The sequence below is a fragment of the Geomonas sp. genome (assembly GCF_056994735.1).
The window spans coordinates 1-50,828 of sequence record NZ_JBXKJL010000130.1 but is presented as its reverse complement, the minus strand read 5'-3'; the positions used below and the strand labels follow the sequence as shown (position 1 = coordinate 50,828).

Below are 50,828 nucleotides of genomic sequence, written 5' to 3'. Positions count from 1 at the left end.
GCTCCCACCGTGATCCGGAGCGGATCGCCCCCGGCGGTCGATTCCACGACCTTTCCGTTTTTGAGAGTTGCTGTGAAGTGGACAAGGACGGTGCTTCCGAACTTGGCATGAGGCATGTTCCCCCCCTGTGCTCTTTAGGATAGGGGAAGTTTATCAGGCGCAGACGAATCCGCTAGGGAGGGGGTGGCGAAGATAGCGTAGACCGGACGGGTTTCCTTGGGCCAAGGTGGACACGGTCCGACTGGATCCCCGATAAAGTCATTCGGGGATGACGGGGAGCGCACCGGAAGTCATTCCCGCGGGTGTAAGCGGGAATCTAGTGTCAGCTTGCGAATGTAGTATCCTGTGGCAACGTTACTGTCATGGCCGTATCCGATCTCTCTTTGGACCCTTTCGTTTAACCATTTCTACTGTCTGGCGGTGCCGCTATGCCTGATCAAGCTGCAAATTCAGTCTCCTTTCAGGCACAGGAGATGAACCTGCGGGAGCACGTCAATAACCTCTCCGGGCTTAGACATGGCAGAGACAACTACGATGAGCTGGAGCGCAGGGCGAAATACGTGGAGGACGTCTTCCTCTCTCACGGGCTCCAGGTGAAAAACCAGTACTTCCAGTTCAAGCAGCGGAAATACCGCAACATCATCGCCTCCACCGAGGGTAGCCGCCCCGAGCTTCCGGCACTGCTGATCGGCGCCCACTACGACGGCAACCGCGACACTCCCGGCGCGGACGACAACGCCAGCGGGGTGGCGGCGCTGCTGGAAATAACCCGCCTCCTCCACGAAGAAAAGCCACTTCGGCGGCTGGAACTGGTGGCCTTCACCCTGGAGGAGCCGCAGGCCTTCACCCACATCATCAGGCGCGGGAGCAGGTTCTTTGCCCGGGAGGCACGCAGGCAAGGCGCGCACTATCAGGGTGCCGTCATCCTCGAGTGCATAGGCTTCACCGCAAAGAAGCAGCGCGGGGTTTTGCTGGCCAGGCTGGTCGGGATCCAAATGCCCAGGGAAGGGGATTTTCTGGCCGTGGTTGCCAATGGCCCGTCGAAGGCGTTGATGGACTCCTTCCTCGATGTGGCGCGACACAGGGTCCCTTCTCTGAAGACGGTGGGGTTTGCCGCGCCCGCCCAGGCTTACGTTGCACCGCAGCTACGCTTCAGTGATCATTCCTCGTTCTGGGAAAGGGATTACCCGGCGATCATGCTGAACGATACGGTGATGTTCCGGAATCCGAACTACCACAAGGAGGGTGATTTGCCAGATACGCTCGACTACCGATTCATGGCTGCAGTCGCGACGGCAGTCGCGGCGTTCTCGGTGAAATGTTGAACTCACGCCTTTGCACAGACAAAGGCAAATCCCCCCTGTCCCCCCTTTGACAAGGGGGGGACGTGAGGTCGCCATTGATAACGGGGAGTGCAGGACGATTGCTGATTCCCCGGGTCCGACAAAGTCCCCCCGCCAGTCTCCAACTCCCTTCACTTGTAGACGAAACGCCCGGCTCTCCCCCCGTGCACGGAGGGGGGCCTGCCTGCCTCGCTTTGGCGCTCCCGGCCCGAGAATGTTCCCCCTCCCCGCCAGAGTTCCTGTGAAAAAACGGACCTTGCCGACCACCTTCCAACAGTCAACTTTCCCGCTCAAAGCCCTTTCCGGTTGACAATCTTCCAATATGGCGCAAAAATGCGCCCTTTGCTAATCACCTTTTGCGCGACCTGCGTCCTCTGCCAGTCACCGGCATGGGGGTAGGTCAGTTGAGGTCTACAATGTCCATTGAGGAGCAGCAAAGGAAACTGTTGCAAGGAAACGAGGCCCTGGCACGGGGGCTGGTCGAGAGCGGCTGCGTCGTCGCGGCTTCCTATCCCGGCACTCCCGCCTCGGAAATCCTGACCGCAGTCCAGAAGTGGCAGCAGCACGAAGGCGTGGATATGCACGTCGAGTGGGCGGTCAACGAAAAGGTCGCCCTGGAAATCGCCTACACCGCCAGCCAGACGGGGTTGAGGGCGGCTACCGCCATGAAGCAGGTCGGGCTCAACGTGGCCAGCGACCCGCTGATGAGCGCGGCTTACCTTGGCGTGGTCGGCGGCTTCGTGGTGGTCAGCGCCGACGATCCCGGCCCGCACTCTTCCCAGACGGAGCAGGACAGCAGGCTGATGGCCATGCTGGCCAAGATCCCGGTGCTGGATCCCGATTCCCCGGAACAGGCCCGCGAACTGGCCGGCACCGCCTTCGAGCTTTCGGAAAAATTCTCCATACCGGTCATGCTGCGCCCCACCACGCGTGTCTGCCACGCCTGCCAGGATATCGCCCTCTTGCCGGTTCAACGCCTGGAAAGACCGGCGGCATTCGAGAAAAATCCCTCACGCTGGGCCGCCACCCCGAAGTTCCGTTACCAGCTCCACCTGGAGTTGAACCAGAAGCTGGTCGGCATCGCGGCTCATCAGCCGACCGCTCCGCGCTGCCTCAACCCGGAGGTGAAAAGCCGCAAGGCTGTCGTCGCCTCGGGTCCGGCTGCCAGCTACGTAAAGGAGGTGCTGGGGGATCTGGGCCTTTGGGGGGAAATCTCCTTCCACCAGGTGATCCAGCCTTACCCGCTCCACACCGCCTTTGCCGAGTCGATCCTCGAGGATTTCGACGAGATACTGGTTCTCGAGGAGACCATGGGCGTCATCGAGATGCAGCTCAGGGACCGCTACAAGGTGAAGGGCAAGCTTTCCGGCGCCGTCCCGGAGGCGGGTGAACTGCTGCCGGAGATAGTCGAGCGCATTGTTGCCGACTTCGCGGGACTCCCTCCCCTGGCGGAGACCCCCGCCCCGGCATCCGGCGGAAGACGCCCCACGCTCTGTCCGGGTTGCCCGCACAGGGCGAGTTTCTATGCCATCAAGAAGGCTGCTCCCAAAGGGATCTATCCGAGCGATATCGGCTGCTACACCCTGGGGGTCAACCTCGGCGGCGTCGATACCGTCCTCTGCATGGGGGCCTCCATCAGCCAGGCCGCCGGCTTCTATCAGTCGTACCGCGTCACCGGACAAAAGCGTGACATCATCGCCACCGTGGGGGACTCGACCTTCTTCCATGCCGGCATTCCGCCGCTCATCGACGCGGTGGCGCAGGGGGCAAGGTTCGTCCTGGTGATCCTCGACAATGTCACCACCGCCATGACGGGGAATCAGCCTACACCGGCCCACGGGACGCCGGCCGGACGGGCGGTCGACATCGCCGGCATCGTCAAGGGGTGCGGCGTCGGCTTCGTCAAGACCGCCGACCCGCTGGACCTCCCGGGCTTCACCGCGCTGCTCAAGGAGGCGGTCTCCTTCTCCGACGAGCATGGTGTCGCGGTCGTTATCGCCAAGAGTCCCTGCCTGGTGGACCGCGCGGCTCCGCGGCAGAAGCGCCGGCAGCCGAAGGTGGCGGAGAGCTGCATCGGATGCCGGATCTGCACCGACCGATTCGAGTGCCCTGCGCTGATATTCCACCCGGAGACAAAAAAGGTCACGGTCGATCCCATGATCTGCAGCGGCTGCGGGGTCTGCCTCGACGTCTGCCCGACCAAAGCCGTTCGACTGGAGGAGAGGGCATGAAGCAACAGTTGATCATAAGCGGGGTCGGCGGCCAGGGGATACTCTTCATCACCAGGCTCCTGGCCGAGACAGCCATCGCCAAAGGCCTTCCCGTCCTGACCAGCGAAACTCACGGCATGGCGCAACGGGGCGGCATCGTGGTCTCGCACCTCAAGGTCGGCGGCTTCGCCAGTCCCCTGGTGCGGCCGACGCAGGCGGACATCCTCGTGGCGCTGAAGCCCGAGACCGTGGCGTTGCACCTCCACTTCCTAAAGGGGAGCGGCTTCATCGCCACCAATGCCCGGGAAGCCTTGCCGGAAGCGGCGGCGTATCCGACCGCATCGATCGATGCCGATACCCTGGCCCTTTCCCTGGGCGACCCGCAGGCGGTCAACCTGATCGTCCTGGGACGGGCCCTTCGCGAACCGGGGCGTCTCTTCTGCACTCCTGAGGAGGTCGAACAGGTCATCCGCCAGAGGATGGCGGGGAAAGAAAAACAACTGGCGCGTGCGCTTGCTGCATTCCAGGCGGGCCTTGGCCAGAGCAAGGAGGCCGATAGCGGATGCTGAAAAGATTTCCCTCGAAAGTCACCTCACCCGCCGAGCTCGCCGCACATCAACTGGCAGGTCTCAAGTGGACCGTGCGGCACGCCTTCGAGAACTCCCCCTTCTATCGTGAAAGGATCATGGCAGCGGGGATAACTCCGGACGGCATAACCTCTCTCGATGACCTGGAGAAACTCCCGTTTCTCACCGCACAGGACCTTTCCGACGGCTATCCCTTCGCCCTGCGCTCCGCCCCCTTCGCCGACCTGGTCAGGATCCATGCCTCCTCGGGAACCACCGGAAAGAGGAAGGTGCTCTGCTACACCCAGAAGGACGTCGAGGACTGGCAGCACATGTTCGCCCGCTGCTACGAGCTCGCCGGGCTGACCCGCGAGGACAGGGTCCAGATCGCCGTGGGCTACGGCCTGTGGACCGCCGGCGCGGGATTCCAGCAGGCCTGCGAGAAATTCGGCGCCCTGGCCATCCCTGTCGGTCCCGGCAACCTCGAACTGCAGACCAGCCTGATGATCGACCTGCAGACCACCGTCTTCTGCTGCACGGCCTCGATGGGGCTGCTTTTGGCCGAAGCGGTGCAGAGCAAGGGGCTGCGTGACAAGCTGAACCTCAAGAAGATCATCCTCGGCGCCGAGCGGAGCAGCACCGCGATGCTGGAAACGATGAGAGAGTGCCTCGGGGTAAAGGACATCTACGACATCACCGGCCTCACCGAGCTCTACGGGCCCGGGACCGGGCTTTCCTGCGGTCACGGGAGCGCCATTCATTACTGGGCCGATCACTACATCCTCGAGATCCTCGATCCCATCACCCTTCAGCCTGTCGCGCCTGGCGAGGTGGGCGAGATGGTCTACACGACGCTCTGCAAGGAAGGTGCGCCGCTCATCAGGTACAGGTCGCGCGACCTGACCCGGCTGATCGAAGGACCCTGCTCCTGCGGCTGCTCGCTCCCCCGCCACGACCGGATCCTCGGGCGCTCCGACGATGTGGTCATCTTCCGCGGCGTCAACATCTATCCCGGCCAGATCGACGAGGTCCTGAACGGGATACCGGGGATCGGAAGCGAGTACCAGGTCCACCTGGGGCACAAGGCCGACGGGCGGGACTTCATGCTGGTCCGGGTGGAGCGCGCCAGTATCGACGCAGGGCTGGCCGAGGACCAGGTGCGGAAGTGGATCACCTCCGGCATCAAGCACACCCTGCTGGTGTCGTGCGAGGTCGAACTGGTCGACTACGGCAGCATGCCGCGCTCCGAGAAGAAAACCAAGAGGATCTTCGACGGGAGAAAGTTCGAGTAGATCCCCCTTCGGTCCCTCCTCCGTCACCTTCCACCACCATGCCCGTCTTCCCCCTGCACTTTCGCTCGGGGGGGCGGGCGTTTTCTTTTCCAAGGGGCCCCATTGCAGCCAGGGCGGAGGGTGTAAAAAAATTCACAGTACCGTTTTTTTACACTTCGGTATAAGTCGTTGACATCACGACTTTTAGCTACGGCGGCCGCTTGCGTCGCCAAAAAATTCACAGCCCCGTTACCTTCACACCGCGGTTGGCTGGCTGGTAACTCCCTGATATTACGTTCCCGGATGTTTCCCCACTTTGGCACGATGCTTGGATATAGAGACGGGTGTTCAGGGTTCACCAGCATGTCGAGGGGGAAATAACATGAACGAATATAATATGATCAACCGTTGCCTCGGCACCTTGAAGGATTCCAGGATCGATGTCCTGACCAAGCTCAGAATGGAGAGCCTCCTGATAGGGCTGAAGATGCTTTTGCTGATGGACGATGAGCAGGAGCGGATGGCTGATCTGGAAGAACTCCTTGCCCAGATCAAGGAAGTCTGCAAGTGCGGGTCTCCCGATGGTGTCAAAGCCGTGGTGGACCACGTAAGGGAGCTGCAGAGTTCAATGACCGACTGCCTGAAGGCGAGCTGCTGATAAAAGACCTATTTCGTTTCCTGGCAGAACCAAACCGGCGCTTCCCCGTGCCGGTTTTTCTTATCCTCTCCCGGTAGCATTCCACTTAGACCCACATTCTCTCCCTCCCACAACCGCCATGGATAGCCTTCCGCAATAGAAACCCCGGTGAAAAAGTTTCTTCACGGATTGCAATTGAAACGAGTTTCGGTATCGTGAATCATCTGCTGAGCCTCGTTTCCCTACCGAGACGGCATTGCACTTTGTGCGATTGAATGAGGACTTGTAGCGGGGCTCGAGAACCGGTCTTCCGCTTCCTTGGGGAGGGGAAGACCGCAGAAGTGGAATCGGACCTTCTCCGAGAACGCTTTCAGCAAAGGACACACGACGTTGATGGCAAGGAGAAAATTAGAGTATCCGGTAAGGCACCCTCGTCAGGATTTCTGTCCAGGTTGGTAAAGGGTCAATAGCGACATCCTGTCCTGTTCGACCGGCAACCTGACACAAAACCAGGTACAGGATGTGGCTATGGAACCTCGCACTCGACGCTCCAGCGCGCTGCTGCCCTATCTGCAACGCCCTCCCGCAGGTGCAGCACTCAAATTGACCACCACTTCAGGGGCTTACACCCGTCGCGACAACGCCCATCCCTCCCGTCTTCTTCACGATTCCCGATCCCTTTCCCCCTCATCGAGACTCGCTTCGTTTCCGATGCCGGCTCTGCTCTGGATCACACCACCTACGCTGGCGGCACCGGCCCTCAACCCTCCCCCTCATGCACAGGGCGAGGGGATAAGGACGACGATCGCATACCCGGAGGAAGTGTAATGTCCGGAACGACAAGACTTTCCGTAATCGCCGCCTTGTCCTTTTTGTGCTGTTCGTGCTCCTCGTCTGCGAAGAAGCCAGTCGATCTGCAGCGACCGGCGGAAGTACCCGGAGCGCCTCAAGTCGGGAGGGGGGCAATCACCCTGCTGATCAAGGCGGACCCGCAGCTGAATCGCTATAACAGGAGCGCCCACACCCTCTTCGTATGCCTCTACCAGCTCAAGGACCCGATGACCTTCAGCCAACTGGCCAAGGAGCGGGAAGGGCTATCCCGCCTGATGGAGTGCGACCGCTTCGACGGCAGCATGGTGAATGCCAAGCATCTCGTGGTGCAGCCTGGGCAGGAGGTGAAGGACGTGCACGAGCATGCCGAAGGCGCCCGCTATCTCGGCATTGCTGCCGGCTACTTCGGCACCGGAAAGGAGAGGATGATCGAGCTCTTGCCCCTGTCGAGCGGTCACGGCGACACCGAGAGCACGGTGAGCCTGGAACTCGGCGCCCACCAAATACAGAGCGCAAAGGTGAAATGATGGACGTCGAGAGATCGATCTTCTGGCACCAGGGGCTCTTCCTGCAGCCGCAGCATTTTCAGCTGGCGGACCGCTGCGTCCAATCCCTGCTCATCCCCTACCAGCGCTACCTGGCGCCGCACTTCTGGGGCATCTACGAGATGTCGATCGAGGCTGCCGCCCTGGGCACGGGCTCATTCCATATCTCCAAGGGGACCTTCCTCTTTCCCGACGGCGCCCACGTGGCCTTCCCCGGCGCCGCACTTCTGGAATCCCGTTCCTTCGAGGAGGGATGGGTCGCCGGCGGAAAGCCCCTCACCGTCTACCTGGGGCTTAAGAAGTGGAGCGACTCCTCGGAAAACGTCACTCACCTCGAGACCCTCGACACCCTCTCCAAGGTCACCACCCGCTTTGCGGTTCCCTCCGACGGCGATTCCTATCCTGACCTGCACGCAGGGGGGCCGAAGGGGGAGGTGAAGCGGCTCGATTTCGTGCTGAAGATCTTGTGGGAGAACGAGATCGAGGAGATGGGGGATTACCAGCTGATCCCGGTGGCCCAGCTGGAGAGGACGCGGGAAGGTATCGGGGTTTCCAGCAAATTCATACCTCCCTGCCTGACCGTGGCCAGTTCCCCCGCGCTCCTCGAGACTGTCAGGGAGATCCGGGATCAACTTGCTTCGCGCAGCCGGCAGCTGGAAGGCTGCAAGCGCCAAAGGGGGATACAGAGCGCGGAGTTCGGTTCCCGCGACCTCGTCTACCTCCTTGCACTGCGCACGCTGAATCGCTACGTCCCGCAGCTTTTCCATTTCCTCGAGGCTGGCGAGGTTCATCCCTGGCTCCTCTACGGGGTGCTGAGGCAGCTGATCGGAGAGCTCTCCAGCTTCTCGGAGACGATCACGGTCCTGGGCGAATCGGCAGCGGAAGGAACCGCTCTGATCCCGGAGTACGACCACCGGAACCTCGGGGCCTGCTTCGAGCCGGCCCACCAGCTGATCCTGAGGCTCCTGGACGAGATCACCGCAGGGCCGGAATACGTTCTCCCGCTGGCCTACGATGGGACCTACTTCGCCGCGGAGATGAAGCCCGCGCAGTTCGAAAGCCGCAACAGGTACTTTCTGGTGCTGAAGACCGAGGATGACCCGAAGCTGGTGCTGCAGTCACTTCCTACGGCCAAGTTGGCGTCGCGCGACAGGCTTCCCCTCTTGATCGCCCGGGCGCTCCCCGGCATTCCCCTGGAGCACCTGACAAATCCTCCCCAGGAGCTGCCCCGCCGCGGGTCCTCCTTCTATTTCGCCATCGATAGCCGGTGCGACCTTTGGGACTTCGTCCAAACGGGGAACAATATCGCCCTCTACTGGGATGACGCCCCGGACGATCTGGAGGCCGCACTGATGATCGCGGAAAGGTCGTAGGCCTTGCACCCGTAAGGAGTGTTCATGCACCTCACCGATTGTTTCATGCCGGTTCTAGCCTGTGTGGTTGCCTTCCGCGATGCGTCGCAGGCCGACCGGCCGCAGTACGGGCAGATGAGGGGCGAGGTCCAGCGCCTCCTCTCGCAGGCGGAAAAGGTGTCCCGAAACGGCGGGATCGATCCCGCGGAGTTCGATGAGGCCCGCTTCGTCGTTTGCGCTTTCGCCGATGAGGTCATGCTCGCCTCCGACTGGAGCGACCGCCATCTGTGGCAGCGGGAACAGCTGCAGCGGGTCTATTACCACACCACTGGGGCCGGAGTTGAGGTCTTCGACCGGCTAAATAACCTCGGCATCGAACGGCGCGACCTCCGGGAGGTGTACTCCCTCTGCCTGGCGCTCGGTTTCAAGGGGCGCTTCATCAACCCTGCGGACGAGTTCCTGCTGGATCAGCTGAAAACTTCGAACCTGAAGACGGTCATGGGGTCTTCGGGTGGCACCCCTGGTTTGGAAGGAGTGGTGCTTTTCCCGGAGGCTTTATCTCCGCAGCCGGTTGAGACGAAGCCACACAGCGGGGGCTTTCGCTTCACCGCGGTGACAATGATTGTGCTGGCGGCTCCCGTCGTCCTCTTCGCGGCACTTTATCTCATCTACACCTTTGCCCTCGGCGGAATGGCCGGGAGACTCTCCCAGCAGGGGGGACCTTGAAAGAGATCCTGCTCAACTGCGTCAGATACTCGCTCATCGGTGTCGCCGCCATCCTCGTTGTACTCCTTACTTTCGGCTATGTGCTGATGATGAGATGGCCGTCGTGGGTGGCTGTCTGCGTGTTGCTGGTCCTGGCGTGCCTCGTGCTGGGAGCGCTCTTCGCCAAGAAGGTGATGGTCAGGAAGAAGGACCAGGAGCCCGTGCAGGAGGTGGTCGAGCAGGGCCAGGCCCGGTTCCAGAAGTCCAGCCCCCAGCAGGCCCATTTGCAGGAGTTGCAGCATGCCTGGCGGGAGGCGATGGCGATCCTCAGGCATTGCCACCTGAAGAAGCAAGGTAACCCTCTCTACGTTTTGCCGTGGTACCTGGTGCTCGGTGCAAGCGGCTCCGGCAAGACCACGGCGATCAAGGGCTCCGGGCTCTCATCCCCCTTCGCCGAGAGCACCCCCACCGGCGGGGGCACCCCGACACTCAACTGCGACTGGTGGTTCTTCGACCACGCCGTCCTCCTCGATACCGCCGGCAGGTACACGATGCCAGCCTCGGAGCCTGACAACGAGGAGTGGCATAAATTCTTGTCCCTGCTGGTGAAATCCCGGAAGAGAGCGCCGATCGACGGCCTGATTGTCACGGTGGCGGCAGACAGGCTCGTGACCACTTCACATGGGGAGCTGGAAAAGGACGGTCTGCAGGTAAGGCGCCGGATGGACGAGCTGATGCATGTCCTGGGAACAAAGTTCCCGGTCTATACCCTGGTCACCAAGTGCGACCTGATCCCGGGAATGACCGAGTTTGCCGGGCGCCTTCCAGAAACGGTCGTGGAGCAGGCCGTGGGGGTGGTAAACGAGGGGGTGTCGACCGACCTGGACGGATATCTGAAGCGTTTTGGCTCTCTCCTCTCGGACCGTCTGAAGCGCCTCAGGCTCCTCCTGCTGAATGAACCGGACGCGCCTCCGGCCGGGGCTCCTTTCCTCCTCTTCCCGGACGAGCTGGACCATCTGCGAGCTCACCTGGAGATCTACCTTAAGGCCGCGTTCCATGACAACCCCTATCAGGACACGCCTCTCCTCAGGGGGATCTATCTATCCAGCGGGCGGCAGGAAGGGGCCTTGTCGAACGCTTCGGGGGCGGAGCAGGGGCCGGTCGGCAAGCACGAGGTTGGCACCGGGACGAGCCGGGGGCTTTATCTGCATGACTTTTTCGACAAGGTGCTCCCCCGCGACCGGTGGCTCGCGGCCCCGACTTCCCGGAGCATGTTGTGGAGAGGCGTGACGCGGAACGTTGGCTTAGCGTCGTGGGGGGTGGCCGGACTCGGGCTCTGCGGGCTGCTGACCCTGTCTTTCCTGAAAAATGCGGCGACGATTCGGGAGGCGTCGGCTGTGATCGATCAGACCCCGGAGCTTAACCGCGACTTCCCGACCGACCTTGCCTCCCTGGACCGCTTCCAAGAGATGATCGCGGCCGTGGAGCGGAAAAATCGCGACTGGTGGACCCCGCGATTCGGGCTCAAGGAAAGCCTGAAGGTGGAGGCCGCGCTGAAAGGGCGGTACTGCAGGCTGTTCCGGGACCGCTTCCTCCTCTCCCTTGATCGCAGCATGAGTGAGGCGATCGCCTCCTTCTCCCTGAGCACTCCCGACGACCTCTCCGGCAGCTATGTCATCCACCTGAGCCGCCGCATGAATCTTCTGCAGGCCCGGCTGGCTGGGGCGGGGCTCGATCAGCTCAAAGCGAAACCCCTTCCTTCCTACCCGGTTGCGCAGCTTCAGCAGGGGGACGAGCCGGGAGCGACAGGCAAGCTGGGGGACCTGTACCTGCACTACCTGGTCTGGCGCTCCGGCAAGCCCGAACTGGAGAAGGAGGTGCAGGCGATGCACTCCCTGCTGAAACAGCTCTCTCTGGTAAAGGGGGCGAACCTGGCCTGGCTCCTCGACTTCGTCAACGCGCCGGAGGGCGCTTCAGCCCGGACGCAGGCGCCCGGTGCCGCCATCACCCTCGCGTCGTTCTGGGGGGGCTCCCGCAACCTCGCTTCCGAGCCGGTGATAGCGCCGGCCTTTACCAGAAAGGGGAGGGAGCGGGTGACCGCATTGGTGAACGAGCTGGCTGCGGCCTATCCAGGGCCCGGCATGGAAAGGGAGAGAATCCGCTTTGAGAAGTGGTACCGGAGTTCGTGCTTTGCGGCTTGGCAGCGGTTCGCGGACCTCTTTCCGAAAGGACAGGAACGGCTGGTGGGGGCCAAGGAGTGGCAGAGAGTCGCCGAGATCATGGGGAGCGAGCAGGGGCCGTATCTTGGCTTCATGAAGAGGGCGGTGGCCGAGCTGGAGGCCTTCGGGATCTCTGATGGGGTCCCCCCCTGGATCGCCCAGCTCTACCGGTACCAGGCGCTGAAGAATGCTCCTCCGGCGGCAGGCGCCACGGCAGCCGCGATCCCGGGGAGGACGCTTCCCGAAAAGCCCGGACGCCTGCCGGGCCGGGAGGGGGCTGCGCTGGCGAGCCTGGAGCCACAGGCGTCCGCGGCCAGGACGGTGCAGGAGTACCTGGGCGCCCTGGCCCAGGTAGCGCCGGTGGCGAAGTCCAGAAACCTGGCATACCAGATGGCGCAGCAGGTCTTCAGCGAGGATGCCGCACTGAGCAAGTCCCCCCTTTACCTGGCTGCGGATGCGGCCCAGAGGCTCAACTCCGCGCTGACCCCAGGCCGGGGAGACGATACCTTCGCCCGCCTGATCTCCAGCCCCATCACCTTCTACGGAACCTACGTCAGGATGGAGACCGCCTGCTCCCTGCAGCGGCAGTGGGAGGAGAAGGTCCTCAAGGAGGTGCAGGGCGCCGGCGATCCGCAGACCCTCCAGTACCTCCTTGGGAAGGAGGGGCCGGTGTGGAAGTTCGTCAGCGCCTCGGCCGACCCCTTCATGGGGTGGACCCCCGGTCGCGGCTATTACTCGAAGAGCGCGCTGGGAGGATCGATCCCCTTCCAGGCAGGGTTCTATGCCTTTCTCGCCAAAGGGGCCAAGGCCAAGGTCGCCCAGGCAGCAGCTGACGCGGCGCCGAGGCAGAACTACAACCTCACCCTAAAGGGGCTTCCCACTGACGCCAATGTCGAGGCGAAGATAAAGCCGCAGCGCACGCGCCTTGAGCTGCAATGTCCCGCCGGTCCGCAGACCATGGAAAATCTGAACTACCCCGTCACCAGGACCTTCGTTTGGTCGCCGGAATGCGGAGAGGTTATTTTCCGGATGGAGGTGGGAGACCTCCTGCTCAGCAAGAGGTACCGCGGGCTACCGGACTTCCTGCATGACTTCCCGGGGGGGCGGCACACCTTCGGTCCGCGGGACTTCCCTCGGGAAAAGGACGCCTTGGGCAGGATGGGTATCAGCTTCATCAGGCCGGTCTACCAGATCTTCGGCGGGGAGGGTATCGCCTCAGCCGGCGCGGCGGCAGGGAAGGGCCTACCGGCACAGGTGCCTGCCAAGATCACGGAATGCTGGGATTAAGGACATTCGCGGCCCGCGGGCCTTTGCGCCTGAAACGCTGCCGGAATTGCCCGCGGTGATTTCATGAGTTAAAGGAGTTGCCAATGAGAACCGCAATCGACATGGCAGCCATCCTCTCACCGATCTCGGACGACAACCCCGAAGGGGTCGATATCCGCTACTCAGCTATCTACGACGAGATCAGGGAGGCGCGCCGTTCGGAGGACGCCATCCCGGACGGGGAATGGCAGCGGGAGGGGAAAAGCCCGGAGTGGGAGCGGGTGATAACGCTGTCGCTTGACTCTCTGGCTGAAAAATCGAAGGACCTGCTGGTGGCGACCTGGCTGACCGAGGCGCTGACCCACAGGGACGGCTTCGAGGGGATCGGGACCGGAATGTCCATCCTGGGAGGGCTCCTCGACAAATTCTGGGAGACGGTCCACCCGCACCTGGACGGGGACGACTATGATTACCGCGCCGCCCCCTTTGAATTCCTCAATGACAGGATCTCGGCCACGGTGAGGCAGATCCCGCTAACCGATCCGAGGACGACCGCCGGTTTCTCATACCTCCAATGGCAGGAGTCGAGCGAGGTCGCGAACGCGAGGGGGGAGGTAAGGGAGCATCTCCTCTCCGACGGGAAGCTTACCCCGGAGGAATTCGACAGTGCGGTCGCCAACTCTTCCCCCTCTTTCTATCGCTCGCTAGCCGGCGCCCTCTCCGCGGCGGTGGCCAGGTTTGCCGTACTCGAGACTCTCGTCGATCAGAAATTCGGACCGCACGCGCCGAGCCTTTCGATGGTGGGAAAGGCCCTCGAGGAATGCCAACGCCTGGTGATGAAGATCGCCGTGGAAAAGAAGGGGCTGAGCGATGCCTTCGACGAGGTGGCAGAGGAGAGCGGAGGGGGCGAGGGGGGCGAAGTCGTGGCCGCCGATAGTCCGGGTAAAGCTGAGACAGGAGAATGCCTTGTCAGTGGGAGTTTATTCTCGGGCGGGGACGCGCCAGACGAGAGTCCGGTAGCCGGCGCTTCCGGCGGGGCGCAGGAGACGCAGCTCTGGAACGAGGCGTTCTCCATCATGCAGAGCCGGGGCTTCAAGCCGGCCCTGGACCTGCTCCTGTCGGTGGCGAGCAGCCAGTCCTCCGAGCGCGGTCGCTGTCGGTACCGTTTCCTGGTGGCGAAGCTCTGCCTGAAGGCGGGGAGGCCGGAACTGGCGCGCCCCATCGTCGAGCAGTTGCACACCACGATCACCGAACTGCAGCTCGAGAAGTGGGAATGTCCCTTCTGGATCGCGGAGATCTGCGAGGCCCTCTACCAGTGCCTGATCTCGGGGGAAGACAGTGACGAAGAGGCCTCTCGGGCCAGGGAACTCTTCAGGAAGATCTGCACCATGGACGTGACCAGGGCTTTGGATTCGGCGAAATAAACCGGCGAGGAGGAGATCATGACGGGGAAAGAGAGCCTGCAGCACAAGATAGACAGGGTGAGGGCGCCACGGGTGCAGATCACCTATGATGTGGAGATCGGCGGGGCCGTCGAGACCAGGGAGATTCCCTTCGTTGTCGGGGTGCTGGCCGACCTCTCCGGGAAGCCGGACGAGCCGCTGCCGAAGATGAAGGAGCGCAAGTTCGTGGAGATCGATCGCGACAATTTCGACACCGTCCTGTCGGCGATGAAGCCGCGGCTGGCGCTGACGGTAGACAACAAACTCGCCGGCGACGGTTCGAAGCTTGCGGTGGAGCTTCGGTTCCGGTCGCTGCACGACTTCCACCCCGAGCAGGTGGTCCGCCAGGTCGAGCCGTTACGGAAGCTGGTCGAGGCCCGTCAGCGGCTTTCGGACCTCCTGAACATGCTGGACGGAAATGACAGGCTCGACGAGCTGTTGCTGGCGGCTGTCTCCAGTACCGAGGCCTTGGAAAAAATCGGCAAGGAGGCCGGCGTGGAACTTCCGGCCGGAACCGAATAGGGAGGAGGAACACATGGCAGAGCTTGAACGGGAAGGGCGGAACTCCGCAGAAAAGACCGGGGGCGTGCAGGGCTCCCTCCTCGACCGGATCATCCAGGAAGGGCGCCTGGCCCGGGACGAGACCCAGAAGGGGTGGGCCCGGGACATGCTCGGAGAATTCGTGAAGCAGGTGATGGAGGGGAAGGTGGCGGTCTCCGACGACATCGAGCTGGTGGTCAACGCCCGGATCGCCGAGATAGACCGGCTGATCTCCCGGCAGCTGAACGAGATCCTGCACCATGAGGAGTTCCAGAAACTGGAGGCATCCTGGCGCGGGCTGAGCTACCTCGTGCAGCAGAGCGAGAGCGGCGAAACACTGAAGATACGGGTGATGAATGTCTCCAGGAAGGACCTCCTGAAGGATATGGAGAACGCCGCCGAGTTCGACCAGTCAACTCTTTTCAAGAAGATCTACGAGGACGAGTTCGGCATGTTCGGCGGCGCCGCCTACGGCGCGCTGATCGGCGACTATGAGTTCGGAAGCAACCCGCAGGATCTGGTCCTCTTGCAAAAAGTCTCCGAGGTGGCCGCGGCGGCCCATGCGCCCTTCATCTCGGCCGCCTCGCCCATGATGTTCAATCTGGACTCCTTTACCGAACTGGGCGGGCCGAGAGACCTTTCCAGGATCTTTCACAGCGTGGAGTGCGCGAAGTGGAAGTCGTTCAGGGATTCCGAGGACTCCCGATACGTGGCGCTGGTCCTGCCGCACATCCTCATGCGGCTCCCCTATGGCAAGCTCAATGAGCCAGTCGAGTCCTTCGACTTCGAGGAGGACGTCGACGGCACGAACCATCACAAGTACCTCTGGGGGAATGCCGCCTACGCCATGGGGACGAGGCTCACCGATTCCTTCGCCAAATATCACTGGTGCGCCGCCATCCGTGGTGTGGAGGGGGGCGGTCTGGTGCAGGGACTGCCGGTGCATTCCTTCAGGACTGACGAAGGAGACGTTGCGCACAAATGTCCAGCCGAGATCGCCATCACGGACCGGCGCGAGAAGGAACTGGCAGATCTCGGCTTTATCCCCCTGGTGCACTGCAAGAACACCGACTTCGCCGCCTTCTTCAGCACCCAGAGTGCCAATAAGCCCAGGACCTACGACTCCGACGCCGCCAACGCAAATGCCAAGCTCTCTTCGCAGTTGCAGTACATCATGGCGGTGTCACGTTTCGCCCATTACCTGAAGGCGATGATGAGGGACAAGATCGGCAGCTTCATGACCAGGAAGAATGCCGAGGATTACCTGAACCGCTGGATCGCGAAGTTCGTCCTTCTTGATGACAATGCCGGGCAGGAGATGAAGGCCCAGTTCCCGCTGAGCGAGGCCAGGGTGGACGTGACGGAGATTCCCGGGAAGCCTGGGGCCTACCGCGCCATCGCCTATCTCAAACCCCATTACCAGCTCGACGAGCTGACCGTTTCGCTGAGACTGGTGGCGAACCTGCCGGCCCCGGCGGCGTAGCGTGCTGGGGGCTAGAGGCTAGGGGCTGGGGACTAGGGGCTAGGGGCTAGGGACCCAATGCGCCGAAGCCGTTCGTGCTGAGCCTGTCGAAGCACGTGCCGCGGTTCGCGGTCGGGAGACCGCCATTGAAACGGATGCTGCTTCGCGGGGGGAGGGCGGTCCCCCCAATAGTTGAAAAAGGGGCAACGAGCACAAAAGGAGGAAACCATGGCTGTAGATATGTTTCTCAAGGTCGACGGAATCAAGGGAGAATCTCACGATGACTCCCACAAGGACGAGATCGACATCCTGGCCTGGAGCTGGGGGGCCTCGCAGTCCGGGAGCGCGCACACCGGCGGAGGGGGCGGGTCCGGCAAGGTCAACGTGCAGGACATCAGTGTCACCAAGTACATCGACAAGTCGAGTCCCCTCTTGATGAAGGCCTGTTGCAACGGGCAGCACATCAAGGAGATCAACCTGGTGGTCCGCAAGGCCGGGGAGAAACCGCTTGAATACCTGAAACTGAAGCTGAATGACTGCCTGGTCTCCTCGGTCTCCACCGGCGGGGCCGGGGGCCAGGACCGCCTCACCGAAAACGTGGGGCTGAATTTCGCCAAGTTCCAGGTCACCTACACCGCCCAAGACGCCAAGGGTGCCGCGGCGGGCGAGGTCCCTTTCGCCTTTGACATCAAGTCCAACAAGGTCCTCTAGGAGCTGGATGATGCATGCCTCGATACTGGACAGGCTCATCGACGACGATCCGGACGCCTCGCGTGAGTCTGCCCGGTACCCCCGCCTGAGCTACAGTGACGCGAGATCCGCCGTCGCGCAGGATCTGGAAAACCTGCTCAATACGAAATATTTCGGGCCGGAAGTTCCCGATTCGTGCCAGGAGGTAGGGCGGTCCGTCTACGGTTACGGGCTTAGGGACTTCAGCTCGCAAAGTCCGGCAAGCCCTGCGGTCCGCGCCGAGCTTCGCCTGGAGATCGAGCGGGCCGTGCGGCTCTTCGAACCCAGACTTTCGAATGTGACGGTAAAGGTGGAGGAGCCGGACCAGAAGGAATGCCGCCTGCGATTCAGAATTACCGCCCTTCTACAAATGGACCGGGGCACCGAGCCGGTCAGCTTCGACACCTTCTTCGACATCAACAGGGGTGACTACGAAGTCCCACAGTAGCCCCCCCTTTTTTTTCACAATGGTCAGACAGGTCGGACAGGTCGGACAGGTCGGAGAAAGCCATGAGCGACGACTTACTCCATTACTACCAGCGGGAACTGAACTTCATCCGCGAGATGGGGGCGGAGTTCGCGCGCAGGTACCCGAAGATCGCCGCAAGGCTCCAACTGGCGCCGGACAAGTGCGAGGACCCGCACACCGAGCGGCTGATCGAGGCTTTCTCCCTCTTGACCGGCCGCCTCCACAAGAGGATCGAGGACCATTTCCCCGAGATCACCGAAGCCCTCTTCCAGGTGCTCTACCCGCATTACGTGGCACCCGTACCGTCAATGGCGGTGGCCTCATTCGAGCCACTCACGCAGGCCGTACCGCCGACCGGTTATCTGATAGACAAGAACACGGTGCTCTACTCGAAGCCGGTTGAAGGGACCCCCTGCCAGTTCACCACCGGCTATCCCGTCACACTTTGGCCGATCGAGGTGGCGTCGGCGGTGCTCAGCCCGCCCCAAAAGCCGGCCCGCAATGCCCAGCAGGCCCTGAACATCCGCCTGCAGGCCGCCGACAACGTCGACTTCGGAGAGCTTTCGCTAAAGGAGCTCCGCTTCTTCCTCAACGGCAAACCGCAGGACGTCTACCTGCTGTACGAGCGTATCTTCAACAATCTCTGCCACCTCGAACTGTCGTGGAGCAATGCCAGAGGAGGGAAGGAGACCGTCACCCTCCGGCCTGACGACATCAGGGAGGTCGGTTTCAAGCCCGATGACTCCATTATTCCCCACGACAGCCGCACCTTTTCCGGTTACTCCCTCCTTTTTCAATTCTTTGCTTTTCCGGAGAAATTCCTCTTCTTCGATCTCTGCGGCCTCGGCCAACTGGCGGGAAGGGAGGTGGGCCGAAGCATCGAGGTCAGCTTCTACTTCGACAGGGGCCTCAGCTCAGACGTGCTCGTTACCAGGAGCACCTTCTGCCTGAACGCAACCCCGGTGGTGAACCTCTTCAGGAAGACGGCGGAACCGATCAACATCGACCATCAGCTAAGCGAGTACCAGATCGTGCCGGATCTTCGCCGTAGAGGGGCAGCTGAAGTCTTCAGCGTCGACCGCGTGATGTCAACGACAACCGGGGCGGACAAGGAAACGCTTTACCGGCCACTTTACTCCCTCAGCCACTATCTCGAGGAGCCGGGCGGCTCGTCCCACGCCTACTGGCATCTGCGTCGGGAACAGGGCCGAAACGACGACGGCACCGACGTCTACATCTCTTTCGCCAATCTCGACTTCGACCCGGTCATTCCCGGCGCGGAGGTGGTCCATCTCCAGGTTACCTGTACCAATCGCGGCCTGCCGGGACGTCTTCCGATAGGTGACCCTGCGGGAGATTTCGACACCGAGCTCGCGGCTCCGCTTGCCGCGATACGCTGCGTCGTCAAGCCAACGCTGCCGCGGCGACCCGTGCTGGGGGGCCCCCTCCAGTGGCGCCTCATTTCCCACCTCTCCCTGAATTACCTCCCGCTGCTGGACGACGAGGGCGAGACCCTGAAGGAGATACTGAAGCTCTACGACTTCGACGACTCTCCCGCGACGAAGCAGCAGATCAACGGCATCGTATCCCTGCGCTCGCAGTTCGTTACCAAGAGGGTAGGGCCGTCGTTTTGCCGCGGCGTCGAGGTCACCATCAGGTTCGACGAGGAGAAGTATGTCGGGACCGGGCTTTACCTCTTTGCCTGCGTCCTCGAGCGCTTCATCGGCGAGTACGTCTCTCTCAACTCCTTCACCCGACTGGTGGCGGAGACGCTGCAGCGAAAGGAAAGGCTCAAAGCATGGCCACCGAGAAACGGCAGGCGCATCCTTCTGTAAGAGACCGGCTTTTCAGGGAGTTCTACCGCTTCACCTTCTTCCAGGCCGTCAGTATCCTGGAACGGATGGCGCAAGGGGGAAATGGCCTGGGGCGTGAACTGCTTCCAGGGATGGAGCCGGTGCGCTTTTCTGTACAGCCGGGGTTCGCCTTTCCTCCCAGCGACATTGCCGATCTTAAAGTTCCCGAGGGGGGCGGTCAGCCGGTACTGGAGGTCTCCTTCCTGGGCTTGATCGGACCGTCGGGGGTGCTGCCCCGCTGGTACAACGAACTGGCGCTGGAGCGCAAGGGGCGAAAGGACCGCGCGCTGGGGGCCTTTCTCGATATCTTCCAGCACCGGCTGCTGTCGCTTTTTTACCTGGCGTGGAAGAAAAACCGGCTCCCTGTGACCTACCGCCCCGACGGGAGCGACCGCTTCTCCTTCCATCTCCGTTGCCTCATCGGCCTGGGGAGTGATCACCTTTTCGAGAAGCTCGGCCTCCCCGGGAACTCGCCCATGTACCTGGGCGGAGTAATGGCACGACGGGTCCCCACTGCTGCCGCGGTCGAGGCCCTGGTCCGCTACCACTTCCAGGTCTCTGCAGAGGTGGAGCAGTTCGTGCCCCGGTTGCTGACTCTGGAGCCGGAGGAGCGGACCGCGGTTGGCAAGGCCAACAGCAGGCTCGGTGTGGACACGGTATGTGGGTCACAGCTGTGGGATATCCAGAGCAAGTTTTGCCTGAAGCTGGGACCAATGCCGTTCGACACCTACGTCAGGTTCCTGCCGGGCGGCGATCGGCTCGGGCCCCTGCTTTCGCTGGTCCGGTTCCAGGGCGGGATCGAGTACGATTTCGCGGTGCAGGTCATTCTCCAGCGCGAGGATGCGCCCTGCCTCATGCTCGGAGGGGGGATAGAGGGAGGCTCCCGCCTGGGCTGGACCGGTTGGATCAGGTCTCCCGGCGTGCCGCTGGACCACGACCCGCACGCCGCTTTCGAGATGGAGGATCTTGCGGAGGTGGTGCAGAGACACCGGCAGGAGGCGACGCGTGACGGGGAAGTGACGGCCGGGCGTTTCTTCACGAGCGAGGATAGCCGGCGGGGCGCGGGCAACTAGTACCGGAAAGGCGTGAGAGGAACCATGGCCCTCTTCAACCAGGATAACCGACATATCACAATCGCCACCCCGCTCGGCAGGGATGTCCTGCTGGTCGAGTCTGTGACCGGTAGCGAAGGGATATCCAGGCTCTTCAACCTCCAACTCTCGCTGGTTTCGGAGAACCAGGCCATTTCCTTTACTGAGATCATCGGGAAGGGTGTGACCTTGACCCTTGACCTGCCTTCGAGTGGTAAGAGGTTCTTCAACGGCATCGTGTCGCGCTTCGTCCAGAAAAGCGGCAGTGGAACCACCGGAGACGATACCCTTGTCTCCCGTTACCAGGCCACCGTCGTCCCCTGGCTCTGGCTCCTTTCCCGTAGCGCCGATTCGAGGATCTTCCAGAACATGTCCGTTCCCGAAATCGTGGAGAAGGTATTCGTGGACCATGGCTTCTCCGACTTTCAGCCGAAGCTCCAGGGGAGCTACCGCAAGCGCGAGTACTGCGTTCAATACCGCGAGACCCATTTCAACTTCGTTTCCAGGCTCCTGGAAGAGGAGGGCATCCACTACTTCTTCGAGCACGGTAACGGCAAGCACAAGATGATCATGGCCGACGCGCCGCAGGCGAACCTCCCGTGCCCGGGGCAGAAGACGGCGAGCTATCAGGTGGATCCGCAGGACGAGGATGTCGTGACCTCGCTGGAGCAGGTCCAGGAGATCCGGGCGGGGAAATACGCCCTAAATGATTTCAACTTCCAGATCCCGAACGCGTCCCTCGATGTCGAGGTCCCCAGCAAGCACCAGATCGGCCCGGGCAATCGGGAGATCTACGACTATCCGGGGGAGTACGGGAGAAAGGCTGAAGGTGACGCTGTGGCCAGAATCCGCATGGAGGAAGAGGAGGCACAGATCACCACCATGATCGGAACCAGCACCTGCCGTGCCTTCGCCAGCGGCTATCGTTTCACCCTCAACAATTTCTACCGCAGGGAAAGGTCAGGCAGGGACTTCGTCATCGTCTCGGTCGAGCACGACGCGAATCAGGACGTGCGGGAGGGGGGCTACTTCGACTACTCGAACGGTTTCACCTGCATCCCCGCGGAGGTTCCGTACCGTCCTTTGCGCGTGACGCCGAAGCCTTGCGTGCAGGGAGTTCAGACGGCGATCGTGGTCGGGCCGCAGGGAGAGGAGATCTACTGCGACGAGCACGGCCGGGTCAAGGTCCAATTCCACTGGGACCGGCAGGGGAGAAACGACGATAACAGCTCGTGCTGGGTGAGGGTGAGCCAACTGTGGGCCGGCGCTGGCTGGGGGGCCATGTTCATCCCCAGGATCGGTCACGAGGTAATCGTGGACTTCCTCGAAGGGGATCCGGACCGGCCGATCATTACCGGCAGGGTCCATCACGGCCTCAACATGCCGCACTATCATCTCCCCGCCGAAAAGACCAAGAGCACGATTAAATCCAACTCAACCCCGGGAGGGGGTGGCAGTAACGAGCTAAGGTTTGAAGATAAGAAGGGGCATGAAGAGATCTATCTGCATGGGGAAAGGGACCTGCAAATAGTGGTCAGGCATGACAAGGACCAGAAAGTAGGAAACGACGAGCACCTGCAGGTCGTCAACGACCGCTCTCTGTCTGTCGGGGCCGATCAGACGGAGAGGGTTGAAGGGAACAACTCCATGGAGGTCGGCGGTAACTTCAATATCTCGGTCTCCCGGGATTCCGAAAGTACAGTCGGTGGCGCTATGAGTATCAGGGTGTCGAAGCGGTTATCTCTGGTAGGCGATGAAATAGTTGTCACTGCCGTGAACAGAGTCAGTCTCGTCTGCGGCCCGAGCACCATTGTTCTCGATTCTTCCGGAATCGCCATCAAGGGCCCCGGTGGCGAGGCTAACTATTGACGGGACGCCGGCCACTCAGATGAGCTTGTTGAGGCCGGAGGATTGAGTGACAGGGCGCCATTTCGGCAGGGGATGGCGCCCTGACATATTATGCTAGTTGGAAATTCTGCTCATAGGCGATCAGGGTGTTTATCATCAGCGCGGCGACAGTCATGCGGCCCACTCCGCCGGGCACCGGGGTGATCCAGGAGCATTTCGGCGCCACTGTCTGAAAATCCACGTCCCCCACCAGTTTTCCGTTTTCGAGCCTGTTTATGCCGACGTCGATGACGGTCACGCCCTCTTTCACCATGTCGGCGCTGAGAAAGCCGGGGATGCCGACCGCTACGATGACGATGTCGGCGCGCCGCGTTTCTTCCACGAGGAGTTGCCGCGGTGTCTCGATGTGGGTAAGGGTGACCGTGGCATTGCCGATGTCGAAGTCGTTGGCCAGCATGATGGAGATCGGCTTGCCCACGATGTTGGAGCGGCCGATGACGACGCAGTGCTTGCCTGCGACGGGCACCTGGTAGTATTGCAGCAGTTTGCAGATCCCATAGGCGGTCGCAGGCCGGAAAGCCTTCTGTCCCAGGGCCATCCGCCCGAAGTTGGTGGGGTGGAAGCCGTCGATGTCCTTTTCCGGCGAGATGGCGTTGATCACCCGCTGCGGATCGATATACCCCGGGAGCGGCAACTGTACGATCACTCCGTCAGTGGAGGGATCGTCGTTGATCTCATCGATCTTTTTCAGGAGCTCATCCTCGCTGACCGTCTCCGGGAAGCGGACCAGGTTGCTCTCGAAGCCGGAAAGGGCGCAGGTGGCGATCTTCGACTTCACGTACGACTCGCTCGGCGCATGTCTTCCCACCAGTATCACCGTCATGTGCGGCTTGCGCAGCCCCGACTCCACGCGCAGGCCGACCTGCCGCGCGATCCCCGCAACCAGGCTCTCGGCGCACTCCTTACCATCCAATATTCTCATGGCTATCCTTCCTTTCCCTCAACCGGGCCGGCAGGGGAGGCGTCCCCCTTTCGGACCTGCGGGTGACTACTACCACAAAGGCGACATCCGCTCAATGTTTACAACACCTCGAAAGGTATACGTTATTTGGGAACGAGGGTTGGGGTGGTGAAGGGGGGCGCCCTTCGCTTCGCTCCTGTCGCGGAGGCGGAACTTCTTGAAATTGCGGCAGAGGGTGCAGTTTTCGAAATTAACGTATTCAAATATTAAACAGGAAGTATACCATTACTAAACTTTTCATTGCACAAACGAAGAGGACATGCTAGATTCCGGAAAATACAAAATGTTTACCAACACTAAACTCGGAGGACTGCTTGAAGATCGGTGAGAGGTTGAAACGACTGAGGATGGTGAACTCCCTGACTCAGGAGGAATTGGCCAGCCGCGCCGATGTGACCAAGGGGTTCATCTCCCAGCTGGAAAATGACGCCACTTCGCCCTCCATCGCGACCCTGAAGGACATCATCGACGTCTTCGGTATCAGCATGCAGGAGTTTTTCAGCGAGGAGTCCGACCAGGATATCGTCTTCGGCAAGGATGCCCGGGTGCAGGCGACCGACGACGGTGACCACATCAAGGTGGAACTCCTGGTGCCGGGCGCCCAGAACCGTGACATGGACCCGGTGCTGGTGACCCTCGATCCTGGTGGCGAAATGGACGAGCAGCCGGTTCACGAGGGCGAGGAGTTCGGCTTTGTCATCTCCGGCAAGGTGCAGTTGAGGCTGGACGACAAGCTTTACACCGTCGACAAGGGCGAGTGCTTTTACTTTTCCTCTGACAGAAAGCACACGGTCAAGAACCTCGGCAAAGGCGCGGCCACCCTGTTGTGGGTCGTGACGCCGCCGACCTTTTACTACTAAGGATAAATGCGTGCTTCGACAGTCTCGGCACCAACGGTTACCTAGTCAACCGGTCCGGCCAGAAGCGTCTTGAAGGAAGGAACTTCAAAGCCTTTTGAAAGACCTGAGAGGTAATATCCGTTCGGCCTGAGCCTGTCGAAGGGCGCCTGAGAAGAGATATCCGTTCGCCCTGAGCCTGTCGAAGGGCGCAAGCTGACCAGAAGGTTGAATCGCAGTCATCTGAAAAAGAGTCGGCCCTGAACTCGTCAAATTGCAAGAGAGCCGGTTCCCATACCATTATTGAAAACAGGAGAGTGAAATAACAATGAGCAAAGTACTGATAATAGGGGCAGGCGGAGTTGGCGGTGTTGTCACCCACAAGTGCGCCCAGGCCCGCGGCGTTATCACCGGCATTACCCTTGCCTCGCGCACCGAGTCCAAGTGCAAGGCCATTGCGGAGCAGATTCCCGACTTTCCGGTGAAGACCGCGCAGGTGAATGCCGATAACGTGCCGGAGCTGATCGAGCTGATCAAGCGCGAACAGCCCAAGCTCGTCATCAACGTGGCGCTCCCCTATCAGGACCTGACCATCATGGATGCCTGCCTGGCAACCGGCGTCGACTACCTCGATACCGCCAACTACGAGCCGCTCGACACCGCGAAGTTCGAATACAGCTGGCAGTGGGCCTACCAGGACCGCTTCAGGGAGAAGGGGCTCATGGCGCTCCTCGGCAGCGGCTTCGATCCCGGCGTCACCAATGTCTTCACCGCCCTGGCCGCCAAGAAGTACCTGGACGAGGTGCAGGAGATCGACATCATCGACGCCAACGCCGGCAGCCACGGCCAGCCCTTCGCCACGAACTTCAACCCGGAGATCAACATCCGCGAAGTGACCGCGGAGTGCCGTCACTGGGAAAACGGCGCCTGGGTCGAGAGCGGCCCGCTGGGGACCAAGCGGAGCTTCGACTTCCCCGAAGGCATCGGCCCGATGAACATCTACCGCATGTACCACGAGGAGATGGAGTCGCTGGTCAAGCACATCCCGACCATCCGCAAGGCCCAGTTCTGGATGACCTTCTCTGATAACTACCTCAAGCACCTGGAGGTGCTGCAGAACGTCGGCATGACCAGGATCGACGAGGTCGAGTTCAACGGCCAGAAGATCGTCCCGCTGCAGTTCCTGAAGGCGGTTCTTCCGGATCCCGGCAGCCTCGGCCCCCTGACCAAGGGGCGCACCTGCATCGGCGTGGTCGCCAAGGGGATCAAGGACGGCCAGAGGAAGCAGGTCTACATCTACAACATCTGCGATCACGAGGCCTGCTACCGCGAGGTGAAGTCCCAGGCGATCAGCTACACCACCGGTGTCCCCGCCGTGGTCGGCGCGATCATGATGCTGACCGGCAAGTGGCGCGGGGAGGGGGTCTACAACATGGAGCAGTTCGATCCCGAGCCGTTCCTGGAAACCCTCTCCACCTTCGGCCTTCCCTACGAGGTGGTCGAGGGGGGAGACTGGCTGGAGCTTACGTGACCAAGCTGCATGTGGAAGAGATGACCCGGCTCGCCCCATCTCCCTCCTTCGTGGTGGACCTAGGAAGGCTGCGCCACAACCTGGCGATCCTGGACGAGGTGCAGAAGCGAAGCGGGGCCAAGATCCTGATGGCGCTGAAGGCCTTCTCCATGTGGAGCGTCTTCCCCGTCATCTCAAAGACGCTCCACGGCGTCTGTGCCAGCTCTCCGTGGGAGGCGAGGCTCGGGCGGGAGGAGTTCGGGGGCGAGGTGCACAGCTTCGCGGCGGCGTTCAAGGAGAGCGACGTGGCGGAGCTGTTGACGACCTCGAACCACCTGGTCTTCAACTCCTTCAACCAGTTGGAGCGCTTCCGCCCGCTGTGGGAGGAGTGCGCAGGCCGCGTTTCCATCGGCCTGAGGGTGAACCCAGGGCATTCCGAGGGGCACACCCCCATCTACGACCCGGCGGCGCCGAAGTCGCGGCTGGGGATCGTGCGGTCTGAATTCGAAGGCAGGTCACTCGAGGGCGTGGACGGGCTGCACTTCCACACCCTGTGCGAGCAGCTCTTCGATCCCCTGGAGCGCACCGCGCGCGTCTTCGAGGAGAACTTCGGGGAGTTCCTGCCGCGGATGAAGTGGCTGAATCTCGGCGGCGGGCACCACATCACTCGCGAAGGCTATGACATCGACGCCCTGGTGGAGCTGGTGAAGTACTTCCGGGAGAAGTACGACCTTGAGGTCTATCTGGAGCCTGGCGAAGCCATCGCCATCGGCACCGGCATCCTGGTCTCCGAGGTCATGGACGTGGTCCGTAACGAGGTCGATATCGCCATCTTGGACGTCTCGGCCACCTGCCACATGCCCGACATCCTGGAGATGCCTTATCGCCCGGAGATCAAGGATGGCTTCGATCCCGGCGTGAAACCTCACAGCTACCGGCTGGGGGGGCCGTCCTGCCTGGCCGGCGACGTCATCGGCGACTGGTCGTTCGAAAAGCCGCTTTCCGCCGGTGATCGCCTGGCCTTTCTGGACATGTCGCACTACACCATGGTCAAGACCACCACCTTCAACGGGATCCAGCACCCGCACATTTGCACGTATGAACCGCAGACCGGTGAACTGAAGGTCGTGCGGAGTTTTTGCTACCAGGACTTCAAGAACCGTCTGTCCTGATGCCGTCAACGAAACTAATCACTCAACAGGTGAAATGAACTATGCCTAAATGGTCCATTAACGAATCCGCCAAGATCTATAACATCGACAACTGGGGTGCAGAGCTCTTCTCCATCAACAAGAAGGGCAACGTCTGCGTGCACCCGTCGCCCAACTCCAAGCACGTCATCGACATCAGGGCACTGGTGGACGACCTGATCAAGAGAAAGATCAAGCCCCCGATCCTGCTCAGGTTCATGAACGTGCTGGAGGGGCGCATCGCCTCGATCAGCCGGACCTTCAAGAACGCCATCCAGGACAACAACTACCCGGCGAAGTACCAGACCTTCTATCCGATCAAGGTGAACCAGCAGCGCCAGGTGGTCGAGGCGATCGCCAACTTCGGGAAGAAGCACAACATGGGTCTCGAGGTCGGCTCCAAGCCCGAGCTGGTGGCGGCGATCTCCATGTCGACCGGGAGCAACCTCCCGATCCTGTGCAACGGCTACAAGGACACCGAGTTCATCGAGACGGTCCTTTACGCCACCAGGGTGGGCTACGACATCACCATCGTCATCGAGAAACTCTTCGAGCTGGAGAAGATCGTCGAGGTCGCGAAGAGGACCGGCATCACCCCGAAGCTCGGCATCAGGGTCAAGCTCTCCTCCAAGGGGATCGGCAAGTGGTCCACCTCCGGGGGTGACGACGCCAAGTTCGGCCTGCGCATCTCGGAGATCATGGCGGCCATCGACATGCTGAAGCAGAGCAACCTGCTGGACAGCGTGAAGCTCCTCCATTTCCACGTCGGCAGCCAGATCACCAAGATCGACAAGATCAAGAACGCCCTGATCGAGGGGACCAGGATCTATGTCGAGATGAGGAAGCTCGGGGTGGGCCTGGAGTTCCTGGATATCGGCGGCGGCCTTGGGGTCGACTACGACGGCTCCAAGTCGAGCTACTTCTCCAGCGTGAACTACTCGATCGAGGAGTACGCGAACGACGTCATCTACCAGGTGAAGAACATCTGCGACACCGCCGAGGTTCCGTGCCCGAACATCATCTCGGAGTCGGGGCGTGCCACCGTCGCCCATTACTCGGTGCTGGTGACCAACGTACTCAACAACAACACCCAGACGCTGCTGCCGGAGTTCGACTCCATCCTGACCGATCCGGAGAAGTTGTCGCAGCTCTCGCCGACCGTGAAGAAGCTGGTCGACATCTACAAGAGCATCGACCGCCACTCGCTGAGGGAGGACTACCACGACACCATCCAGCTGATACAGGAGTCGGTGAGCCTCTTCAACCTAGGCTACCTGAACATGAACGAGCGGGCCAACGCCGAGTGGATCTACTCCAAGATCATCAGGAAGATCAACTCGATTGTCGAGAAGATCAAGCCGATCCCCGAGGAGCTGCAGAACTTCCCGCTGAGCCTGAGGCAGACCTACTTCACCAACTTCTCGCTCTTCCAGTCGATCCCGGACTCCTGGGCCATCGACCAGCTCTTCCCGATCGTGCCGATCCAGCGGCTCGACGAGAAGCCGGACGTGCTGACCTCCATCGCCGACATCACCTGCGACTCCGACGGCGAGATCACGAGCTTCGTGGGCCAGAACGGCAGGACCAAGGCCCTGCCGCTGCACAAGATCAAGTCGAGCGAGGATTACTACATCGGCTTCTTCCTGATCGGGGCGTACCAGGAGATCCTGGGGGACATGCACAACCTCTTCGGCGACACCAACGCGGTGCACATCACCTTCAACAAGAAGACCAACTACAAGATCGACACCGTCATCAACGGCGACGCGACCTGGGAGAGCCTGAAGTACGTACAGTATGACAGCTCGGAGATCTTGAAGCGGGTGCGGAACAACCTGGAGAAGGACGTCTCGCTGCAGAAGGTATCGATCGAGGAGAGCAGCCACTTCCTCGAACTCCTCGACAAGACGCTGCAGTCGTACACGTACCTGGGAGAATAACCATAAACAAGAAAGGGGCGGACTCCCGGGTCCGCCCCTTTTTTCATGCCGAGAGTGACTCCTTCAGCTAAAGCTCATGCAGGTTGCTGAACTCGCGCCACTCCAGGTAGTACTTCGGACTCATCACGAAGTCACAGATGTTGTCGATGATGTTGTAATGTTTCTTCTCCTCGTCAGCTATCTTCAGATATAGCTGCACCAGATCCTGATTCCGCTCTTTCCTTGCCAGATCCTCATACAGCTTCACACTGTCCGCCTCTATCTTCAATCCTACCTTGTAAGCATCCAGATCCTCATGCAGTTGCCCCATCAACTGCTCCTTCACGGTAACCAACTCGGCGAAGACCGTTTTCGCCTGCTTCAAGGCCTGCGACTCCGTCATTGAGAACGGCTTTCCTTCCTTCAGCCCGTGAAAGACCTCGTAGTGCTTCTGCTCATCGGCCGCCAGTCCCTGGAAGATGGTCTTGAACCCGGGGGCTTTGGTCGAGGCGGCCAGATCCTCATAGTAGGCCTTCCCCTGCAGTTCCATCTTCATCGCAAAGTCATAAATGTTCATCGCGTCACCCCCGTCATTGATCCAGCTGCCGGTTTGTTGGTGTAGAGACAGCACTCCGTAGTCACTGAAAAGCATCCGTTACTGTTTCAAGTTTCACACATGTCGCGGTGTTGTCAAGAAAGTGGGACTGTTGTCAAGAAACGGCAGGAACAGGTGGCGTTTCTGTAGGACAGATAGCTTGTTCCATGCTGTCGCTGTCACAGCAAGCACGGATGGACAAGAGGAACATCGGTGATATCATCAGCCTTGGAGGGAAAGGTTCACGATGATCGAGAGACAACAATCTGGAGGAGAAAGCCATGAAGACTATTATGAGGATGTTTACCGCAGTTGCTGTGATCCTGCTCCCGACCTTCAGCTTCGCCGCTTCATATAATATCGATCCCGACCATTCCAACGTCGGTTTCAAGATCCGCCACCTCATGGTGTCGAACGTCAAGGGGGTGTTCCACAGCGTGCGCGGGGTGGTGAAGATCGACGACAGTGACATCACCAAATCAACAGTCAAAGCCACCATAGAGACGGCGTCGATCGACACAGGAGTCAATCGGCGGGATAAGGATCTGAAAAGCGCCAATTATTTCGACGTCGCGAAGTACCCGGCCATGACCTTCGCCTCCACCGGTGTCACCAGGAGCGGTGAGGGGAAGCTGAAGGTAGCGGGAGATCTGACCCTGCACGGGGTGACCCGGCAGGTGGTCCTGGACGTGGAAGGACCGACTCCTGAGGTGAAAGACCCTAAGGGGAGCATCCGGCGCGGCGCCTCTGCCTCGGCCAGGATCAGCAGGAAGGAGTTCGGGATCACCTCGGGATCTGCCCTCATAGGTGACGAGGTCGGCATCAGTCTCGAGGTCGAGATGGTGAAGGCCCCTGCGGAGTAGGCGTTGCCGCATGTAAAAGCTATACACCTTTGTATTGTGCAAATACCGTAATAACACCGGCAAGTTCCGGTGCCTGAAGGAGGTTGGAGTCAATGAGCGCCGGCAAAGTGTATGTGGAAACCATACTACATCGATGTTCACTGGCTCAATTGATGGCGCTGCGAGGGCGGGTGAAATGGCGGCTTTCCGGTGACTTGGGCGGAAGTTGCGGTATCTTTTAAATGTGGCACGTCTAATGCTATTTAAGGATCAGGAGTTATAGATCACAGCCTAAAAGGAGGATGTCATGAAAGCACCTATGAACACCCTAATCGCGATGGCCGCATCGACATCGACGGCTTTTGCCGCCAATGGTGCGCAGGCCGACGAGCCCGGCATCCTCTGCTGGGCATTCCTGGGATTTTGCGCCGTCATCTTCGCCGGGCAGCTCGTTCCCGCCGCGATGATGGTCATCGGAGCTGCAAAAGCCCTCTTCGGAAAACCGGAGCCGGTGAAGGGCAAGGTTTAGGCTAAGGCTGCATCCCCACCGGGAAGTAACGAAAAAGCCGCTCATACGAGCGGCTTTTTTACGTCCATCGTCCACAGCTCCTCCCCCCCGGAGGGGGAGGCAAACATCACTCCGCCAGCCGGTCCGCCAGCAGTTCCACCGAATGCTTCACGACTACGCCCGACCCGTCCTGGTCAAAGCCCCCCCTGATCTGCATCACGCATCCAGGGCAATCCATCGCCACCAGCGGGGCCCCGCTATCCTTTATGTTCCTCAGCTTGCCCCGGAGGATCGGCGCCGAGATCTCCGGGAGCTTCATCGAATACGACCCGCCCATGCCGCAGCACATGTCGCACTCGTGCATCTCGGTCAGCTCATATCCCGCCTTCTGAAGTAGTTCCCTCGGCTCCTTGTGCACCTTCAGCGTCCTCTTCAGGTGGCAGGAGTCGTGATAGGTAATCTTCCCCAGTTGCTCCCCTTCCTTCAAGGTCAGACGCCCCTCGTCGACCAGCCGTTTCACGAGAGACGAAAAATCTATCGTCTTTTCCGAGAGCTTCTTTGCTTTTGCCAGCCATTCCGTCCGCCCTACCGCTTCCAGTGTCTTGGCAAAGTCCTCAACGAGCGCCACCGTGCAGGTCGGACAGGCGGAGACCACGTAGCTGACGTCTTCCTTCAGAAGCACCTCGATGTTGTCGATCGCATTTTGAGCGGCGACCTCGTAGGCTCCGTTATAGAGGGCGGGAGCCCCGCAGCAGGTCTGTTCCTCGGGGAAGATCACCTCGATCCCGGCCCTGTTGAGGACTTTGACCAGCGCAACCCCCATCTCCGGGTAGGCAAAATCGATCAGGCATCCGGCATAGAAGCAGACCTTCTCCTTCTGCACGGGCTGCTTTATCTTCCCGAACCTGTCCCGGAAGGGCTCTGACGCGATGGCGGGAAGGCTGCGGCCGGCGGTGAGATCTGACAGGAACAGCGGCAGGTGGCGGATGAATCCTCCCGAGGCCAGCGGCTTGGCGGCGACCGAAGCGGCTCTCAGTATGCCGTGGAAGAGCTTGCGGTTGTTGACCACGCCGAAGATCGCCTGCTGGGCCAGTGGCTGCCCCTTCTCCAGCACCAGCCGGCGCCTGATCTCCATGATCATCTCCGGGATGTCGAGCTTCCCGGGGCAGACCTCCTTGCAGTTGCCGCACTGGATGCAAAGCCCCTGGATGTCCTCGGACTTCTTCAGCTCGTCGAACCAGGCGGTGAGGATGGTCCCGATCCCGCCGGTGTAGACCGATCCGAAGACATGCCCGCCCACCAGCCGGAAAATGGGGCAGACGTTCAGGCAGGAGCCGCAGCGGATGCACTGCAGCGCCTGCTTGAATTTCGGATCTTCAGCCATCTCGGTCCGGCGGTTGTCCATGAGAATGATGTGCAGATCCTTCAATGAACCGTCGTCGTTGGGCGTGGGGCCGGAGATGATGGAGACGTAGCTGGTCAAAAGCTGCGCCGTCGCGCTCCGCGGCAGCGCCTCCAGTATGGGCGCCACGCTCTCGAACTTCTCGACCAGCTTCTCCACCCCAATGAGAGCGATGTGGATTTTCGGGAGGGACGTCACCAGACGCGCGTTGCCTTCGTTGGTGACCAGGACGATGCTGCCGGTCTCGGCCACCGCGATGTTGCCGCCGGAGATTCCCATGTCGGCGGCAAGGAACTTCGGCCGCAGCTCGTTGCGCGCCACCTTTACCAGCCTGGGAATGTCGGTGCTCAACCTCTCATCGACCTCCTTGCTGAAGAGCTCGGCCACCTCCTCCTTGGTCAGGTGGATGGCCGGCATCACCATGTGCGATGGCGTCTGCCCGGCCAGCTGGATGATCCATTCCCCGAGATCGGTCTCGGCAACGGAGATGCCGTTTTCCTGGAGGAAGGGGTTCAGGTGGATCTCCTCGGTCGCCATCGACTTCGACTTCACCACCGTCTCCACGCCGTTATCCTTGGCCACCCGCAGGATGTAATCCTTCACCGCCTGCGGATCGCGGGTGCGGAAGACCTTGGCCCCCAGTGCCTCGGCGTTTCTTTGGAAGGTCGCGGCGACCTCGTCGAGATGGGCTGCGGCGGCCGATTTCGTTTCGGCTATCCGTCCACGGATGGCCTCGAAATCGATACCCTCATAGGCCTTGGCCCGGTTCACCTTGTACGCCTCTGAGAACTTGCCGAGGGCGCCGGTGAGATTGGCGTCGTTGACCGCCCTATTTATCGACGCCTTGAATTCCTTCTTCATCGTCCTTCCCCTCCCAGTTCATCCACGAAAATTATCACCAGCCGCTGAGGTCCGTGCACGCCGATGGTCAGCACTCGCTCGATGTCGGCGGTCCGGCTCGGGCCGGTGATGAAGGCGATGTACCGCGATGTAGCAGGATTGATCCTGGAGAAGAGCTCGACCTTGCCGGAGAGGATGTTGCCTGTGGGGGCGAAGGCGATGTGGATATCGGTAAGGGAGGAGACCAGCCGCTGCTCCACCCCGGTCTGGTCCTGGACCAGGGAGCCGGTATCGGCAAGGGCCCACTCGACTTGGCTGATGCCGAACCTGGAGTGGCTGGCGGCTTCCCGCGTTACCTCCAGCTTGAGCCCCGGCAACTCCGCTAGCGCCTTTCGGTCGATACCGTTAAGGAAGGGGCAGTCGGCCCAGACGGCACGGCTTCCTGGAACATCGGCCAGGCCTTCTCTTTTCAAGAACTGGAGTACGAACTCCAGCGCCTCCTGCCTGGTTTCGAACCTGTGGACCTCGGCGCCGACCCCGGTCGCCTTGGTTTTAAATTGGTCATACATCTCACTTCCCTCCTCTTCGTGGACATCGGCTCCCCCCGCACAATCTGTGGGTCGGCGGGGGAGAAAAGGTGTTTTATCGAGACACCTGCCGAAGGTGTCGTCGCGGTTAATCTCTTCTCGATGGTCTCCATTGCCGCGCTTCCGGAAATGATATGACCAACTGACAGCGCCGATGATAATTCATAAGGTGGTCCTAGTAAAGCGATTTTGGCGGGCTGGCGAAAAAAACTTGACAGCGTTTTAAAAAGAAGATAATTGGTCTTACCAAAATTGACACGGTCCATGGCCCCGCTCTCCCTCACCTCAATGGTCCCTGCATCCACGGGGCAAGGCCCGGCGAAAGCTGCGCTCCCCCGTGAAAATCAAAACCTTTTACCGGTCGCTGCCGATGACCCTATCGTTAAAGCCTCAACACGAAGGAGAAAATGCACATGCCATGGATTCAAAGCTACACCCCGCTGGGAGGAAGTCTCGGAATGTCGGCCCTGGTCGCAGCCGTTCCACTTGTTGTGATCTTCGTCGCTTTGGCCGTCTTCAAGATGAAGGCGCACAAGGCAGGCCCGCTGGCAGTGGCCTTTGCCGTCGCCATCGCGGTATTCTGCTGGCAGATGCCGGTCAAGCTCGCCGGTCTCGCCACCCTCCACGGCGCGGCTTTCGGCCTCTTCCCCGTTTTCTACATCGTGGTGACGACGCTGCTCCTCTACAACATCACCGTAAAGGGGGGACAGTTCGAGATCATCAGGGCATCGCTGGCCGGACTCACCGGTGACCGGCGGCTGCAGGCCCTCCTGATCGCCTTCTGTTTCGGCGCCTTCATCGAGGGCGCCGCGGGCTTCGGCACCCCGGTGGCCATTGCCGGCGCCACCCTGGTCGGTCTCGGTTTCCGTCCCTTCTACGCCGCAAGCGTCTGCCTCATCGCCAACACGGCACCGGTGGCCTTCGGCGCCATAGGTATCCCCGTCGTCGCCTTGGCCGGTGTCATGGGATACGACGACGGCGGTCTGATGAAGCTCTCCACCATGGTGGGGAGGCAGCTTCCCTTCGTCTCGGTGTTCATCCCCTTCTACGTCATCATGATCATGGCCGGTTGGAAGAAGACCATGGAGGTCCTTCCCGCCATCATCGTCTGCGGCGCGACCTTCGCGTTCTCGCAGTGGGGCTGCGCAAGTTTCCTCGGTCCCTATCTCCCCGACATCATCGCCTCCCTCACCACGCTGGCTGCGCTGGTGATCCTGCTCAAGGTCTGGCAGCCGAAGACCGTCTGGACCTTCGACCACGAGCCGGAGTACAGCGGGAAAGAGAGCCACAGCTATAGCGGAGCCGAAGTCTTCCGCGCTTGGGCCCCGTACCTTGCACTGACCGCCATGGTTCTCGTCTGGGGTATCCCGTCCGTCAAGGACTCGCTTGACAAGAGCAAGGTGGTGATCCCCATACCGGGCCTCGACAACGCCATCGCCAAGAAGGTATCCAAGCCTGAAGACGGCATCAAGAAGATTGCGGCGGTGAAGCGTGAGATAGCCAGGCAGACCGCGCTCCTCGCCCCCGCGAACCCCGGGAAGTCGGTGCTGGTTGCCTCTGCGGATCCTAGCCAGATCGCGCTGCCGGTCTCGACCGTTACGAAACCGGCAGCGCTGCCGGAGCAGAAACAGGTGGCATTAGCCTCCGCCCTCGCCGACCTGCAGGGTTTGGAAGAAAAGCTACTGGTCGTTGAGCAGTCCCTTCCGGGGCAGACGCCGGTACTGACCAAGGAGAGGGGCGCAGCCTTCGACGCCATCGAGAAGAAGCAAAAGGACCTGCAGAAGCTCGGTAAGGAATTGGTAGCCCAGAAGGTGGTGGAAAAGGATCGCTTCAAGTCGTTGGACAAGGCATTGACCGACCAACTGCCGGCCAAGGTCGCTGCGAAATTTAACTTCAACTACATGTCCGCAGCAGGGACAGCTATCCTGATCGCCGCCATCCTTTCCGCCCTCATCTGCGGCATTGGTGTGGCCGATTTCTTCCAGGTGCTGGGCAAGACCCTTTACGAGATGAGGTTCCCGGCTGTGACCGTGGCCTCGGTGGTGGGTCTGGCCTTTGTAATGAACGCCTCGGGCATGACCACCAGCATGGGGATGGCTTTCACCAAAGCCGGAGCCTTCTTCCCGTTCCTCTCGCCCTTCCTCGGCATGCTGGGAGTCTTCCTGACCGGCTCCGACACCTCCAGCAACGTCCTCTTCGGCGGCCTGCAGAAAGTGACGGCCGAGCAACTCGGTGTGAACCCGCTTCTCACCTGTGCCGCCAACACCAGCGGCGGGGTCATGGGCAAGATGATCTCCCCGCAGTCGATCGCCGTCGCCTGCGCCGCAACGGGCCTGGTCGGCGAGGAGGGGAACCTCTTCCGCTTCACCATCAAGCATGCGCTCTTCCTGACCATCGTGATGGGCATCATCGTGGCGCTGCAGGCCTACGTCTTCCCGTGGATGATCCCGTGATGTCGCTTCCCCACCCCCCAACCCCCTCCCTCAAGGGGAGGGGGAGATTCAAAACTCCCCGATTGCTAAGGGCAGGGGGACTTGCTTCTCTTCTCAGCCGTCTCTCCGAATGTGCCGAGAGGTGGCGAGGGTACCTTCTGACAAGGATATGTAAGCATGGATAAGACTTTCGTAAAAGCCCTCGCCGAGATCGTCGGACCCACCAACACCCTGACCGACGACGAGGCTCTTGCCTGTTACGGCTACGATTCGACCCCGGAGCTGCAGAGCCGGCCGGGCGTGGTGGTCCTCCCCGGGAGTACCGAGGAGATCGCGCGGGTAATGGCGCTTTGCCATGACGCCGGCGTGCGCGTAACTCCGCGCGGCTCCGGCACCAATCTCTCTGGCGGCTCGATCTCCTTCGATGCCGGGGTCGTGCTGCAGACCAGCCGGATGAACAGGATTGTGGAGATCGACGAGGAGAACCTGACTGCGACGGTGGAGACCGGTGTGATCACCAGCACCCTGCACCGCGAGGTCGAGGCGAAGGGGCTCTTCTACCCGCCCGATCCGGGGAGCATGAACATATCGACCATGGGTGGCAACGTGGCCGAGAACTCCGGCGGCCTGCGCGGGCTGAAGTATGGGGTCACCGACGATTACGTCATGGGGCTCAGGACGGTTCTCGCCAACGGGGAGATCCTCAAGACCGGCGGCAAGGTCGTCAAGGACGTGGCGGGTTACAACCTGAACCACCTGCTGGTCTCCTCCGAGGGGACCCTCGGCATCTTCTCCGAAATCACGGTGAAGCTGATCCCGAAGCCGCAGGCAAAGAAGACGATGCTGGTACATTTCCCCCAGCTCGAGCAGGCTGCCCTCACCGTCTCCCGGATCATAGCGGCCAGGATCATACCGGCGACCCTGGAGTTCCTGGATCGGGTGACTATCCGCTGCGTCGAGGAGTACGCCCACGTGGGGCTGCCGCTCGACGTGGACGCGGTGCTGCTGATCGAGGTCGATGGCCATCCGGCGCAGGTGGAGGATGATGCCGCCGGGATCCGCGTCATCTGCGAGCAGAACGGGTGCTCCTTCTTCCAGACTGCCGCGACCGTCGACGAGGCGCTCAAGCTGGCGACGGCGCGCCGGGTCGCCCTATCGGCGCTGGCCAGGCTCAAGCCGACCACCATCCTCGAGGACGCCACCGTTCCCAGAAGCTGCATCGCGGCGATGGTGAAACTCATCCAGGAGACGGCGAAGAAGTACGATCTCACCATCGGCACCTTCGGCCATGCCGGAGACGGCAATCTCCATCCCACCTGCCTGACCGATGAGCGGGACCAGGACGAGATCGCTCGGGCGCACAAGGCGTTCGGGGAGATCTTTGAAGCCACCATCGAGATGGGCGGGACCATTACCGGCGAGCATGGCGTCGGCGTGGCCAAGAAGAAGTATCTGCCCAAGCTGGTCGGCGAGTCGGGGCTCTGGGTGATGAGAGGGATAAAAGGGGCTTTCGACCCGAAGGGCATCCTGAACCCCGGGAAGATCTTCTAGCACTTCGATTTTTCAAAGAAAAAAGTGCGCCCTTCGACAAGCTCAGGGCGAACGGAATCGGGTCGGGTATAGCCGCTCACGTGGTGCACTTGGAAATTGAATTCACCTGGAACGGAGTTTAGTCCGGGCGTGTTGAGATTCCGTTCGTGCTGAGCCTGTCGAAGCACGCAAACATCATTAAAGGTCAATATGGACTACGTAAAACTGATAAACTGCATGCGCTGCGGGATGTGCCTCCCGCACTGCCCCACCTATAAGGAAACTTTCCTGGAGACCGCCTCCCCGCGCGGCCGCGTGGCACTGGTGCGCAAGTTCCAGGAGGGTGAGCTCTCGGCGACGGAGAAGTTCCTCGACTACGTCTCCCTTTGCCTCGACTGCCAGGCCTGTGCCTCGGCCTGCCCCTGCGGGGTCAACGCCGGGGAACTCATGGCCGAGTTCCGCTGCGAGAAGAAGCAGGAGGAGGGCCTCTCCTTGATGGAGGACCTGATCCTCAGGAGGCTGGTGCCGCATCCCGACCGGCTGGAGACGGCGACGGCGCCGCTTCGGCTCTACCAGCGGAGCGGAATGCAGAAGGTGGTCCGCTCGCTCGGACTGTTGAAGATCTTCCCGTCCGCCCTCGGCAGGATGGAGGGGCTGCTCCCCGGCCTCCCGTCGGCTCCGCTGCGCCAGACCCTGGACGAGGTGACGCCGGCCCGGGGAAAAGAGAAGGGGAGGGTCGGCTTCTTCCTAGGCTGCGTCATGAGCCTGATCTTCAGCGAAGCGAGCCTCGCCACCGTCCAGCTCCTATCCAGCCTCGGGTACACGGTAATCACCCCGAAGGCCCAGAAATGCTGCGGGGCCCCCAACATGCTGGGCCATGACATGGACGGACTTTTGCAGGCCGCCCGCTTCAACACTGAGCTCTTCCAGTCCCTCGACGTCGACTTCGTGGTCACCGACTGCGGGGGGTGCGGTGCGGAACTGAAGAAGTACGGCCATCATCTGGATGGTGAGGCGGAAGCCGTCGGCTTCAGCGCCAAGGTCCGCGACATATCCGAGGTTCTTGCCATGGAGGGGGCGGAGCTGGAGAAGAGGTTGAAGCCTCTGCCGCTGAAGGTGACCTATCACGACCCCTGCCACATCGCGCATTGCCAGGGGATCCGGAGTCAGCCGCGCAATCTCATCAAGATGATTCCGGGGCTGGATTACCGGGAACTGCCGGAAGCCGATTCCTGCTGCGGTTCCGCCGGGACCTACAATATCGAGAAGCCTGAGATGTCGGACCGCGTGCTGAACCGGAAGGTCGAGAACGTCCACAAGACCGGTGCCGACTATCTGGTCACCAGCAATCCGGGATGTCTCCTGCAGTTGAAGAAGGCTCTGTCGGAGGCCTCTCCGAAGGTCAAGGTGATCCATCTGACTGAACTGCTGCGGATGAGCCTCGACCGGTAGAGATGGTTGTCTTCTCAGATTTTCTCCGTGTCTCCGTGGCTAATTGTTTAAAAGCTATTGCCATCGCAATATTAATATAGTATCCGTGGCGGTCATGAAGTTTACCCCGATAAAACCTAAGAAGGTTTCGACCCAGATAGCTGAGCAGATCCGCGCCTCCATCCTCGCGGGGGAGTTCAATCCGGGGGAGAAGCTTCCTCCTGAGCGGGAACTGGCAGAGATGTTCAGCGTCTCGCGGCCGTCGGTGCGCGAAGCCCTCAACGTCCTCGCCTCCACCGGGCTGGTCGAGACCTACCAGGGGGGGGGGACCGTCGTCCGCTCGCTGGTGGAAACCTCGGCGACCATGCCCCTTTCCGAGCTGATACGGATCGATGGGGACCGGGCCCTCGACGTCATCGAGGTGCGCAAGGGGATGGAGTCGTGGACCTCGTGGTACGCCGCTTCCCGCGCCCTCCCCGAGGACGTCAGGCGCCTCGAGGTGATCATCGACGGCATGGCCAAAAACCTCGAGACGCTCAAGCATTCCGAGGACCTCGACGCCCATTTCCACACCCTGATCGCCAAGGCCACCCACAACGTGGTCTGGTTCCACATGATGCAGAGCATCTTCGACGCCATGCAGGAGTTCCAGCGCGACGTATGGCGAGCGGTCTATCTGACCGAGGAGGACCACCGGCTCCTCTACAACCATCACCGGCGGATCTACGAGATGATCCGGGACCACAACTCGGATGGCGCGAGGGAGGCCATGATGGAGCATCTCACCTTCGCCCACAAGCGTTGCTCCGCCTACGTCTCCATGCGCGGCGGCGCCGACCTCTCCGTGGCCTGATAAAAAACTCTCCTGTCCATCCAGGTCCAGCTCCCCCTCTCCCTCCCTTGTTCACAATCCCGCACCGCTGGCGGTTTTTGGTTGAAGCAGGGGGGCTTTTTGGGTATAGTTACCCGATTTTCGCCCTATAGATAAAACCAAGGAGGGTTTTTCAATGATAGATTTTCTGGGGGATTGGAAGAGGACCAGCTACTGCGGCGAGTTGAGGGCCGAACACATAGGACAGGAAGTTGTCCTCATGGGGTGGGTAGCAAAGCGGCGCGACCACGGCGGCCTCATCTTCGTCGACCTGCGCGACAGGGACGGCATCGCCCAGATTGTCTTCGACCCGGAAAGATCCGCCGCCGCCCACGCCAAGGCCGAGTCCGCCCGTAACGAATACGTCCTCGCCATCAGGGGGACGGTGGGACACCGCCCGGAAGGGACGGTCAATCCCAAGATGAAGACCGGGGAGATCGAGGTGCTGGTCACCGAGTGCAAGCTCCTCAACCCCTCCAAGGCGCTCCCCTTCATGCTGGACGGCTTCGTCGATGTCAACGAAAACATCCGCCTCAAGTACCGCTACCTCGACCTGCGCACCCCCACGCTGCAGGCCAATATGATACTGCGCTCGAAGGTCGCCCAGCTGACCCGCTCCTACCTCACGGAGAACGGCTTCCTCGAACTCGAGACCCCCTTCCTCACCAAGTCGACCCCGGAAGGCGCCAGGGACTTCCTGGTCCCCTCCCGCATCAACAAGGGAGAGTTCTACGCGCTGCCGCAGTCTCCGCAGCTTTTCAAGCAGATCCTGATGGTTTCCGGCTTCGACCGCTACTTCCAGATCGTCCGCTGCTTCCGCGACGAGGACCTGCGCGCCGACCGCCAGCCCGAGTTCACCCAGATCGACTGCGAGATGTCCTTCATCGACCGTGAGGACATCATCACCGTCATGGAAGGGCTCATGGCTCGCATCTTCTCCGAGGCCAGAGGGGTCAACGTCCAGCTCCCGATCGAGCGGATGACCTATGCCGAGGCCATCCGCCGCTTCGGCGTCGACAATCCCGACCTGCGCTTCGGACTCGAGCTCGTGGAACTCTCCGACCTCGTCAAGGACTCCGGCTTCAAGGTCTTCGCCGACGTGGTCAAGTCCGGCGGCATCGTCAAGGGGATGAACGTGAAAGGGGGCGGCGCCTTCTCCAGGAAGGAGATCGACGACCTCACCGAGTTCACCAAGATCTACGGCGCCAAGGGCCTCGCCTACGTGAAGATGACCTCCGAAGGTTGGCAGTCCCCGATCGCCAAGTTCTTCACCGCCGAAGAGATCTCCACCATGGACAAGGCATTCGCCGCCGAGGAAGGCGACCTCCTCCTCTTCGTGGCCGACAAGCCGAAGATCGTCAACGATTCCCTCGGCCGCCTGAGGAACCACCTCGCCGCCAAGATGGGCCTCACCGACCCGAACGACTTCCGCTTCGTCTGGATCACCGACTTCCCCCTCCTCGAGTGGGATGAGGAAGGTGGGCGCTGGGCCGCGGTGCACCATCCCTTCACCGCTCCGATGGACGAGGACCTGGAGTACGTGGAGAGCGATCCCGGCCGCTGCCGCGCCAAGGCCTACGACCTGGTACTGAACGGCAACGAGATCGGCGGCGGGAGCATCAGGATCCACCAGGAAGAGGTGCAGTCGCTGATGTTCAAGATGCTCGGCCTCTCCGAGGAGAACGCCAGGAGCAAGTTCGGCTTCCTCCTCGACGCCCTCGAGTACGGCACCCCGCCGCACGGCGGCATCGCCTTCGGTCTCGACCGTCTCATGATGCTCATCACCGGTTCCGATTCCATCCGCGACGTCATCGCCTTCCCGAAGACGCAGAAAGGCGCCTGCCTCATGTCCGACGCACCTTCCGGCGTCGACAACCTCCAGTTGCGTGAACTCGGCATTCGCCTGGCTGCGAAGTAGCGGGCCGCTATTGAAGTTTTGGGGCCATTTCATAACGCCTCTGCTGATTCTTTCCCTGACCGCTTGCGCCACCGAGCCCCCTCGTCTGAGGGGGCAGGTGCTTGTGACGCTGGCTCGGGTCAGGGCGCAGGGCGGGGAGAACCTTCTCCCGGCCGAGTTCGGGAGCACGGTGGAGGCCTATCGGAAGGCGGAAGCCCTGCTCAAGGAGCAGGAACGGGAGGAATCCGAGCACTACTTCAGCCTGGCTCTGCTCAAGGCCGGGCTGATGGAGAAGGAGCTCGCGGAGCTCAAGGCGCGCCAGGAGGAGGAAGCAAGGCGGGCCGAGGAGAAGAAAAAGGCCGAGCTGGAGCGCCGGGAACGGGAGGAGGCGGATCGCCTGGCCCAGGCGCAGGCGGAAGCGCTGGCGCAGAAGGAAGCGGCGGAAGTCGCCCGCAGGAAGGTAAAGCCTCAAAAGGAGCATCTGCTCGTTTCGTCCTACACGGTGCGACGCGGGGAATCGCTCCCGCTGATCGCCTCCCAGCCCGAAGTCTACGGCGATCGCAACCTCTGGCCGCTCATCTACCGTGCCAACCGGGACCAGATCCGCGACCCGCGCCACATCTGGCCCGGGCAGGTGTTGAAAGTGCCGCGCAATCTCGGCCGCGATGATATCGCCGAAGCCAGGCGTTACGCGCAGGAGCGGCCGCTGCACTAGCTTTATCAACGAAGGGGGCGGGTCTAAAGACCCGCCCCCTTTTTTGCCCGGGTACAGGCGGCACTCTCGAAGTAAGAACCGCGCGCGCCGGAGCTCTGCTCTTTCTCCGATCCAGATCCTTCCAGTTTCAGTGTCCCGCTGAACCCCACGCACCCTCACATCGACTTAATGCCGCTCCTGGAAATCCGGCGCATTCCTTGTGGCTCGTGCCGCATTTTCGCCTACGGTGGCGGCTGCGGAAAGCCTCCGGTTGTCAGGGCCTCGGCACCAGAGCGACTCTTCTCGATCGGCACCCCGGCCGGCAATGAAAAGCGGTGCTGCCGGCAGTCCTTACGCCCTTTTTTTCTCCCCGTGTGAGGGGTGTAATATTTTTCACTTTCCATAAGTTTGCACCAAGATTTTCCCTTGACACTGAAAAACGATTTGTATACTGTATACAAAATTTTATTTAGGGTAGCCTTCCGCTAATATCCGCGTAATCCCTGAAGAATTGCCGTTCCCACCCTCACGGAACCGGTGCAGGCGCCGGCTGCCGACGTGTGGATGTTTCTGCTGGCGAAAAGATTACCGTGGGGGCAGATGGCAAGTTGCCGGTGCCCTTCCATTAAGCCTTTGGCTAGATAGCTAAAATCTAAGGAGAGAACATGACAGAAACAGCAAAGATCATCTGGACCAAAATCGACGAGGCACCCGCATTAGCCACGTACTCCTTGCTTCCTATCGTCAATGCGTTCACCAAGGCAGCCGGCGTTGTCGTTGAGACGAGGGACATCTCTCTTGCCGGCAGGATCATCGCCAACTTCCCCGACTATCTGACCGAAGCGCAGAAGCAGCCGGACGAGCTGGCCTACCTGGGCGAGCTGACCCAGAAGCCGGAAGCCAACATCATCAAGCTCCCCAACGTCTCCGCTTCCATCCCGCAGCTCAAGGCTGCCATCAAGGAACTGCAGAGCCAGGGCTACAAACTTCCGGAGTACCCTGAGGAGCCGAAGACCGAAGAAGAGAAGGCTCTTCACGCCCGCTACGCCAAGGTGCTCGGCAGCGCGGTAAACCCGGTCCTCCGCGAAGGCAACTCCGACAGGAGATCCGCCAAGGCCGTCAAGGAATACGCCAAGAAGCACCCGCACAAGATGGGCGCCTGGACCGCGGATTCCAAGACCCACGTCTCCCACATGGATGCCGGCGACTTCTACCACAGCGAAAAATCGACGACCATGAAGCAGGCCGACACCGTCCGCATCGAGTTCGTCGACCAGTCCGGGAAAGTCACGGTCCTCAAAGAGAAGCTGCCGCTTCAGGAAGGCGAGGTGCTCGACGGCTCGTTCCTGAGCGCATCCGCACTGCGCAAGTTCATCGCACAGCAGATCGAGGACGCCAAGGCTAAGGACGTGCTCTTCTCCGTGCACCTCAAGGCGACCATGATGAAGATCTCCGATCCCATCATCTTCGGCCATTTCGTCTCCGTCTTCTTCGAGGACGTCTTCAGCAAGCACGCAGCCACCTTCAAGGAGCTGGGCGTAAATCCGGACCTCGGCCTGGGCGACCTGTACGCGAAGCTCCAGAAGCTGCCCGAAGCGCAGAGAGAAGAGATCGCGGCCGACATCAAGGCCGTCTACGCCAAGCGCCCGGCTCTGGCCATGGTCGACTCCGACAAAGGGATCACCAACCTGCACGCCAGCAACGACATCATCATCGACGCCTCCATGCCGGTCGTGATCCGCGACTCCGGCAAGATGTGGGGCCCGGACGGGAAACTCCACGACACCAAGTGCGTGATTCCGGACACCTGCTACTCCGAGTGGTACCAGGAAGCCATCGACTTCTGCAAGAAGAACGGCCAGTTCGACCCGACCACCATGGGCTGCGTCTCCAACGTGGGCCTCATGGCACAGAAGGCCGAGGAATACGGCTCCCATGACAAGACCTTCAAGGTCCCCGGCAACGGAACCGTCCGCGTGGTCAACGGCGCCGGCGAGACCGTCCTCGAGCACACCGTGGAAGCCGGCGACATCTGGCGCGGCTGCCAGGCCAAGGATCTCCCGATCCAGGACTGGGTCAAGCTGGCTGTCAACAGGGCAAGGGCGACCGGTGCTCCGGCTGTCTTCTGGCTCGACAAGAACAGGGCTCACGACGCCCAGATGATCCAGAAGGTGGAGAAGTACCTCAAGAACCACGACACCAAAGGCCTCGAGATCCACATCATGTCCCCGGTCGAGGCGATGCGCTTCACCCTCCCCAGGGCCAAAGCAGGCCAGGACACCATCTCCGTCACCGGCAACGCGCTGAGGGACTACCTCACCGACCTCTTCCCGATCCTCGAGCTCGGCACCAGCGCCAAGATGCTCTCCATCGTGCCCCTTCTGGCCGGCGGCGGCCTCTTCGAGACCGGTGCAGGCGGCTCCGCACCGAAGCACGTGCAGCAGTTCCAGCAGGAAGGGTACCTCCGTTGGGACTCCCTGGGCGAGTTCCTGGCCCTGGCGGTCTCCCTCGAGCACCTCGCCGCCACCTTCAAGAACGAGACGGCTGCACTCCTGGCCGAGACCCTCGACCAGGCCAACAGCAAGTTCCTCGAGAACAACAAGAACCCGGCCCGTAAAGTCGGCCAGATCGACAACAGGGGCAGCCACTTCTACCTCGCCATGTACTGGGCAGAGGCTCTCGCCGCCCAGGGCAAGAACAAGGCGCTGCAGGAGAAGTTCGCCAAGGTGGCCAAGCAGCTCCTGGAGAGCGAGGAGAAGATCAACGCAGAACTGATCGGGGCCCAGGGCAAACCGGTCGACATGGGCGGCTACTATCACCCGGACGAGGCCAAGACCGAAAAGGCCATGCGTCCCAGCGCTACCCTGAACGCAATCGTCAACTCAATCAACGCCTAACCTGTTGTATCACGTATATAACTTCAATCTAATTGCGGAGGAAGAAAACATGGCACGTAAGAAAATCGCACTTATTGGTGGTGGACAGATTGGTGGCGTTCTGGCTCAGCTCTGCGCTCTGCGCGAACTCGGCGACGTGGTGATGTTCGACATCGTCGAGGGCCTTCCCCAGGGCAAGATGCTCGACATCGCCGAAGTCGGCCCGGTCGACGGCTTCGACGTCTGCCTCAAGGGCACCAACAGCTACGAGGACATCAAAGGGTCCGACGTGGTCATCGTCACCGCCGGCCTTCCCCGCAAACCGGGCATGAGCCGCGACGACCTGATCGAAGTCAACTCCAAGATCATGACCTCGGTCGCCGAAGGGATCAAGGCCAACGCCCCCAACGCCTTCATCATCGTCATCTCCAACCCGCTCGACGCGATGGTGACCCTCTGCCAGAAGATCACCGGCTTCCCGACCAACCGCGTCATCGGCCAGGCCGGCGTACTCGACTCCGCCCGCTTCCAGTCCTTCATCGCCTGGGAACTCGGCGTCTCCGTGAAGGACGTCAACGCCATGACCCTCGGCGGCCACGGCGACGACATGGTACCGCTGGTCCGTTACGCCTCCGTGAACGGCATCCCCGTCATGGAACTCCTCGAGCGCAAGTACAAGGACAAAGCCAAGGCCAAAGAAGTCATGGAAGCCATGGTCAAAAGGACCCGCGGCGCAGGCGGCGAAGTCGTTGCCCTGCTCAAAACCGGTTCCGCGTTCTACTCCCCGGCTTCCTCCGCCATCGCCATGGCTGAGTCCATCCTCAAGGACCAGAAGCGCGTCCTCCCGACCTGCGCATACCTCAACGGCGAGTTCGGCGTGAAAGGCTTCTACGTCGGCGTTCCCTGCGTCCTGGGCGCTGCCGGTGTCGAGTCGATCCTCGAGTTCGAACTCGACGCGGAAGAGCAGGCCATGATGGACAAGTCCGTCGCAGCCGTCAAGGAGCTGGTCGGCTCCATGAAGTAACGTCTCGCTGAGCTAGCACCACGGGGGTAAGGAGGATCCCTCCTTGCCCCCTTTTTTGCGGGGTAAACGGCGGGCTAAAACCTTGTTTTTTCCGGCAACTGTTACTTGCATTTTGTATACAGTATATGCTATAAAGCGATATTTCCAGCCTGAAAGGGCATATTCGTCAAAGGAGCTACGTGGATGGAGAAAAAACTCGCGACAATCGAGATCATCGAGAAGTACTGCAAAGGGTGCCACATCTGTGTGGAGTTCTGCCCGACCAAGGTGTTGGAGATGAAGGGTTTCGTGGCAAGCGTCAAGAACCTTGAGGCTTGCATCAAGTGCATGCAGTGCGAACTTAGATGCCCTGACTTTGCCATCAAAGTGTCTTAATTATTTTTAGGAGGTAGTTAAAGTGGCTAAAAAAGTTGCATTCCTTCAGGGGAACGAGGCCGCCGCGCAAGGTGCACTCTATGCCGGCTGCACTTTCTTCGGCGGTTATCCGATTACCCCCTCCACCGAGGTGGCGGAAGTGATGTCCGCTGAGCTGCCGAAAATCGGCGGCAAGTTTATCCAGATGGAAGACGAGATCGGCGCCATGGCTTCCGTTATCGGCGCATCGCTGACCGGCGCCAAGGTGCTCACCGCGACCTCCGGTCCGGGACTCTCGCTCAAGCAGGAGCTGATCGGCTACGCCTGCATCGCCGAGACCCCCGCGGTCATCATCAACGTCATGAGGGGCGGCCCCTCCACCGGTATGCCTACCGGTCCTTCCCAGTCCGACGTCATGAGCGCCAAGTGGGGCACCCACGGTGACCATCCCGCCATCTGCCTCACCCCGGCCTCCGTGCAGGAACTCTTCGAAGAGACCGTACGCGCCTTCAACCTGGCCGAGAAATACCGCACGCCGGTCATGGTCATGCCTGACGAGATCGTGGCCCACATGCGCGAGCGCATCGTGTTCCCCGAGCCGGGCGAACTGGAAGTGATCAACAGGACCGCACCCTCCGTTCCGCCCGAGCAGTACAAGCCGTACGACACCAGCTTCGGCGACGTTCCGCCGCTGGCCGCTTTCGGCTCCGGCTACCGCTTCCACGTCACCGGCCTCAACAAGGGCCAGGACGGCTTCCCGACCACCAAGGCTGCCTGGGTGCAGGACGAGGAAGAGCGCCAGGTGCGTAAGGTTGAAGCCAACGTGGACGACATCGTCCAGTTCGAAGAGTACCTCCTGGACGACGCCGACGTTGCCGTCGTCGCCTTCGGCTCCACCTCCCGTTCGGCCCGCTTCGCGGTCAACGAGGCCAGGAAGGCCGGCATCAAGGCAGGCCTCTTCAGGATCAAGACCTTCTGGCCGTTCCCCGAGAAGCAGCTCGCTGCCCTCGGCGCCAAGGTCAAAGGGATCATCACCCCTGAGATGAACCTCGGCATGTGCACCAACCTGGTCAAGGGTTGCGTGGAAGGAAAGGCGCCGGTAACCGGCATTTTCCGCGTTGACGGCGAGCCGATCAACCCGGGGCAGATCCTGGAAAAGATCAAGGAGGTCAAGTAACATGGCTTTTGATTACGATAAGTACATCCGTCCCGGCAAGCTGCCCCACATCTGGTGCCCCGGCTGCGGCCACGGCATCGTCATGAAGGGGCTGATCCGTGCCATCGACACCCTGGGACTCGACAAGAACAACACCGCCATCGTTTCCGGTATCGGCTGCGCTTCGCGTCTCCCCGGCTACCTCGACTGCTGCACCCTGCACACCGCTCACGGCCGTGCCGCTGCCTTCGCCACTGGCGTGAAGATGGCCAAGCCGGAAATGAACGTGATCCTGTGCGGCGGCGACGGCGACGGCACCGCCATCGGCGGCAACCACTTCATCCACGCCTGCCGCCGCAACATCGACATGACCTACATCATCATGAACAACAACATCTACGGGATGACCGGCGGGCAGTTCTCCCCCTGCACCCCGACCGGCGCCAAGGCATCCACCACCCCTTACGGGAACCCGGATCCGGCCTTCGACGTCGCCAAGCTCGCCATCGGCGCCGGCGCAACCTTCGTGGCCCGCGGCACCGCATACCACGCCACCCAGATCGACAAGCTGATCGTGGAAGCGGTCCAGCACAAGGGCTTCTCCGTGGTCGAGATCCTGGACGACTGCCCGACCACCTACGGTCGCCGCAACAAGTTCAAGTCGGTCATCGAGATGATGAACCGCCTCAAGGACATCGCCGTCCCGGTGAAGGCAGCCGAGAAGATGACCCCGGAGCAGCTGGAAGGCAAAATCATCACCGGCGTCCTGCACAAGGTCGAGAAGCCGGAGTACACCACCGAATACGCCAAGGTCATTGAGCGCGCCAAGAAATAATAAAGGAAGGAGAACCCAACATGTCTCAGAGATATGAAATCAGATTTTCCGGGGCTGGCGGGCAGGGTCTCATCCTTGCCGGCGTCATCATGGCTGAAGCCGCCTCGATCTATGACGGAAAGCAGGCAGTCCAGTCCCAGAGCTACGGCCCTGAGGCCAGGGGCGGCGCCTCCAAGTCGGAAGTTATCGTCTCCGACAGCATGATCGACTACCCGAAGGCAACCACGGTTGACGCGCTTCTCGCGCTGACCCAGGAGTCCGCCGACAAGTACTCCCACGACCTCAAAGAGGGCGGAGTGCTGCTGATCGACTCCGACCTGGTCAAGAACGTACCCCCGGGGAACTTCAAGACCGTTGCCTTCCCGATCATCAACACCGCCAAGAACGAAGTCGGCCGCGAGATCGTTGCCAACATCGTGGCGCTGGGCGCCATGGTCGCACTGACCGGCGTGGTGAGCAAGGAATCGGCCGAGAAAGCAGTTCTCGCCCGCGTTCCGGAAGCCTTCATGGAGCTGAACAAGAAAGCCTTCTCCATGGGCTACGACAAGGCTACCGCCGCAATGGCCTAGTCAGTCTCAGTAAATCTGCAGTACCGGCCCGGCGGGTTTTCCCGTCGGGCCTTTTTTTGCCTTTGAGGCTGAAAAGCTTTGACCACAGGGGACACAGAGGTCCCGTCCACAGAGGACACAGAGAAAGACGAGCCGGAACATCTCTACACTCGTGCTCAGTGCCGGCGTCAAGCTCCCTCTTACACGGGCGGTATCAGGCCCCCCCTTACACTGGCGGTATCAGGCCCCCCCTTGCACTGGCGGTATCAGGCCCTTCTTTACACGGGCGGTATCAGGCCCCCCCCTTGACAAAGGGGGGCTGGGGGGGATTGCCTTTGTCCGACCCAGCCGATTAATGGCAAGTCCTCCACAATTACCATCCCCACCTTTCCCTTCATTGAAGTTTTCTGCGTCATCAGCTATAAATACTCCCATTCCGTCAACCCGGGCGCCGACCTGTCCCCAGGCGCCGATAGCATCCGCCCAAAAGGAATCCGCATGTCCGATGAACTCTGCCACATGGCCCTCAGGCAAACCCTCGATCTCATCGCACTTACCGACCAGACCTTGCAGGGCTTCTCCCGGCGCAAGTTCACCAGCGACGAGCTCTATTACGACGTCCTCGGAAAGCTCTTGGGGGGGGAGGGGCGGCGGGGGCCGTCGGCCATCTTCATCGCCTCCGAAGGGGCGGAAGGTAGCTGCTGCTCTGGAAGGGTCTTTCACCTGAGACAGGGGCAGCTCGTCGAGAGATCGGAGGTCATCTCCATCGATCCCGATTCAAGTTATGCCATAAGCCTGGTACAGGTTGAGGGGGGGAGCGATGTGGTGGCGATCAACTGGAAAGACATCTGCGGCTCCGTCGAGGAGTTCCAGTCCTTCTTCCATCCCCAGGTAACGGAAGCCGTCGAGGGGGCTGTCGTCAACTTCGTGAGTTGCAGGATCAGCGGGGAATCGCCTGGCGTTATAGTCGCCTTCAATTATCCTGGAGGCGCCAACGAGTACGACGCCGATGTCCTTAGGAGTGCCGCAGTTGTCATCGGTTCCCTGGTCACCGTCTCGGATGTCATGTGTGAAACAGAGCGCGCCTTCGGTTACACCATCGAGGCCCTTGCCCGGGCCTGCGAGGCTGCCGAAGAGGACACCGGCAAGCATGTGGTCCGCGTCAACCGGTACGCCGGTGCCCTCGCGGCCAACATGGGGTTCAACATCGCCTTCGTTGAGGATATGTCCATCTCCTCGCAGATGCACGACGTGGGGAAGATAAGGATCCCGGCCGCCATCCTGCTAAAGAAGGGGCCGCTGACGGTGAAGGAGATGCAGCTGATGCGGCAGCATCCCGCCTTCGGTCTGGAGATCCTGGGAGATTCGCCGCGTTTGAAAGTAGCGAGGGAAATAGCGATCTCGCACCATGAAAACTGGGACGGGACGGGTTATCCGAAGGGACTCAAAGGCGAGAGAATCCCGATTGCCGGACGTATAGTGAAGATCGCAGACGTCTACGATGCTTTGCGCTCGAAGCGGAGTTACAAGGGGCCGATGAGCCACGAGGAG

At 61.0% G+C, this 50,828-nt stretch carries 41 protein-coding genes; 36 read left to right on the top strand and 5 right to left on the bottom strand.

Features of this window, described 5'->3' with window-relative positions; translation table 11 throughout:
- Positions 1-116 (bottom strand): FKBP-type peptidyl-prolyl cis-trans isomerase (locus tag AC11W3_RS06405; protein ID WP_484092675.1); only part of this gene is annotated, 116 nt, incomplete at its 3' end.
- A 312-nt stretch (positions 117-428) separates the two neighbouring features.
- Here AC11W3_RS06405 and AC11W3_RS06400 point away from each other — a divergent pair.
- From AC11W3_RS06400 to AC11W3_RS06320, 17 genes are all read left to right on the top strand, one after another.
- Positions 429-1,325, top strand: a complete 897-nt coding sequence (locus tag AC11W3_RS06400) for a M28 family peptidase (protein WP_484092673.1) — start codon at positions 429-431, stop codon at positions 1,323-1,325.
- A 434-nt stretch (positions 1,326-1,759) separates the two neighbouring features.
- Entirely contained in the window at positions 1,760-3,574 is a 1,815-nt protein-coding gene (locus AC11W3_RS06395; RefSeq protein WP_484092672.1) for a thiamine pyrophosphate-dependent enzyme, read from the top strand.
- A complete protein-coding gene (locus AC11W3_RS06390) occupies positions 3,571-4,122 on the top strand; it encodes an indolepyruvate oxidoreductase subunit beta (protein WP_484088366.1) in 552 nt (183 codons plus the stop codon). Before AC11W3_RS06395 ends, AC11W3_RS06390 begins: the two co-directional genes overlap by 4 nt.
- The gene (locus AC11W3_RS06385) at positions 4,116-5,411 is read left to right on the top strand and encodes a phenylacetate--CoA ligase (RefSeq protein ID WP_484088367.1); all 1,296 of its coding nucleotides are present in this window, start codon (positions 4,116-4,118) and stop codon (positions 5,409-5,411) included. Before AC11W3_RS06390 ends, AC11W3_RS06385 begins: the two co-directional genes overlap by 7 nt.
- Positions 5,412-5,772: 361 nt before the next feature.
- Positions 5,773-6,048, top strand: coding sequence for a hypothetical protein (locus tag AC11W3_RS06380; RefSeq protein WP_484088368.1), 276 nt, complete (start codon positions 5,773-5,775; stop codon positions 6,046-6,048).
- Positions 6,049-6,854: 806 nt separating this feature from the next.
- Positions 6,855-7,385, top strand: a complete 531-nt coding sequence (gene tssJ / locus AC11W3_RS06375; RefSeq protein ID WP_484088369.1) for a type VI secretion system lipoprotein TssJ — start codon at positions 6,855-6,857, stop codon at positions 7,383-7,385.
- Positions 7,385-8,776, top strand: coding sequence for a type VI secretion system baseplate subunit TssK (gene tssK, locus AC11W3_RS06370; RefSeq protein WP_484088370.1), 1,392 nt, complete (start codon positions 7,385-7,387; stop codon positions 8,774-8,776). Before tssJ ends, tssK begins: the two co-directional genes overlap by 1 nt.
- 24 nt (positions 8,777-8,800) lie before the next feature.
- Positions 8,801-9,481: a DotU family type IV/VI secretion system protein gene (locus AC11W3_RS06365; RefSeq protein WP_484092671.1), complete on the top strand. Its 681-nt coding sequence runs from the start codon at positions 8,801-8,803 to the stop codon at positions 9,479-9,481.
- Entirely contained in the window at positions 9,478-12,966 is a 3,489-nt protein-coding gene (locus tag AC11W3_RS06360; RefSeq protein WP_484088372.1) for a type VI secretion protein IcmF/TssM N-terminal domain-containing protein, read from the top strand. Before AC11W3_RS06365 ends, AC11W3_RS06360 begins: the two co-directional genes overlap by 4 nt.
- Before the next feature lie 83 nt (positions 12,967-13,049).
- Entirely contained in the window at positions 13,050-14,369 is a 1,320-nt protein-coding gene (gene tssA / locus AC11W3_RS06355; protein WP_484092670.1) for a type VI secretion system protein TssA, read from the top strand.
- A gap of 18 nt (positions 14,370-14,387) precedes the next feature.
- On the top strand, positions 14,388-14,909 hold the full coding sequence (gene tssB / locus AC11W3_RS06350; RefSeq protein WP_484092669.1) for a type VI secretion system contractile sheath small subunit: 522 nt from the start codon (positions 14,388-14,390) through the stop codon (positions 14,907-14,909).
- Positions 14,910-14,922: 13 nt separating this feature from the next.
- Entirely contained in the window at positions 14,923-16,410 is a 1,488-nt protein-coding gene (tssC, locus tag AC11W3_RS06345) for a type VI secretion system contractile sheath large subunit (RefSeq protein WP_484088375.1), read from the top strand.
- A gap of 207 nt (positions 16,411-16,617) precedes the next feature.
- Positions 16,618-17,100, top strand: a complete 483-nt coding sequence (locus AC11W3_RS06340) for an Hcp family type VI secretion system effector (protein WP_484089857.1) — start codon at positions 16,618-16,620, stop codon at positions 17,098-17,100.
- Between the two features lie 10 nt (positions 17,101-17,110).
- Entirely contained in the window at positions 17,111-17,566 is a 456-nt protein-coding gene (gene tssE, locus AC11W3_RS06335) for a type VI secretion system baseplate subunit TssE (protein ID WP_484089858.1), read from the top strand.
- 62 nt (positions 17,567-17,628) lie between these two features.
- On the top strand, positions 17,629-19,422 hold the full coding sequence (tssF, locus tag AC11W3_RS06330; protein ID WP_484089859.1) for a type VI secretion system baseplate subunit TssF: 1,794 nt from the start codon (positions 17,629-17,631) through the stop codon (positions 19,420-19,422).
- Positions 19,386-20,513, top strand: coding sequence for a type VI secretion system baseplate subunit TssG (gene tssG / locus AC11W3_RS06325; protein WP_484092668.1), 1,128 nt, complete (start codon positions 19,386-19,388; stop codon positions 20,511-20,513). The genes tssF and tssG overlap by 37 nt, the downstream gene beginning before the upstream one ends.
- A gap of 24 nt (positions 20,514-20,537) precedes the next feature.
- Positions 20,538-22,400 (top strand): type VI secretion system Vgr family protein, encoded by a 1,863-nt coding sequence (locus tag AC11W3_RS06320; protein ID WP_484092667.1) that lies wholly within the window; start codon positions 20,538-20,540, stop codon positions 22,398-22,400.
- Between the two features lie 88 nt (positions 22,401-22,488).
- Here AC11W3_RS06320 and AC11W3_RS06315 read toward each other — a convergent pair whose 3' ends face one another.
- Positions 22,489-23,361: a bifunctional 5,10-methylenetetrahydrofolate dehydrogenase/5,10-methenyltetrahydrofolate cyclohydrolase gene (locus AC11W3_RS06315; RefSeq protein WP_484089862.1), complete on the bottom strand. Its 873-nt coding sequence runs from the start codon at positions 23,359-23,361 to the stop codon at positions 22,489-22,491.
- A gap of 353 nt (positions 23,362-23,714) precedes the next feature.
- Here AC11W3_RS06315 and AC11W3_RS06310 point away from each other — a divergent pair, with 353 nt between their 5' ends.
- The 4 genes from AC11W3_RS06310 (at position 23,715) to speA (ending at position 28,876) form a co-directional block, all read left to right on the top strand.
- Positions 23,715-24,260, top strand: a complete 546-nt coding sequence (locus tag AC11W3_RS06310) for a helix-turn-helix domain-containing protein (RefSeq protein WP_484089863.1) — start codon at positions 23,715-23,717, stop codon at positions 24,258-24,260.
- 304 nt (positions 24,261-24,564) lie between these two features.
- Positions 24,565-25,767 carry a saccharopine dehydrogenase family protein gene (locus tag AC11W3_RS06305; protein ID WP_484089864.1) on the top strand — a complete coding sequence of 401 codons (1,203 nt, stop codon included), beginning with the start codon at positions 24,565-24,567 and terminating at the stop codon, positions 25,765-25,767.
- 20 nt (positions 25,768-25,787) lie between these two features.
- Positions 25,788-26,918 (top strand): carboxynorspermidine decarboxylase, encoded by a 1,131-nt coding sequence (gene nspC, locus AC11W3_RS06300; protein WP_484092674.1) that lies wholly within the window; start codon positions 25,788-25,790, stop codon positions 26,916-26,918.
- A gap of 41 nt (positions 26,919-26,959) precedes the next feature.
- Entirely contained in the window at positions 26,960-28,876 is a 1,917-nt protein-coding gene (speA, locus tag AC11W3_RS06295; protein WP_484089865.1) for a biosynthetic arginine decarboxylase, read from the top strand.
- A 67-nt stretch (positions 28,877-28,943) separates the two neighbouring features.
- Here the strand turns inward: speA and AC11W3_RS06290 are convergent, their stop codons facing one another.
- Entirely contained in the window at positions 28,944-29,432 is a 489-nt protein-coding gene (locus AC11W3_RS06290; protein WP_484092666.1) for a ferritin-like domain-containing protein, read from the bottom strand.
- A 299-nt stretch (positions 29,433-29,731) separates the two neighbouring features.
- Between AC11W3_RS06290 and AC11W3_RS06285 the strand changes: the two genes are divergently transcribed.
- Together AC11W3_RS06285 and AC11W3_RS06280 are read left to right on the top strand one after the other, a co-directional pair.
- The gene (locus tag AC11W3_RS06285) at positions 29,732-30,313 is read left to right on the top strand and encodes a YceI family protein (RefSeq protein ID WP_484089867.1); all 582 of its coding nucleotides are present in this window, start codon (positions 29,732-29,734) and stop codon (positions 30,311-30,313) included.
- Positions 30,314-30,599: 286 nt separating this feature from the next.
- Positions 30,600-30,821 (top strand): hypothetical protein, encoded by a 222-nt coding sequence (locus AC11W3_RS06280; protein ID WP_484089868.1) that lies wholly within the window; start codon positions 30,600-30,602, stop codon positions 30,819-30,821.
- A gap of 106 nt (positions 30,822-30,927) precedes the next feature.
- Here the strand turns inward: AC11W3_RS06280 and ldhH are convergent, their stop codons facing one another.
- Complete coding sequence (gene ldhH / locus AC11W3_RS06275; RefSeq protein WP_484089869.1) at positions 30,928-33,063, bottom strand: L-lactate dehydrogenase (quinone) large subunit LdhH; 2,136 nt, start codon at positions 33,061-33,063, stop codon at positions 30,928-30,930.
- Complete coding sequence (locus AC11W3_RS06270; protein WP_484089870.1) at positions 33,060-33,611, bottom strand: LutC/YkgG family protein; 552 nt, start codon at positions 33,609-33,611, stop codon at positions 33,060-33,062. The genes ldhH and AC11W3_RS06270 overlap by 4 nt, the downstream gene beginning before the upstream one ends.
- A 431-nt stretch (positions 33,612-34,042) precedes the next feature.
- Here AC11W3_RS06270 and AC11W3_RS06265 point away from each other — a divergent pair, with 431 nt between their 5' ends.
- The 13 genes from AC11W3_RS06265 to AC11W3_RS06205 all read left to right on the top strand — a co-directional run.
- Entirely contained in the window at positions 34,043-36,082 is a 2,040-nt protein-coding gene (locus AC11W3_RS06265) for an L-lactate permease (protein WP_484089871.1), read from the top strand.
- Positions 36,083-36,238: 156 nt separating this feature from the next.
- Positions 36,239-37,612, top strand: coding sequence for an FAD-binding oxidoreductase (locus AC11W3_RS06260; RefSeq protein ID WP_484089872.1), 1,374 nt, complete (start codon positions 36,239-36,241; stop codon positions 37,610-37,612).
- Positions 37,613-37,801: 189 nt separating this feature from the next.
- The gene (locus tag AC11W3_RS06255; RefSeq protein ID WP_484092665.1) at positions 37,802-39,043 is read left to right on the top strand and encodes a (Fe-S)-binding protein; all 1,242 of its coding nucleotides are present in this window, start codon (positions 37,802-37,804) and stop codon (positions 39,041-39,043) included.
- A 94-nt stretch (positions 39,044-39,137) separates the two neighbouring features.
- On the top strand, positions 39,138-39,875 hold the full coding sequence (locus tag AC11W3_RS06250; protein WP_484089874.1) for a FadR/GntR family transcriptional regulator: 738 nt from the start codon (positions 39,138-39,140) through the stop codon (positions 39,873-39,875).
- Positions 39,876-40,029: 154 nt separating this feature from the next.
- A complete protein-coding gene (aspS, locus tag AC11W3_RS06245; RefSeq protein WP_484092664.1) occupies positions 40,030-41,811 on the top strand; it encodes an aspartate--tRNA ligase in 1,782 nt (593 codons plus the stop codon).
- A 103-nt stretch (positions 41,812-41,914) separates the two neighbouring features.
- On the top strand, positions 41,915-42,505 hold the full coding sequence (locus tag AC11W3_RS06240; RefSeq protein WP_484089876.1) for a LysM peptidoglycan-binding domain-containing protein: 591 nt from the start codon (positions 41,915-41,917) through the stop codon (positions 42,503-42,505).
- Positions 42,506-43,149: 644 nt separating this feature from the next.
- The gene (locus AC11W3_RS06235; protein ID WP_484092663.1) at positions 43,150-45,381 is read left to right on the top strand and encodes an NADP-dependent isocitrate dehydrogenase; all 2,232 of its coding nucleotides are present in this window, start codon (positions 43,150-43,152) and stop codon (positions 45,379-45,381) included.
- 49 nt (positions 45,382-45,430) lie between these two features.
- A complete protein-coding gene (gene mdh / locus AC11W3_RS06230) occupies positions 45,431-46,384 on the top strand; it encodes a malate dehydrogenase (RefSeq protein WP_484089878.1) in 954 nt (317 codons plus the stop codon).
- A 183-nt stretch (positions 46,385-46,567) separates the two neighbouring features.
- Positions 46,568-46,759 (top strand): 4Fe-4S binding protein, encoded by a 192-nt coding sequence (locus AC11W3_RS06225; RefSeq protein ID WP_484089879.1) that lies wholly within the window; start codon positions 46,568-46,570, stop codon positions 46,757-46,759.
- A 22-nt stretch (positions 46,760-46,781) separates the two neighbouring features.
- Positions 46,782-47,915, top strand: coding sequence for a 2-oxoacid:acceptor oxidoreductase subunit alpha (locus AC11W3_RS06220; RefSeq protein WP_484089880.1), 1,134 nt, complete (start codon positions 46,782-46,784; stop codon positions 47,913-47,915).
- A gap of 1 nt (position 47,916) precedes the next feature.
- Entirely contained in the window at positions 47,917-48,729 is an 813-nt protein-coding gene (locus AC11W3_RS06215) for a 2-oxoacid:ferredoxin oxidoreductase subunit beta (protein ID WP_484089881.1), read from the top strand.
- 20 nt (positions 48,730-48,749) lie between these two features.
- Positions 48,750-49,298, top strand: coding sequence for a 2-oxoacid:acceptor oxidoreductase family protein (locus AC11W3_RS06210; protein WP_484089882.1), 549 nt, complete (start codon positions 48,750-48,752; stop codon positions 49,296-49,298).
- A 477-nt stretch (positions 49,299-49,775) separates the two neighbouring features.
- Positions 49,776-50,828, top strand: a 1,053-nt coding sequence (locus tag AC11W3_RS06205; RefSeq protein WP_484092662.1) for an HD-GYP domain-containing protein, incomplete at its 3' end; no start/stop codon positions are given.

What these genes read in the sequence shown, in the direction of transcription:
- AC11W3_RS06400 (WP_484092673.1), top strand. Translation starts at nt 429, where the DNA reads ATGCCTGATCAAGCTGCAAATTCAGTCTCCTTTCAGGCACAGGAGATG.
- AC11W3_RS06395 (WP_484092672.1), top strand. Translation starts at nt 1,760, where the DNA reads ATGTCCATTGAGGAGCAGCAAAGGAAACTGTTGCAAGGAAACGAGGCC.
- AC11W3_RS06390 (WP_484088366.1), top strand. Translation starts at nt 3,571, where the DNA reads ATGAAGCAACAGTTGATCATAAGCGGGGTCGGCGGCCAGGGGATACTC.
- AC11W3_RS06385 (WP_484088367.1), top strand. Translation starts at nt 4,116, where the DNA reads ATGCTGAAAAGATTTCCCTCGAAAGTCACCTCACCCGCCGAGCTCGCC.
- AC11W3_RS06380 (WP_484088368.1), top strand. Translation starts at nt 5,773, where the DNA reads ATGAACGAATATAATATGATCAACCGTTGCCTCGGCACCTTGAAGGAT.
- tssJ (WP_484088369.1), top strand. Translation starts at nt 6,855, where the DNA reads ATGTCCGGAACGACAAGACTTTCCGTAATCGCCGCCTTGTCCTTTTTG.
- tssK (WP_484088370.1), top strand. Translation starts at nt 7,385, where the DNA reads ATGGACGTCGAGAGATCGATCTTCTGGCACCAGGGGCTCTTCCTGCAG.
- AC11W3_RS06365 (WP_484092671.1), top strand. Translation starts at nt 8,801, where the DNA reads ATGCACCTCACCGATTGTTTCATGCCGGTTCTAGCCTGTGTGGTTGCC.
- tssA (WP_484092670.1), top strand. Translation starts at nt 13,050, where the DNA reads ATGAGAACCGCAATCGACATGGCAGCCATCCTCTCACCGATCTCGGAC.
- tssB (WP_484092669.1), top strand. Translation starts at nt 14,388, where the DNA reads ATGACGGGGAAAGAGAGCCTGCAGCACAAGATAGACAGGGTGAGGGCG.
- tssC (WP_484088375.1), top strand. Translation starts at nt 14,923, where the DNA reads ATGGCAGAGCTTGAACGGGAAGGGCGGAACTCCGCAGAAAAGACCGGG.
- AC11W3_RS06340 (WP_484089857.1), top strand. Translation starts at nt 16,618, where the DNA reads ATGGCTGTAGATATGTTTCTCAAGGTCGACGGAATCAAGGGAGAATCT.
- tssE (WP_484089858.1), top strand. Translation starts at nt 17,111, where the DNA reads ATGCATGCCTCGATACTGGACAGGCTCATCGACGACGATCCGGACGCC.
- tssF (WP_484089859.1), top strand. Translation starts at nt 17,629, where the DNA reads ATGAGCGACGACTTACTCCATTACTACCAGCGGGAACTGAACTTCATC.
- tssG (WP_484092668.1), top strand. Translation starts at nt 19,386, where the DNA reads ATGGCCACCGAGAAACGGCAGGCGCATCCTTCTGTAAGAGACCGGCTT.
- AC11W3_RS06320 (WP_484092667.1), top strand. Translation starts at nt 20,538, where the DNA reads ATGGCCCTCTTCAACCAGGATAACCGACATATCACAATCGCCACCCCG.
- AC11W3_RS06315 (WP_484089862.1), bottom strand. Translation starts at nt 23,361, where the DNA reads ATGAGAATATTGGATGGTAAGGAGTGCGCCGAGAGCCTGGTTGCGGGG.
- AC11W3_RS06305 (WP_484089864.1), top strand. Translation starts at nt 24,565, where the DNA reads ATGAGCAAAGTACTGATAATAGGGGCAGGCGGAGTTGGCGGTGTTGTC.
- nspC (WP_484092674.1), top strand. Translation starts at nt 25,788, where the DNA reads ATGACCCGGCTCGCCCCATCTCCCTCCTTCGTGGTGGACCTAGGAAGG.
- speA (WP_484089865.1), top strand. Translation starts at nt 26,960, where the DNA reads ATGCCTAAATGGTCCATTAACGAATCCGCCAAGATCTATAACATCGAC.
- AC11W3_RS06290 (WP_484092666.1), bottom strand. Translation starts at nt 29,432, where the DNA reads ATGAACATTTATGACTTTGCGATGAAGATGGAACTGCAGGGGAAGGCC.
- AC11W3_RS06285 (WP_484089867.1), top strand. Translation starts at nt 29,732, where the DNA reads ATGAAGACTATTATGAGGATGTTTACCGCAGTTGCTGTGATCCTGCTC.
- AC11W3_RS06280 (WP_484089868.1), top strand. Translation starts at nt 30,600, where the DNA reads ATGAAAGCACCTATGAACACCCTAATCGCGATGGCCGCATCGACATCG.
- ldhH (WP_484089869.1), bottom strand. Translation starts at nt 33,063, where the DNA reads ATGAAGAAGGAATTCAAGGCGTCGATAAATAGGGCGGTCAACGACGCC.
- AC11W3_RS06270 (WP_484089870.1), bottom strand. Translation starts at nt 33,611, where the DNA reads ATGTATGACCAATTTAAAACCAAGGCGACCGGGGTCGGCGCCGAGGTC.
- AC11W3_RS06265 (WP_484089871.1), top strand. Translation starts at nt 34,043, where the DNA reads ATGCCATGGATTCAAAGCTACACCCCGCTGGGAGGAAGTCTCGGAATG.
- AC11W3_RS06260 (WP_484089872.1), top strand. Translation starts at nt 36,239, where the DNA reads ATGGATAAGACTTTCGTAAAAGCCCTCGCCGAGATCGTCGGACCCACC.
- AC11W3_RS06255 (WP_484092665.1), top strand. Translation starts at nt 37,802, where the DNA reads ATGGACTACGTAAAACTGATAAACTGCATGCGCTGCGGGATGTGCCTC.
- AC11W3_RS06250 (WP_484089874.1), top strand. Translation starts at nt 39,138, where the DNA reads ATGAAGTTTACCCCGATAAAACCTAAGAAGGTTTCGACCCAGATAGCT.
- aspS (WP_484092664.1), top strand. Translation starts at nt 40,030, where the DNA reads ATGATAGATTTTCTGGGGGATTGGAAGAGGACCAGCTACTGCGGCGAG.
- AC11W3_RS06235 (WP_484092663.1), top strand. Translation starts at nt 43,150, where the DNA reads ATGACAGAAACAGCAAAGATCATCTGGACCAAAATCGACGAGGCACCC.
- mdh (WP_484089878.1), top strand. Translation starts at nt 45,431, where the DNA reads ATGGCACGTAAGAAAATCGCACTTATTGGTGGTGGACAGATTGGTGGC.
- AC11W3_RS06225 (WP_484089879.1), top strand. Translation starts at nt 46,568, where the DNA reads ATGGAGAAAAAACTCGCGACAATCGAGATCATCGAGAAGTACTGCAAA.
- AC11W3_RS06215 (WP_484089881.1), top strand. Translation starts at nt 47,917, where the DNA reads ATGGCTTTTGATTACGATAAGTACATCCGTCCCGGCAAGCTGCCCCAC.
- AC11W3_RS06210 (WP_484089882.1), top strand. Translation starts at nt 48,750, where the DNA reads ATGTCTCAGAGATATGAAATCAGATTTTCCGGGGCTGGCGGGCAGGGT.